47 protein-coding genes (2 of these 47 cut by a window edge) are annotated in these 57,671 nt (G+C 51.3%); 18 read left to right on the top strand and 29 right to left on the bottom strand.

The genetic code is table 11. The annotated features are described in order from the left end of the window. The 3 genes from B880_RS0117290 to ssuD all read right to left on the bottom strand — a co-directional run. Positions 1-916 carry the 5' portion of an LLM class flavin-dependent oxidoreductase gene (locus B880_RS0117290; protein ID WP_017348707.1) on the bottom strand. The gene continues 497 nt to the left of window position 1, outside the view, so the window shows 916 of its 1,413 coding nt (coding positions 1-916); it begins with the start codon at positions 914-916; the stop codon falls past the left edge of the window. A gap of 76 nt (positions 917-992) precedes the next feature. Further along, positions 993-2,402, bottom strand: coding sequence for an FAD/NAD(P)-binding protein (locus B880_RS0117295; RefSeq protein WP_017348708.1), 1,410 nt, complete (start codon positions 2,400-2,402; stop codon positions 993-995). Positions 2,403-2,437: 35 nt separating this feature from the next. Then, on the bottom strand, positions 2,438-3,610 hold the full coding sequence (gene ssuD / locus B880_RS0117300; RefSeq protein ID WP_017348709.1) for an FMNH2-dependent alkanesulfonate monooxygenase: 1,173 nt from the start codon (positions 3,608-3,610) through the stop codon (positions 2,438-2,440). A 269-nt stretch (positions 3,611-3,879) separates the two neighbouring features. Here ssuD and B880_RS0117305 point away from each other — a divergent pair, with 269 nt between their 5' ends. Beyond that, positions 3,880-5,808 (top strand): aliphatic sulfonate ABC transporter substrate-binding protein, encoded by a 1,929-nt coding sequence (locus B880_RS0117305; RefSeq protein ID WP_017348710.1) that lies wholly within the window; start codon positions 3,880-3,882, stop codon positions 5,806-5,808. Between the two features lie 287 nt (positions 5,809-6,095). After that, entirely contained in the window at positions 6,096-6,242 is a 147-nt protein-coding gene (locus B880_RS26750) for a hypothetical protein (RefSeq protein ID WP_017348712.1), read from the top strand. Here the strand turns inward: B880_RS26750 and B880_RS0117320 are convergent. From B880_RS0117320 to B880_RS0117330, 3 genes are all read right to left on the bottom strand, one after another. Further along, positions 6,219-7,187, bottom strand: coding sequence for a ParB family protein (locus tag B880_RS0117320; RefSeq protein ID WP_017348713.1), 969 nt, complete (start codon positions 7,185-7,187; stop codon positions 6,219-6,221). The two genes, B880_RS26750 and B880_RS0117320, sit on opposite strands and share 24 nt — an antisense overlap. A gap of 7 nt (positions 7,188-7,194) precedes the next feature. Further along, entirely contained in the window at positions 7,195-8,394 is a 1,200-nt protein-coding gene (locus B880_RS0117325; RefSeq protein ID WP_017348714.1) for an AAA family ATPase, read from the bottom strand. Between the two features lie 2,204 nt (positions 8,395-10,598). After that, complete coding sequence (locus tag B880_RS0117330; RefSeq protein ID WP_026042734.1) at positions 10,599-11,528, bottom strand: RepB family plasmid replication initiator protein; 930 nt, start codon at positions 11,526-11,528, stop codon at positions 10,599-10,601. Between the two features lie 413 nt (positions 11,529-11,941). Here B880_RS0117330 and B880_RS0117335 point away from each other — a divergent pair, with 413 nt between their 5' ends. Continuing rightward, positions 11,942-13,312 (top strand): aldehyde dehydrogenase family protein, encoded by a 1,371-nt coding sequence (locus B880_RS0117335; RefSeq protein WP_017348716.1) that lies wholly within the window; start codon positions 11,942-11,944, stop codon positions 13,310-13,312. Between the two features lie 6 nt (positions 13,313-13,318). On the opposite strand, the gene B880_RS0117340 is transcribed toward B880_RS0117335, so the two are convergent. Beyond that, a complete protein-coding gene (locus B880_RS0117340) occupies positions 13,319-14,500 on the bottom strand; it encodes an NAD(P)/FAD-dependent oxidoreductase (protein WP_017348717.1) in 1,182 nt (393 codons plus the stop codon). Positions 14,501-14,926: 426 nt separating this feature from the next. Between B880_RS0117340 and bamA the strand changes: the two genes are divergently transcribed. Further along, positions 14,927-17,335, top strand: a complete 2,409-nt coding sequence (gene bamA, locus B880_RS0117345; RefSeq protein ID WP_017348718.1) for an outer membrane protein assembly factor BamA — start codon at positions 14,927-14,929, stop codon at positions 17,333-17,335. A 230-nt stretch (positions 17,336-17,565) separates the two neighbouring features. On the opposite strand, the gene B880_RS0117350 is transcribed toward bamA, so the two are convergent. Next, a complete protein-coding gene (locus B880_RS0117350) occupies positions 17,566-18,117 on the bottom strand; it encodes a helix-turn-helix domain-containing protein (protein ID WP_017348719.1) in 552 nt (183 codons plus the stop codon). A 103-nt stretch (positions 18,118-18,220) separates the two neighbouring features. On the opposite strand from B880_RS0117350, the gene B880_RS0117355 reads away from it, so the two are divergent. The 3 genes from B880_RS0117355 to corA are packed head-to-tail and all read left to right on the top strand — an operon-like array spanning position 18,221 to position 20,214. Further along, a complete protein-coding gene (locus tag B880_RS0117355; protein ID WP_017348720.1) occupies positions 18,221-18,886 on the top strand; it encodes an AzlC family ABC transporter permease in 666 nt (221 codons plus the stop codon). Further along, the gene (locus B880_RS0117360; protein WP_017348721.1) at positions 18,883-19,206 is read left to right on the top strand and encodes an AzlD domain-containing protein; all 324 of its coding nucleotides are present in this window, start codon (positions 18,883-18,885) and stop codon (positions 19,204-19,206) included. Before B880_RS0117355 ends, B880_RS0117360 begins: the two co-directional genes overlap by 4 nt. A 39-nt stretch (positions 19,207-19,245) precedes the next feature. Continuing rightward, the gene (gene corA, locus B880_RS0117365; RefSeq protein WP_017348722.1) at positions 19,246-20,214 is read left to right on the top strand and encodes a magnesium/cobalt transporter CorA; all 969 of its coding nucleotides are present in this window, start codon (positions 19,246-19,248) and stop codon (positions 20,212-20,214) included. Here the strand turns inward: corA and B880_RS0117370 are convergent, their stop codons facing one another. The 4 genes from B880_RS0117370 to B880_RS0117385 form a co-directional block, all read right to left on the bottom strand. Next, on the bottom strand, positions 20,215-22,998 hold the full coding sequence (locus B880_RS0117370) for an autotransporter family protein (RefSeq protein ID WP_017348723.1): 2,784 nt from the start codon (positions 22,996-22,998) through the stop codon (positions 20,215-20,217). 198 nt (positions 22,999-23,196) lie between these two features. Beyond that, the gene (locus B880_RS0117375) at positions 23,197-23,967 is read right to left on the bottom strand and encodes a molybdate ABC transporter permease subunit (RefSeq protein ID WP_017348724.1); all 771 of its coding nucleotides are present in this window, start codon (positions 23,965-23,967) and stop codon (positions 23,197-23,199) included. A 2-nt stretch (positions 23,968-23,969) separates the two neighbouring features. Continuing rightward, positions 23,970-24,890 (bottom strand): extracellular solute-binding protein, encoded by a 921-nt coding sequence (locus tag B880_RS0117380; protein WP_017348725.1) that lies wholly within the window; start codon positions 24,888-24,890, stop codon positions 23,970-23,972. A gap of 92 nt (positions 24,891-24,982) precedes the next feature. Further along, entirely contained in the window at positions 24,983-25,543 is a 561-nt protein-coding gene (locus tag B880_RS0117385; protein ID WP_017348726.1) for a DsbA family protein, read from the bottom strand. 240 nt (positions 25,544-25,783) lie between these two features. Between B880_RS0117385 and B880_RS0117390 the strand changes: the two genes are divergently transcribed. Further along, positions 25,784-25,993 (top strand): hypothetical protein, encoded by a 210-nt coding sequence (locus B880_RS0117390; protein WP_017348727.1) that lies wholly within the window; start codon positions 25,784-25,786, stop codon positions 25,991-25,993. Here B880_RS0117390 and B880_RS0117395 read toward each other — a convergent pair. The 3 genes from B880_RS0117395 to B880_RS0117405 form a co-directional block, all read right to left on the bottom strand. After that, complete coding sequence (locus B880_RS0117395) at positions 25,978-27,300, bottom strand: sensor histidine kinase (protein WP_017348728.1); 1,323 nt, start codon at positions 27,298-27,300, stop codon at positions 25,978-25,980. The two genes, B880_RS0117390 and B880_RS0117395, sit on opposite strands and share 16 nt — an antisense overlap. After that, positions 27,297-28,037, bottom strand: coding sequence for a response regulator (locus B880_RS0117400; protein ID WP_017348729.1), 741 nt, complete (start codon positions 28,035-28,037; stop codon positions 27,297-27,299). Before B880_RS0117400 ends, B880_RS0117395 begins: the two co-directional genes overlap by 4 nt. Positions 28,038-28,102: 65 nt before the next feature. Then, positions 28,103-29,023, bottom strand: a complete 921-nt coding sequence (locus B880_RS0117405; protein WP_443146818.1) for an alpha/beta fold hydrolase — start codon at positions 29,021-29,023, stop codon at positions 28,103-28,105. A gap of 308 nt (positions 29,024-29,331) precedes the next feature. Here B880_RS0117405 and ahr point away from each other — a divergent pair, with 308 nt between their 5' ends. Further along, complete coding sequence (gene ahr, locus B880_RS0117410) at positions 29,332-30,348, top strand: NADPH-dependent aldehyde reductase Ahr (RefSeq protein ID WP_017348731.1); 1,017 nt, start codon at positions 29,332-29,334, stop codon at positions 30,346-30,348. A gap of 29 nt (positions 30,349-30,377) precedes the next feature. On the opposite strand, the gene B880_RS0117415 is transcribed toward ahr, so the two are convergent. The 6 genes from B880_RS0117415 to B880_RS0117440 form a co-directional block, all read right to left on the bottom strand. After that, complete coding sequence (locus tag B880_RS0117415; RefSeq protein ID WP_017348732.1) at positions 30,378-31,085, bottom strand: pirin family protein; 708 nt, start codon at positions 31,083-31,085, stop codon at positions 30,378-30,380. Positions 31,086-31,221: 136 nt separating this feature from the next. Continuing rightward, positions 31,222-32,973: a DUF2534 family protein gene (locus B880_RS0117420; RefSeq protein ID WP_017348733.1), complete on the bottom strand. Its 1,752-nt coding sequence runs from the start codon at positions 32,971-32,973 to the stop codon at positions 31,222-31,224. A 66-nt stretch (positions 32,974-33,039) separates the two neighbouring features. Next, the gene (locus B880_RS0117425; RefSeq protein ID WP_017348734.1) at positions 33,040-33,444 is read right to left on the bottom strand and encodes a DUF2946 domain-containing protein; all 405 of its coding nucleotides are present in this window, start codon (positions 33,442-33,444) and stop codon (positions 33,040-33,042) included. 184 nt (positions 33,445-33,628) lie between these two features. After that, the gene (gene glsB, locus B880_RS0117430; RefSeq protein WP_017348735.1) at positions 33,629-34,552 is read right to left on the bottom strand and encodes a glutaminase B; all 924 of its coding nucleotides are present in this window, start codon (positions 34,550-34,552) and stop codon (positions 33,629-33,631) included. Positions 34,553-34,696: 144 nt separating this feature from the next. After that, positions 34,697-35,299: a helix-turn-helix transcriptional regulator gene (locus B880_RS25675; RefSeq protein WP_017348736.1), complete on the bottom strand. Its 603-nt coding sequence runs from the start codon at positions 35,297-35,299 to the stop codon at positions 34,697-34,699. Positions 35,300-35,399: 100 nt separating this feature from the next. After that, positions 35,400-38,453, bottom strand: coding sequence for a response regulator (locus B880_RS0117440; protein ID WP_083482103.1), 3,054 nt, complete (start codon positions 38,451-38,453; stop codon positions 35,400-35,402). Positions 38,454-39,048: 595 nt separating this feature from the next. On the opposite strand from B880_RS0117440, the gene B880_RS0117445 reads away from it, so the two are divergent. Next, the gene (locus tag B880_RS0117445; RefSeq protein WP_017348738.1) at positions 39,049-39,747 is read left to right on the top strand and encodes a response regulator transcription factor; all 699 of its coding nucleotides are present in this window, start codon (positions 39,049-39,051) and stop codon (positions 39,745-39,747) included. Positions 39,748-40,088: 341 nt separating this feature from the next. Here the strand turns inward: B880_RS0117445 and B880_RS26180 are convergent, their stop codons facing one another. From B880_RS26180 to B880_RS0117485, 6 genes are all read right to left on the bottom strand, one after another. Further along, positions 40,089-40,262, bottom strand: a complete 174-nt coding sequence (locus tag B880_RS26180; RefSeq protein ID WP_017348739.1) for a GhoT/OrtT family toxin — start codon at positions 40,260-40,262, stop codon at positions 40,089-40,091. 425 nt (positions 40,263-40,687) lie between these two features. Continuing rightward, complete coding sequence (locus B880_RS0117455) at positions 40,688-41,704, bottom strand: LacI family DNA-binding transcriptional regulator (protein ID WP_026042739.1); 1,017 nt, start codon at positions 41,702-41,704, stop codon at positions 40,688-40,690. An 884-nt stretch (positions 41,705-42,588) separates the two neighbouring features. Beyond that, entirely contained in the window at positions 42,589-43,725 is a 1,137-nt protein-coding gene (locus B880_RS0117470) for an SMP-30/gluconolactonase/LRE family protein (protein WP_017348743.1), read from the bottom strand. A gap of 29 nt (positions 43,726-43,754) precedes the next feature. Then, on the bottom strand, positions 43,755-45,158 hold the full coding sequence (locus B880_RS0117475) for an MFS transporter (RefSeq protein ID WP_017348744.1): 1,404 nt from the start codon (positions 45,156-45,158) through the stop codon (positions 43,755-43,757). 107 nt (positions 45,159-45,265) lie between these two features. Beyond that, positions 45,266-45,958: an RraA family protein gene (locus B880_RS0117480; protein WP_017348745.1), complete on the bottom strand. Its 693-nt coding sequence runs from the start codon at positions 45,956-45,958 to the stop codon at positions 45,266-45,268. Between the two features lie 3 nt (positions 45,959-45,961). After that, positions 45,962-46,939 (bottom strand): hydroxyacid dehydrogenase, encoded by a 978-nt coding sequence (locus B880_RS0117485; RefSeq protein WP_017348746.1) that lies wholly within the window; start codon positions 46,937-46,939, stop codon positions 45,962-45,964. A 523-nt stretch (positions 46,940-47,462) separates the two neighbouring features. Between B880_RS0117485 and B880_RS0117490 the strand changes: the two genes are divergently transcribed. The 6 genes from B880_RS0117490 to B880_RS0117515 are packed head-to-tail and all read left to right on the top strand — an operon-like array spanning position 47,463 to position 52,556. Continuing rightward, positions 47,463-47,819, top strand: coding sequence for a DoxX family membrane protein (locus B880_RS0117490; RefSeq protein WP_017348747.1), 357 nt, complete (start codon positions 47,463-47,465; stop codon positions 47,817-47,819). A gap of 47 nt (positions 47,820-47,866) precedes the next feature. Then, a complete protein-coding gene (locus tag B880_RS0117495; RefSeq protein WP_017348748.1) occupies positions 47,867-48,343 on the top strand; it encodes a GlcG/HbpS family heme-binding protein in 477 nt (158 codons plus the stop codon). 10 nt (positions 48,344-48,353) lie between these two features. After that, positions 48,354-49,013 carry a sugar dehydrogenase complex small subunit gene (locus B880_RS0117500; protein WP_026042741.1) on the top strand — a complete coding sequence of 220 codons (660 nt, stop codon included), beginning with the start codon at positions 48,354-48,356 and terminating at the stop codon, positions 49,011-49,013. A gap of 25 nt (positions 49,014-49,038) precedes the next feature. Beyond that, on the top strand, positions 49,039-50,631 hold the full coding sequence (locus B880_RS0117505; RefSeq protein WP_017348750.1) for a GMC family oxidoreductase: 1,593 nt from the start codon (positions 49,039-49,041) through the stop codon (positions 50,629-50,631). Position 50,632: 1 nt separating this feature from the next. Next, positions 50,633-52,039 carry a cytochrome c gene (locus B880_RS0117510; protein WP_017348751.1) on the top strand — a complete coding sequence of 469 codons (1,407 nt, stop codon included), beginning with the start codon at positions 50,633-50,635 and terminating at the stop codon, positions 52,037-52,039. Between the two features lie 46 nt (positions 52,040-52,085). Continuing rightward, positions 52,086-52,556: a GlcG/HbpS family heme-binding protein gene (locus B880_RS0117515; RefSeq protein ID WP_017348752.1), complete on the top strand. Its 471-nt coding sequence runs from the start codon at positions 52,086-52,088 to the stop codon at positions 52,554-52,556. A gap of 54 nt (positions 52,557-52,610) precedes the next feature. On the opposite strand, the gene B880_RS0117520 is transcribed toward B880_RS0117515, so the two are convergent. Beyond that, positions 52,611-53,678, bottom strand: a complete 1,068-nt coding sequence (locus B880_RS0117520) for a LacI family DNA-binding transcriptional regulator (RefSeq protein ID WP_017348753.1) — start codon at positions 53,676-53,678, stop codon at positions 52,611-52,613. Between the two features lie 145 nt (positions 53,679-53,823). Here B880_RS0117520 and iolE point away from each other — a divergent pair, with 145 nt between their 5' ends. Next, positions 53,824-54,723, top strand: a complete 900-nt coding sequence (gene iolE / locus B880_RS0117525; RefSeq protein ID WP_026042742.1) for a myo-inosose-2 dehydratase — start codon at positions 53,824-53,826, stop codon at positions 54,721-54,723. Positions 54,724-54,733: 10 nt separating this feature from the next. Continuing rightward, complete coding sequence (locus tag B880_RS0117530) at positions 54,734-55,915, top strand: Gfo/Idh/MocA family protein (protein ID WP_017348755.1); 1,182 nt, start codon at positions 54,734-54,736, stop codon at positions 55,913-55,915. 32 nt (positions 55,916-55,947) lie between these two features. Here the strand turns inward: B880_RS0117530 and B880_RS0117535 are convergent, their stop codons facing one another. Continuing rightward, positions 55,948-57,671: the 3' portion of a putative adhesin gene (locus B880_RS0117535; RefSeq protein ID WP_157060579.1), read on the bottom strand. 784 nt of this gene lie beyond the right edge of the window; 1,724 of the gene's 2,508 nt are visible here — the last part of the coding sequence; the start codon falls outside the window, past its right edge; its stop codon occupies positions 55,948-55,950.

Below are 57,671 nucleotides of genomic sequence, written 5' to 3' on the forward strand. Positions count from 1 at the left end.
TGACCCAGCTTTTGTATTCCTGCCACTTCTCCTGCGCCGCTTTATCGGTTTCCGCCACGATCACCGTTTGCAGGTTAAAGATCAGAATACTGCGCGGATCGCGCCCTGCTTCTGCTGCCCGTCGGCGTATATCCGCCACGGTTTTCTTGAGCAAGACTTTGGAAGGGGAAGCTACAAATACGCACTCGGCATGTTCCGCGGCGAACTGCTTGCCACGGCTGGATGCCCCGGCCTGATACAACACCGGGGTACGCTGAGGAGAGGGTTCAGATAAGTGGATACCAGGAACGTTGAAGAATGTTCCCTGATGATTGATCGGATGGACTTTCGTCGGGTCCGTGAAGATGCGTCGTTCACGATCGCGGATTACGGCACCTTGCTCCCAACTGCCTTCCAACAGTTTATAGATCACTTGCAGGTACTCATCAGCATAGTCATAACGGCTATCATGATCGGTCTGGTTTTTGTGGCCGATATTGCGCGCACCGCTTTCCAGGTATGAGGTCACGATATTCCAGCCAACGCGGCCTTTGGTGAGATGATCGAGCGTGGAGAGACGCCGGGCAAAAGGATAAGGGTGTTCAAACGAAAGAGAAGCCGTGAGGCCAAACCCGAGATGTTCGGTGACCAGTGCCATCGGCGTTATTAACGCCAGGGGATCGTTCACAGGAACCTGCGTAGCCTGACGAAGCGCCGCATCACCATTTCCATTCAGCACATCATAAACGCCGAGGACATCGGCAATAAATAAACCGTCAAATTTTCCGCGCTCCAGAATGCGAGCCAGATCCACCCAGTATTCCAGATCTTTATACTGCCAGGAACGGTCACGAGGATGCGCCCACAATCCCGGTGACTGATGTCCTACACAGTTCATATCAAAAGCATTAAGGCGGATTTCACGTTGCGATGACATAAATTTTCTCCATAGCAAAGCCGTGGCTACGCGAACGTAGCCAGATAATATTCAGCGGTTCAGGAAACGGGACGTATCAGGACGTTGTCACGGGACATCGCCTGTGAGCGAGAGTCTTGAGTGTATTCAGGGTTTCTTGCGCGACAGCCAAAGCATGATCAGCCACCTGGGGAAGTCCCATGAGTTCGCCAAATCGGCCACGAGCGGCAGGCCCACTAATGAGAATGCGCGCTTCTGCACCGTCTTCGGCGTTGAGAACATGGGAGTGCGCATCGACTGCAATTCCCAGATGCAGTGCATCAGGTTTTATCAGGCCTTGCTGGCGCAGCTGACTGAGCAACGGTTGGCTGTCGGTGAGGTCGGCATGCGCCGGACCCGTTGTCACAATAAGATAATCAAGTTGATGTGACTGACTGTCGCCTTTGCGTGTTTTTAGCCGCAGAGTCAGTTGTTCCCCGCTGGCCTCAACTGTTTGAGCTCGCGCCGCTAACACGGTTAACGTTCCTTGTTGCTGCCGTTGCCCTATCACCTGAGAGAGTTGCGGTGCAATACGGTAACGGTACACGTTCCACCAGCTGCGCAAATGGCGCTGGAAGCGACGCTGCTCAGTCAGGGAAAAGCCTTGCCAGATAGTCTGTCCCTGCGCCCGAACCTCATCCAGCACGCGCTGCCACGGCAGTTGCTGAGCGGAAGCACGCTGGACTTCGTTGCGTATGTGTCTGAGCCACTGACGCGCAGTGGCATTGGGGGACAGCAGCGGCAATGTCCATTCGGGCCACTCCCCGCTCAGGTTGTCACGCGAGAGCTGCCCACGACGTGAGAAAGCCAGCAGCGGGCCGTGATGTCCGCGCAGTGACAAAGAGGCCACCACGTCTGCCATGCTTAATCCGGTGCCAATAATCGCAACGCTGGCATCGGCTGGGATCTGATCCAGAGCACCCGCAGACCAGGGATTGGCGATCAGGGCGGGATGCTCCGCCAGAGAAAGTAGCTGGCGTGGCAATGCCGGCGGCGGATGGCTGACTGCCAGAATAGTGATGTCCGCCTTGAGATGCGCGCCATCAGCCGTCACTACCTCGCCCTCCTTCCAGCTAACCGCTTCACTGCGATGATGGTGCAACTGGACATCCGCACGCAGCTGCCCTGCCTGTGCAAATTTTTCTGCCAGATAATGTCCGAACTGACTACGCTGTGGATAGACTGCCCCATCTGGTCTCAGTGCATCCGGGTCTTGCCGAAACGCTTGCTGCTGGCGATACCAGCGGTCGAAATCCCCTTTCTCATCGCCGCTGAGTTGCATACGCGCAGCGGGAACATTAATACGGTGCGCTGCCTCAAAGGTAGAGTAGGCTACGCCACCGCCCAGGGTCGCACGTGGCTCAACGACGGTGATGTGTAGCGGCTCTGTGGTCAGGCGTGCGAGATGGATCGCAACGGCGGTACCAGAAAAACCTCCACCAATAATCACCACATGAGGACGGTTCATGATCGCTCCTGTTTCAAACAAGGTAAGTAAGCATCTTAGCTGGCACTGGTCTGTTTTGTCGGCCTTTTATCTCCACCAATGGTCTCACCAAAGGGGCCGGTATTGATGGTACGTGCCGAAGAAGTATTTCCGTGCGCAAGCGGCAGTAAGGGTAATAATAATTCCGCGACGCGATGAGCCTCCTCCAGATGCGGATAACCAGAGAAAATAAAGTGGGTGATCCCCAAAGCCTGATACTCGCGAATGCGCTCAGCGACCTGTTCTGCACTCCCCACTAATGCCGTCCCGGCGCCGCCTCTTACTAGCCCTACGCCAGCCCAGAGATTTGGCGAAATCACCAGTTTATCGCGCGACCCATTATGTAAGGCGCTCATCCGCGCTTGTCCGGTAGAGTCCATGCGCGCAAAGATTTTCTGCGCCTGCGCGATGGTGTCATCATCCAGATGGGCAATGAGTCGGTCTGCGGCGGCCCACGCTTCCTCTTCTGTTTCACGCACGATCACATGCAGGCGAATACCATATTCAACTTTACGACCTAACTGCGCGGCCCTTTCACGCACCACTGCCAGCTTTTCTGCCACCTGTTCTGGTGGCTCACCCCAGGTCAGGTACGTGTCAATTTGACCGGCTGCAACATCAATAGCCTCTGCCGAAGAGCCGCCAAAAAACAGCGGCGGGCCATTTTCCTGTACCGGGGGAAATAGCACTTCCGCCCCCTCAACATGAATATGCTCCCCTTTATAGTCAACTTTCTCACCGCGCAGCAGGCGCGTGTAGACATCAAGGAACTCTCGCGTAACGGTGTAGCGCTCACTGTGGCTGAGAAAGATGCCATCACCTTTGTTCTCAACCGGATCACCGCCTGTCACCACGTTAATCAATAAGCGACCTTCAGACAGGCGATCCAACGTCGTCGCCATCCGGGCTGCCAGCGTAGGCGGTTGCAATCCTGGACGCACAGCCACGAGGAATTTTAAGCGTCGGGTTATGGGTGCCAGCGCCGATGCTACCAGCCAGGAATCCTCACAGCTCTTACCGGTGGGAATAAGCACGCCATAGAAACCAAGGTTATCAGCAGCCAGTGCCACCTGTTGTAAATAGGGCAGGTCCACCGCGCGTCCTCCTGCGGTTGTGCCAAGGTAGCGGCCATCGCCGTGAGTAGGAAGAAACCAGAAAACATTGATTTTTTCATTGGCTGCGTCAGTCATTATCACATTCCTATATAACTTTATTAAAAATGATGCTGAATCTGGCTAATTTTTTAGTTATATAGCCCTTAGCGAAATACGTGCCAGTTTTCACAAGTGGCTTTGTGGATGATAAACAGTGAGTTACGCAATTTCTCATCAAAATTGTGTGCTGCAAATACAACAGTTGAATGGCAGACGCTGTCGCATTTGCAACGCCTTATTCGATTTTGCTTCTGTATGCGCTGAGCAGGACAAGGCAGCATAGTGAAAAAGATAAGGAACAGGTTATGCCGCTGTTTAACTCAGACTTCACGGACTCCCCGCGTTTAATCGATCCCGCGTCCCTTGCCTTTCAGAGCTTGTTAGATCGCCTGGCACCGACAGATGCCACGGTTCTGATTGTCGGAGAAACAGGTACCGGAAAAGAGGTTGTCGCTCGTTATCTCCACCATCATAGCTCTCGCCGTCATGGCCCTTTCCTGGCCGTTAACTGTGGTGCACTCACTGAGAGCCTGGCTGAAGCTGAACTCTTTGGGCATGAAAAGGGGGCCTTTACCGGTGCCATTCAAGCGCATCCTGGCTGGTTTGAAGCGGCAAAGGGAGGCACGTTGCTGCTGGATGAGATTGGTGAGCTTAGCCTGCCTATGCAGGTTAAACTCCTGCGCGTCTTGCAGGAGAGGGAGATTACGCGCGTGGGTTCACGTAAGGCCGTAAAGGTTGATGTGAGAGTCATCGCGGCCACACACGTTGATTTGGCTCAGGCCATTCGTGAAAAGCGTTTTCGGGAAGACCTGTTCTATCGTCTCAATATTGCCATCGTCCCTCTCCCGCCGCTCAGACAGCGCCAGCAGGATATCCCTGTACTCGCCCACCACTTTCTCGCGGTTTACGCTAAACGACTGGGTCGTCCTGCCCGCAGGCTGGCGGCTGATGCACTTAATGCGCTACTGGAGTACAGCTGGCCAGGCAACATTCGTGAACTGGAAAACACGCTGCATAATGCCGTCCTGTTGAGCCGCGAAGACGTGATTCACGCAGAGCAGCTACGCTTAGCCGTTTTACCCGATAACGGCAGTTCCCCCAGCTTTGGTACGCCTGCAGAAACCGCTATTGACGCCTTCGTACGCCATCAGCTTTTGCAAGCACCACAGCAGTTGTATGACCGAATGATCTCTTCTCTGATACGTGTCGCGCTGGACGAGTGTGATAACAATCAAACACAGGCTGCATCACTACTGGGGATCAGTCGGCATACCCTGCGCACTCAACTTGCTCATCAGGGAATGATCAAAGGAAGGCGGAAAATGGAAGGACACCACGCTATCAGCTCACCTTATTCGTCAGTCCTGACAGAGCGAGAGTTGCGGATTGGCTATCAGAAATTTGGGACTCTGGGCGTTCTTAAAGCTCGTCAGACGCTGGAAGCGGCCTTTGAGGAGCAGAACATCAGCGTTATCTGGAGTGAGTTTCCTGCCGGACCTCAGTTGCTGTTTGCGCTGCAAAATAACGAGATTGATTTTGGTACCACCGGAGAAGTCCCACCCCTTTTCGCTCAGGCCAGTGGGGCGGATATGGTGTATATCGCCTGGGAACCCCCCGCTCCTCAGAGTGTCGGGATTGCTGTACCGGCTAACAGTGACATTCAGTCGGTTGCCGATCTGCGCGGTAAACGCATCTCAGTGAACAAAGCCTCCAATGTTCACTGGCTATTATTGCAATTGCTTGATGAGGCAGGGATGGACGCGGAGGATGTAAAAATCGTGTTTACTCCGCCTAAGTATCCATTGACCTCAAGCGACTACCACGCAATGGATGCCTGGATGCTGTGGGACCCTTTACTGAGTGAGGCAGAGTTAGACGGGACTTTACGCATTATTGCCAGTGGAGAAGGTCGGGTTAAGAATCACCAGTTCTACCTCGCCCGTAAAGACTATGCAGTGAAACAGAGTGATATTATGATGCAGCTGGTCAGCGCCTTACAAAATTCAAACCAGTACATTCTCCATCATGAGCAGGAGGCGGCTGACATGCTGGCGGGTGAGTTAGGTCTCAGTAAGATATCGCTGCAACATGCACTCAAGCGCCGTCAACATCGCACCAGCGCGATGACCCCAGCGGTGGTTGCCGAACAACAAAGAATTGCCGACCGTTTCTATGCACTGGGTTTGATTAGTCGACCTATTCGCGTCAGAGATGCGGTGTGGCAGAAAGAATAGCGCCATGAAATCCGTGGCGAACATTTCTGGACTGAGGCTGAAATTGACTGGCGATTTCAGCCTGAAATCCCACAAACAAATCCTTATATATCATGAAATTAATCACGAAATTCGGCTGGAGAGCTTTTGTGGAAAAAGGGCATTTTTGGCCGAAATGTTTGGCGATTTCAGCCTGAAATTTCAGGTCAGCGGTAGCCCGTCAGCCAATTTTTATGGGTTATCCCCTGGTTGCCCCCTTTAAATCAACCCACATTCCTGCATGACATCAGCAATGCTCCAGGGATGACATGCGTATCGATGCAAACAAGCCATCTTCATGCTCAACCATAAAAAAAGCCAGCCTCAGTGGCTGGCTTAAATCATCTCATTCAGCAGCGCTGCTGCGCCAAAATCTGAACCTCAGGGAAAAATTATTTATTGAGGTATTTATCTAAGGTTGCATTGATGACCCGATCTAACTCATCCTGCAACTCTTTTGACTGACGGTTGAACTCATAGCTGAACATTCTGCCACGGGTCTTTTTCCGCGCGAACCGGTCTTTATCGGCGAACGTCCAGAGGTTGCTGGAGACGACTTTTTCTTTTGCAGGCGAATCAATCAGCGTCTGACTGCCATTACGAATCAGCCGCAGAATGCCGTTTTTAATCTCATCTTCTGCCAGCCCTTCTCTGGCACAAACCTGATCGACATCCATAGAGATGGTTTCAACCAGCGCTTCAGTGGACTGGCCAATCTCGAGCAGCTTTTCACTGGCTAACAGCAGCGCTTTATAATCCGGGTGTGTGAGCTCAGAGTGATTGGGGAACAAAGCGATTAAATCTGCAGGCACGCTTGCCGCCTGTAATGCACGAGTCACTTTTGCCTGTGACATTCCCTGCGCTTCCGCAATGTCTTTCTGCGACAGACCGCCGTTTTTCAATGCCAGTAAACGTAGCCCGACTTCTCGCAGATTATGTTCCCGCGCAGTCTGAATATCATCAGCCAGGCGCCGGGCTTCTTGTGCCGTAATCGCCGTTTCTGTGACTAAAATATCCAGTCCGGTTTTACAATACAGTGCCGCAGCACGGCGGCGAGAGCCATCCAGAACCTCAATTTTATCGCCTTGACGCACACCAATGGCCGGGAAGAACTGCTGTAACTTGATAGTGCGAATAATGTCACGCAGTGAATCCGGTGTCAGGCCAGCCTGATCGCGGCCATTGGTTTCCATCAGAACAAAGGTTTTCTCTTCAATATCTTTAGCTGCAATACGTTCCAGACGGAAATGGGCTTTCTTGCCCGTGGACAGCACAAATGTTGGGGCGTAATCACCCGACTCTTCGTTGGTGATCGGCGTCTGACTGAATGTTCTACCAATCGTGACTCTTTTATTACTCATAATAACCTCAGTTCAGGCGGATGAATTCGATACGATCAAACACAGCCTTGGCAAAATCTTCAGCGGCGGTGCGGGCGTTTTTTAATGCTTCACTGCTGCCCACATAGGTTGATGGATTCGCCGAGATAACGGTATCAAATGACTCGCCACAACGTTCAAAACCGTCCAGACGGGGAAGGGTGGCATCGAGCATATCGCCGCCAAAAATCTCTTTAGCCAGACTGTGGCACAGTTTGTGATCCGCTTTATTCGAAAGTTTCGACATAAAGCCAATATTTCCCTGCAGCCGACAAATGGCACCTGATGACTCAATGATATCAACCAACTCCGGCAGGCGTGTCAGATACTTCAACGTAGAGTGGAAATCAACCTGAGCAGGCGGCACTGGCGTCATCAGTAAATCAGAAGCCGCAATCGCATTTTTCAAAAATGCATCCAGGTGTGGCCCGCTATCAATAAAGATAAAATCGTAATCCTGCTTGAGTTTCGCCACGACATTATCATGCAACACACTGTGCACATTTTGGCCTGGCAAATGTTCGGCACAGAGCTCATCCCAACGTGAAGCGATAAAGGCATCATCGATTGAGGCAGGGAGCACATCCACGCCGGGGATAATTGAAGAGACAATAAAATCTTGCAGCAATTCTTCACGCGTCACATTTTGCAGCATTGCCTGAGCGGCTGTCGCTTCCACCAACCCCACCGAACGCTCATGATTGAGGAACATAGTGGCAGAAGATTGTGGATCGAGGTCGATAACCAGAATACGCAAATCTTCTAATAGCAGATGGGGATGAGCACGTAGCGCATGTGCCAGGGAAACGGTAGAAACGGTCTTAGACACGCCACCTTTAAGGTTGCCAACAAACAGCGTGAAGGCTTCACTATGGCGGTCACGATATTTTGGCACACCACGATGATGGTAAATATCGATGATATTTTGAATGGACATCGCATACTTGGTGGAGCTTCCTGCGGCACGCTTATCAAACTGATAACCAGATTCTTCCATCTCATTAACAGCGTAATCAACGTTAGCACGCGTCAGCTTAGGCAATTTGGCCAGCGCGGCTTTAGCATAAACTTGATAATAGGTGTTCTCGTGTAACTCTTCTTTCTGCGCCTGGATTTGCTCAGTGAGGCTCAGCAACATTTTTTCTGAACGCTGTGCCACTCTGGAAATTTGCTTTTCGTCGTTAGCCATACTTGCTCCACACATGTAGGATTTTCGTTTTTATACATAAATCCTCCATATAAGGCAACCATTTATCTTTATTAGCCAGACCGCCTGCTAATCGATGCTTTATTAACCCATTGAGAACAGCGTCCCAACATTCACTGCAATCAGTAGCCTGTGCTGCTTTATTGACGAATTAGCTTACGAAATTCACTGTAATCAGCAATTCCCGCCATGATTGATGCAAATTTGCACTCTCCATCACAAAAGTTCACTGTAATCAGTGGTAAGGGCCATAAACTGAGGGCGGATCTGATGATGCACAGCCAAACATTCACTGTAATCAGCACTGTTTTTCGAGTTGAGTCTCGATATGACAGCAGGGAGAGGGTGATAACAAGCAAAGATTCACTGTAATCAGTAAAGCTGCGCCGTAATAGCTCACTGAATCACTGTGATGTTCACTGTAATCAGTGATTCCCCCTCTAGCCGACAGGGGACTTCGCTAAACATTCACTGTAATCAGTGAGCTGTTACCGCAAGCGCACTCATACTGATAAAGGGCTATGTATTTCGTGAATAGCCGCACCAGAAAGACGGCAGGGCGGTTTTCATCACCTGACAGACATCAATCCACTTCAATCCCGCTAAGTTACGCTCAGAGGCGCTCACAGCGTTTGAGTCATCATCATTTATGCGAGTCGATATATTCATTTCCACAGCGAGCAAGTTTGAAGCTGTCGGCTAACAGGGCACAGTGCCGTTTACCTGCAAACATTCACTGTAAACAGTAGACGAAGGTTAGAACGATTGGGATGGCTGAGGCGATTAGAACGGTTGGGAAGGTTGGGAAGGTTGGGAAGGTTGGGAAGGTTGGGAAGGTTGGGAAGGTTACAATGAACCATAAGGCTAACGTTCACTGTAATCAGCAAAGTCTCGTTTTGAGCCGATCATTCACTGTAATCAGTAGCTGTTATTCGATTAAAAAACCCCGTGGATGAGCAAAGGATGTGTGATCCACAAACAACGTAGCCAGAGAGATGAGCATCAGACTGGCTTCTCGCTGGAGGGAGTCAGCCTGACATTCACTGTAGTCAGTAATCCTCTCTGATCGATCCTGGATCAACATTCACTATAGTCAGTAGCTTTTTACTGGGGAAATGACGTTGTCACTCAGGGGAGGGGAATACATTCACTGTAATCAGTATTTGTTATGACGATATTGATATTTAGTCATTGCCTCCAGTCTGCTTGTCCCGGCGTACATTCACTGTAATCAGTAATCCCTCACGACGATATACCTTGATTAACAGCTTCTGAGACCGGCATTCCACGACATGTCCTCATCGCGGTAACGAACATTCACTGTAATCAGTACAGAGCAGCAGGAGAGGGCAACGGGCGGTTATGCTGAAGCGTTCACTGTAATCAGTAATCACATGCTTATGATGAGTGGAAGAGAATCAAAATTGCGCATATCGCACCGCTAACGCTCAAAGATTCACTGTAATCAGTAAAGCGAGCGGCAGTCGAAGGTTGATCATTAGTGGAAAAATGGGATCAAGATCATAAAAACATTCACTGTAATCAGTGATCGACGTTGCGCTTAAGGGCAGTGAAAGTGAATGATCCTGTGATCGGGATCTAAAAACGTTCACTGTAATCAGCAGACAAGATCATCCCCAATTCCTTGATTACAGCCATGATTACGTACCACTGATGCGGAATTTCCTCTGAACCATTCACTGTAATCAGTCATGTCACAAACCCTGTCACTTTTTTATCCAGAAAATCGACTGGCAGTTAAGATAAAAAAACAACCTATTAATCAATGAGATAAATTTTCTTCTTTCATTGTCGGCGCTGTTAGTCGCGGCAGAAGCTAACGTTCACTGTAATCAGTAAAAGAAGCTATTTCTCACATTCACTGTAATCAGTAACCCACATGCCACACTCAACACATCAAAGTTAGTTAGCACTAACTAACGGTCATATCTCATTGATTATAATCAAATAGCAAAGTGAGTCATAAAACAGAAGAGCGGCATTCACAGCCAGCGCTATCACCTTTTACTGATTACAGTGAATGCCTACTGATTCTAGTGAATGTTTGCTGATTACAGTGAATGTGGCAGGAAGCACTGATTACAGTGAACAGAAGGGCGAGATGTCACTTTTGCGGAAAAAGTGACACTCGTGGAGGTAACTACTGATTACAGTGAACGTGTGGTTCAGTCATCAAATTCAATGTCATCTAGCGCATCAATACTCTCCAGATTGCCGATGCCATCGAGTTTAGGGGTTCTGCTGTGTATGATGAAAAACACGGAGCGTCCACGTTTGACTTCTGAATAGTCCAGATAGCCAATCTCTTTCAATTGCTCCATCGCGCGGCGTACCACATGGTTCTGGGTTGTGGTTTTAGAACCAAGATTTAGCCGCATACGCAGCCTGGCAAGCGAAATAGGTGCCGGGTTAGTCGGTAAGCTTTCCAGGAAGGTATAGAGCGCCTGAGCAGACTCCTTGCGCTTTAAACGCGAGATCGCTCGCAGCTGAAGCAGGACTTTATGGTCAAAATTATAAAGCTCAAACAACTTAGGATCGGCCTGAATCTGTACCAGATCCTTTTCACGATCGTAATAAGCCGATTGCACCAGGTGAGTGTGATACGCTTTACCATTGCCTTCAAATGAGAGGGTATTGGTGGCAATCCGCCGTAGGGAAGCATCCAGCCGTTTGCGTAGCGCAGCCGAAGAGTTCGCTGAAGGGATACCACACATCTTCACGAATTCAATAAAAGGCAACGTGACAGTGTCCCCTTTTGAAGGGTAACGCGAGAATGACTGAATGATCCCAGCCCAGGTTTTAAAGTCATTATCCATGTCCAGACGGGCACCTGTGATCGTGATCTTTTCATAACCTTCAGCTTTGACCAAAGAGAGGTTTTTAAGCTCTTTGGTCGCATCCGTCGAGGCCATGGCCCCGGATTTACCGCGTGCGGTGGACTTTAACGTGGGAACAAACAGCCCCAAACGCATCAAAGCGACTGGCTGAACCGTATTATTCTTGTTGGGTTGCAGCTGAATAACTTCGCCACTGTTTTTCGTTACGGACAGAAAAGGCTCAAGCAAGGCATTGTTTTCCATATCTTTATCTGTCATAGCCCAGGATCTTCGTTTATGTGGATAAAAAGGATCAGTTGCTGACTACAGTGAACATTAACACTGATTACAGTGAACATACTACTGTTTATAGTGAATAAAACACTGATTACAGTGAACTCTTTACTGATTATAGTGAACGCGATCACCCTTTGAGCCCTTGGTGGGTGCGGCCTGCGACGATCGGGGATCTCTTTGGATCTCTATATGATCTCTCTATTGATCATCTTTAAGGATCTAACCTCTGTATAAGTGGATAACTGCCTGTCACCCCATGAAATCCATGATCCCCGCATCCAAACCGCATCCGTTCTCAAAATGAAAGTAACTTGGTTATTATTATTCATTTTTCATCAATAAGTGCGCGGCGTATGGTAGAAGCACTTCCTGACATAGATGAGATGAGAGCTACCATGACCGAATATGCGATTTCTCGAAATCCAGCCACTGGCGAAATTATTGCGCGTTACCCAATGCTGAACGCCGCTGAACTTGAACAATCTCTGGCAACCAGTGCTAATGCATTTGCAGCATGGCGTCACAGCGCCATGTCTATCCGTGTGGCCGTATTGCGTCAACTGGGTGAACAACTGCGTCAGCGAGAAGCAGAGCTGACACGCAGCATTACTTTAGAGATGGGCAAACCTGTTGCTCAGGCGCGTGCCGAAGTTCTGAAATGTGCCAGTCTCTGTGACTGGTATGCTGAACACGGCCCAGCCATGCTGGCAGACCAACCCACACAAGTGCCGGATGCATGGCAAACATTTCGTCCTGTAGGACCGATTCTTGCGGTAATGCCATGGAATTTCCCGCTCTGGCAGGTGCTACGCGGCGCAGTCAGTATGATCCTTGCTGGAAACACCTATGTACTGAAACATGCCCCTAACGTCATGGGCTGTGCCACACTGATGGCCGATCTCTTTACCGCAACCGATCTTCCGGCGGGTGGCTTTACTTTGATCAACGTAGACAATGACGGTGTTTCTGTTGCGATCAAAGATCCTCGCATCGCAGCAGTTGCTGTAACCGGAAGTGTAAGAGCAGGGGCTGCAATAGCCTCACAAGCCGGTGCAGCACTGAAAAAGACCGTACTTGAACTGGGAGGTGCAGATCCCTTTATTGTGCTGGCAGATGCCGATCTCGATGAAGCAGTGAAATCAGCCGTTATCGGACGCTATCAAAACTCCGGTCAGGTCTGTATGGCAGCAAAACGCTTTATTATCGAAGCGCCGATTGCTGCAGAATTTGAAGCTCGCTTCACGGCAGCCGTGAAGGCACTGAAAATGGGCGATCCTCTGGATGAGAGCAATTACATTGGTCCAATGGCTCGCGAAGATCTTCGTGAAGAGTTGCACAACCAGGTAAAACAGACCCTCAAAGAAGGGGCACGTCTGGTACTGGGTGGTGAAAAGATCGAGGGAGCAGGGAACTACTATGCACCGACGATCCTCGCAGATGTGACGTCTACCATGACGGCATTCACCCAGGAACTGTTTGGGCCGGTAGCCGCAATTTCGGTTGCACGGGATCCTGAGCACGCACTGGAACTGGCTAACGACAGCGAATTTGGATTAAGCGCCACGGTCTGGACTGCAAACGACACTATCGCTAACGACATGAGCCAACGGTTAGAAACCGGTGCTGTGTTTCTCAATGGCAACGGTGCGTCCGATCCACGCGTTACCATCGGTGGTGTGAAAAAGAGCGGTTATGGACGTGAATTATCTCATTTTGGCGTTCATGAGTTCTGTAATATTCAGACCGTATGGAAAAACCGCCGCTAACAGGCCTTACTGGGCCGATGGCAGATAAGCTGGGGGTGAGGATGACTTTGTTGCAGAAAATGGCTTCAGCACGCGCTGAGGGGCATAACTGGCTAACAGCGTCGAGCGATCTCCCTTAATCATCTCTTCTGTCACCAAACGACTCAGAATAGGTGCCAACGTCATGCCACTGTGTGTGACGAGTAAATAGGTGCGCTGCAGTGGGGTCATGTAACCCACTGCAGGTAAGCCATCAGCCGGCAACGCGCGCTGTCCCGTCTCAATTTGCTCTATCCTTGCGCCCTCAGTATTGATAAACAGTCGGCGTAACCGACGTAAAAACTCTTTACCGATTAAGCCATCAAGCGCTGGCGAGCGTGCAGGATCAGTATGGTCATCGAGGTCTAATGCCTGCAACAGAAGGCGACCGCCGCCATCAGGCCGAATATTGAGTTCAGGCGAAATAATATTGCTGTTAATCTGCAGAGGAAGTGCAGATGTTCGTGCCAGTAGACTACAAGCTCTTTTTCCACCCACGTTCGAATTCACCAGGTCCAACTGTAAGCCAAACTGGGCGCTTAACTCCGGGGACCAACGACCCGTCGCAATCACCACCTGATCCCCCTCCCAGGACTCACCGCTCGCCAGAGTTAATTTTGCTGCATGAGCCGACTCTTCAATTGAGATAACTTCGCTGTTCTGGCGAAAAAGGGTTGGCGTAGAACGGATATCGGCTAACAGGCGGGCGATAAATAAACTGGGGTAGAGCAAACACTCAGTGGGAAAATACCATCCTTTTTGGATCCGGGGATCAAGGCGTAGCTCAGGAAATTGTGCCAGCAAGGCTTTACGTTGCACAGCACAGGCCGTATAGCCTTGCGTATTGAGCTGCTCAGCCCGCTGTTCCAGTTGCGCCTGAATGCCTTCATCGGTTGCCCACTCCCAGGTGCCGGTTTCCAGCAGCCACGGTGTCGAAGTGGAAGCGTCTCGCTGGAGGCGCTTATGCTCATCAATGCCTGCCACATTGAGCTGATGATAACTTTGCGGTGTTTTGCCATTCGAATTGATCCAGGCAAAACTGATTTGACTGGTGCCGCTCCCGGCGGTGTTTTGCTCAAACACCGTCACTTTTGCTCCACTGAACGCCAGTGAGCGCGCCAGAGAAAGCCCTAAAACACCGGCTCCAATCACTGCTATCCGTTGTGTCATCTGCCATACCTCATCATGTGAAAATTGCGTTTACCGTCATGAAGCATCGTATCACCACCCAGGGGCATGCAACTTAGAGGGGTTATAGGGATAACTGATGACCTTATGCAACATACAAATATAGAAGGTCAGAGTACTCTGTGTAATTTCATCGAAAATAAACTGTGAAGAATACGTTTTGTTATTTTTGCTCTGCCCTAATTTGTTCAAAATCAGGATTTCATTTTTCCTTCAGCTTTATGTAAGGGAAAAGAAAATCCCGTGTTGCTGATGAATTTTCTCTGTGACCTTTTGTCTTCAGGAGGGAATAATCGCACGCTGATATGGCAAGCTAATACAGAATCTGACCCTGGTTTTTTTCTGGCGCTTACCCGGCGATGCAGCGGCCAAACGGGTATTTAAATACGGACAGGCATTAAGAATTCAATGAATCGCAACCTCATCGCGCTACTGCTTTTTCTCGGGTCGGCTGCCTGTCATGCAGACGACCTCACTATTAACGATATTCAGTTTGAAGGACTTCAGCGTGTCACGCCTGGTGCTGCACTGTTGAGCATGCCAGTCAAAGAGGGGGAAACCGTCTCTGATGATGATATCCGTCAGACGATCCGTGCACTGTTTGCCACTGGCAACTTTGAAGATGTGCAGATCCTGCGTGACGGCAACCGACTGATTGTGAAGGTAAAAGAGCGTCCGACGATCGCCAGTATCACCTTTGCCGGTAATAAGGCGATTAAAGACGATCAGCTGAAACAAAACCTTGATGCTTCCGGTGTGACGGTAGGCAGTGCCCTTGATCGCACCATGATTGCTTCGATGGAAAAGGGGCTCCAGGACTTTTATTACAGCGTAGGCAAATACTCCGCCACGGTGAAAGCCGTTGTGACACCCTTGCCACGTAATCGTGTTGATCTGAAATTCGTCTTTGTTGAAGGGCTTTCCGCGCAGATTCAACAAATTAACATTGTGGGTAATCAGGCCTTTAGTAGCGATGAACTGCTGTCGCAATTCCAGCTGCGCGACCAGGTGCCGTGGTGGAACTTTATTGCTGACCGTAAATATCAGAAGCAGAAGCTGAGTGGCGATTTGGAAAGCCTGCGCAGTTACTATCTGGATCGCGGCTACGCACGTTTCAACCTTGATTCCACTCAGGTCAGCATGACGCCAGACCGCAAAGGGCTGTACATCACCCTGAACATCACTGAAGGGGCGAAGTACACCATTGCCAGTGAAGAGATCAACGGCGACATGGCCGGGCACTCCACTGAAATTGAACGTCTGGCCGCCATTCCGGTGGGGTCGTTGTATAACGGTAAACTGATCACGCAGAAAGAAGATGCGATTAAGCAGCTACTTGGACGCTACGGTTATGCTTTCCCTCAGGTTTCTACCCAACCTGAAATCGACGATGGCAATAAAACCGTCAAACTGCATATCAATGTAGATGCCGGGCACCGTTATTCCGTGCGCAAAATCATCTTTGAAGGTAACGACACCAGTAAAGATGAGGTGTTACGCCGCGAGATGCGCCAGATGGAAGGCGGATGGCTGGCCAGTGACAAAGTGGATCAAGGTAAAGAACGCCTGAATCGCACCGGCTATTTCGAAAATGTGGACGTAGAGACTCAGCCTGTGGCAGGTTCGCCAGACCAGGTTGATGTGGTTTACAAAGTGAAAGAGCGCAACACCGGGACATTTAACATTGGTGTTGGCTTTGGTACCGACAGCGGTGTCAGTTTCCAGTTGGGGGTTTCCCAGGACAACTGGTTAGGTACCGGAAACACGGTAAGTTTTAGTGGCACGCGCAATGATTATCAAACCTACGTTGAAGTTGCGGCGACGGATCCCTATTTCACCGTAGATGGTGTCAGCCTTGGCGGGAAAGTCTTCTACAACAAGTACAGCGCAGAAGATAATGATCTGTCGGAATATAACCTGCAAAGTCTTGGCTTTGGCAGCAATCTCAGCTTCCCGATCAGTGAAAACAACAGCGTAAACCTTGGGCTGGATTATGTCTTCAACCGCGTCACAGACATGTCTCCACAGGTCGCAATGTGGCGTTACCTGAAGTCTCAGGGGATTAATCCTGCGGTGGGTACTGGCACTAGCGATGAGTCCATGTCGGCTAATGATGTGTTCGCCAGCGTTGGATGGGGTTATAACTCACTGGACCGCGGATTCTTCCCGACTTCTGGTGTGTCTGCTAACTTCACCACCAAGGTAACCATACCTGGCTCGACCAACAGTTACTATAAATCCACGGCTTCTGCTAATGGCTATTTACCGCTAAACAGCAGCCATAGCTGGGTATTAATGGGACGTGCGAAAGCGGGCTTTGCGGATGGTCTGGGCGGTAAAGAAGTGCCATTCTATGACAACTTCTATGCCGGTGGCTCAAGTTCGGTTCGTGGTTTTGAAAGTAATACCATTGGTCCGAAAGCGGCTTACTACAAATGCAACGGCACAGAAAGTAGCTACGGTGCGTGTCCGGTCAGTACCTCGGATGATGCGGTCGGTGGTAATGCGATGGCATTGCTGAGCGCAGAATTGATTGTGCCGACACCGTTTGTCAGCGAACGTTATGCTAACTCACTCCGTACCTCATTCTTTGTTGATAGCGGTACCGTGTGGGATACCGGCTGGAAGAACACCGCGGCAACGATTGCCGCGGGTGTACCTGACTACGGCACACCACGCCTGCGCGTTTCCAGCGGTGTAGCACTGCAATGGCAGTCACCACTTGGCCCACTGGTCTTCTCGTATGCCGTGCCAATCAAGAAATACAGTGGTGATAAGTCAGAACAGTTCCAGTTTAATATCGGTAAAACGTTCTGATCGGCGTGAATAAAATCATGCAGAGCCAGACAGTACCTTTACATAAACTTTTACTGAGCAGAACAGAAAAAAGGAAAGTAGTGGCGTAATATAAAATTGTGCAATGTTCATGGAATGAAGGTTCGCAAAACATCCGTTATTATGCGTTTTAATGGCCATCTTTTACAGATGGCCTTTTTTTATTTCAGGGTATTGTAGTCAGTGGCCAGAAAATACCCTTTTCACCAGGTTTAACCTGGAATTTCAAGTACCATCACCGCTAAAGTATCGCTGTCAAGTGCGCGGAAAATGTGCGGAATATCCCCCGGATAGCAAATATAGTCACCCGGGTTCAGTTCAACGGCAGATTCCTCCGGCCCTATCAACGCACGTCCCTGGGTCACAATAATATGTTCCACCGTGCCTGGCGTGTGGGGATGGGAACAGCGCTGTGAGCCGGGTTGTGCCGTCAGCAGGTAGATATCTCGTCGGGCACCCGGTGGGCAGGTTGCCAGCAGCGTTGCCTGATAATTCGCGAGTTCTGCATTAACTGCCGGACCTTCCCCACGACGGATCACCTGCATGCGTTTCGCTTCCGGCTCCATCAAACGCGCAAAGGGAATGTTCAGCGCTACGCATAGCGCCCAGAGCGTCTCAATGCTGGGATTACCATTACCGGATTCCAGCTGAGAGAGTGTCGATTTGGCAATGCCCGCCCGGCGCGCGACTTCTGCCAGGGATAAACCAGCACGCTGGCGCTCTCGTACCAGCCCCTGAGAAATCAGGTGGATCGGTGGGGTCACAATAGCTCCTGTTATTTTATATCGAACGAAACGTTCGACTTGTAAAACGATATCTCAGTGTTCATTATAATGGAATCTGTGTTCATTATGAGACGAAATTGTGATGTCTGAACGGCGTATCCCCCTCAGCCGGGATGTGATCAAGGCTATTTTTCTGGTGTGCATCGCCGATGCGATTGTTGGGCTCTCCTATGGTTCATTGGCTGCTGCGGATGGGTTTCCGCTGTGGGTGCCTATTGCATTGTCTACTCTGGTTCTGGCTGGAGCGTCTGAATTTCTGTTTATTGGGATCGTGGCAGGTGGGGGAAGCCCCTTTACTGCGGCAGCGGCTGGCTTACTGGTAAATGCGCGACATCTTCCTTTTGGCATTGCCGTACGCGAACTGCCTGGGAGAGGGTGGCGTGGATTGCTGGGGTGCCACATCATGAACGATGAGAGTGTGGTCTTTGGCATTTCCCAGCCTACGCGGGAAAAACGCATTGCCGCTTATTGGCTATGTGGTTTAGGGATTGCGCTGATCTGGCCTCTGAGCGTGGTGGGTGGGGCATTGATCGGTCAGTTTATCCCGGACATTAAAGCAATCGGCCTTGATGCGGTATTTCCTGCCATCCTGATTGCATTGATCTTTCCGGCGCTGCGCCAGCGTCGAACCCGGATCCCTGCGGGTGGCGGTGCATTGCTCTCCCTGCTGGCGGTGCCCTTCGTACCCACAGGCTTGCCAGTGCTGTTCTCTTTACTTGGTTTACTGGCCTGGCGGGACAGGAAATGACACATAACGGATTAATGATCGCAGGCATCCTCCTGCTGGCTGTTGGCACTTACCTGATTCGCTTTACCGGTTTTCGTATGGGCAATCGTCTCACTATGTCGGAAACGGCACGGAGTATGCTTTCAGACGCTGCAACGGTACTGTTGCTGTCCGTTGCCGCCACCTCTGCCTTATACGAGGGAACGCATTTTGCCGGATTGGCCCGCGTCGCAGGTGTCCTGTTTGCCGTGTTTCTTGCCTGGCGTAAAGTGCCGCTGATTTTTATTATTGTGGGTGCAGCCTGCATGACGGCGATTTTGCGCTATGTTGGTGTCAGTTAAGACGGTGCTTAACTGAAGCTAACCAAAGGAAGCTGGGTCATGGTCATAAATTGCGTGCTGTATCGCGAAGGTAAGCGGCAGGAAAAGGTTGAAATTGCAGATATCAGTGAAGCACTCAAGGACGATAACGCGTTTATCTGGCTGGGGTTATATCAACCCGAGCCAGAATTTATGCAGCAGCTGCAACAGGAGTTTCATCTGCATGAGCTGGCTATAGAAGATACCCTCACTGCCCACCAGCGGCCTAAAGTGGAACAATACGGTCAATCACTGTTCATTGCGGTGAATACGGCTCATCTCTCCGATCAGGATGAGATCGTATTTGGCGAAACACACTTTTTTGTCGGCAAAAATTTCCTTATTTCTGTTCGTCATGGTCCTTCAGAGAGCTATGCCTCGATACGTGAAAAAGCAGAGAAAAACGTCGAAATGCTGCGCGAAGGGCCGGGATACGCGCTGTACTGCATTCTCGATTTTATCGTGGATAATTATGGCAATATCATTACTTCGCTGAGCAAACGCATTACCGACATGGAAGATAATATGTTCAGCACGGAGTTTAACCGACATACCGTAGAGCAGGTGTATCGTCTGCGGCGTGAACTCCTGACCCTGCGTAATGCCGCCATGCCCGTGCCTGAAATGTGCCAGCAACTGGTGCGCTTCCATGAAGACTTGATCCCTAAATGCCTGCGCGCGTATCTGCGAGACGTTCAGGATCATGCGCACCATGTCACGATTAATGCGGAAGATATGCGCGAAATGTTGACCAGCGCGATGCAGGTTAACCTGGCGCTGGTGTCCGTTCAGCAAAGCGAGATCAATAAAAAGCTGGCGGGGTGGGGGGCCATTCTGATCGTCCCCACCATTCTGTTTAGTATGTACGGCATGAACTTTAGCGATATGCCGGAGCTAAAGCTGCGCTTTGGTTATCCGGCGGTAGTCGGATTGACCGCTATCGTCTGCTTTGGCATTTATCGCAAACTCAAACGGTCTGGCTGGTTATAGTTACCAGCTGATTCGCACGCCAACACTTCCACCATCATCTCTGCGATGTTGGCTATCCACATCGCTCATATGGCTGAAACTGGCATAAATGCGGGTCTCTTCGCTGATGCGTGCAGCGATACCCACAGCCAGTTGCAGGGCGGTATTTTCTTGCTGGCTGCGAATCACATCTTCACCCAGTGTAACCTCTCCGCTATGTTGAAATGTATGCCAGACATTCGCCTGTAGCCAGGGTTCGATAACACCATAGTTTGCGGCAAGACGCGCGCCGACTCGCCCGCTGTAGCGTTTTCCAGAGCCCCAGTTTACTGTGGCAATGCCATCATTGAGGGTATCCAGTGTCGCATGTTGAGCAATCATCTGCGCTTGTGGCTCAATGGACCAGTGTTCACTCACCGGCAATGGCCATCCCATTTCAACCGAGGCGGTGAGCATGTGCCCGTGAATATCACCACCCAGCCCACGCACCGAATCCAGGGAGCCATCTAGCCAGCTCCATGCCGCGACAGCGTCGATATAGGCTCGATTTTCCAGCAGATGCGTCCAGTAACCACCGAAACTGTTGGCGTTTAGCCTGAGCGAGCCAGCCTGTTGGTTCTTGAAGCCTAAGATCATGCCGTTAGCGTCCCCCCGTGTTGATGAGTAGCTGTAAAACACGCCAGCACGATTTTCTGGCCCATTGCTGCGGTGTGATGACCAGAGATCTTGCCCTACCTGGAAGGTGGCAAGGTTGCCCCTAAAACCTGGTGTGGCGTCACCAGACCACTGTTGTTGGTGGTGCTGAGCCTCAACGCGGCTCCAGGTTGCAGGCATATCATTGTCCTGTGACAGCAGACGCTGCGATCCCTGACGCTGATGGAAAGTCCCAACGGTAAATATGCCAAGATCCAACGCGACGGGCATCAATGCTGAATAGAGCGGGGTTTCCGGGCGATAGAGTGGGACGGGGTCAGAACCGGGCTGTGCCGCAGGTAACGCCGGGCTGCCGGGAGCGGCTTGCGGAATGGCTACCACGGGTTGCTGCTCAACCGGCGGAAGGGTAGGGTTTTCTGGTGGAGGAGAGGGTGGATTGGTTAAGGCTGGCGCGATCAATTGGTTGCGCAGATACCAGTTTTCCTCACTACCTGGCGTCACTCCCCCGCGAAACAGGACATACTCATAGGCACCGGCGGAAACGGTACCTCCCGCAAGATCAAAAGCGCCAGTACGCGTCGTGGCATTATTGATGGCGCTAATCAGCTCAATGCCGTTTCCTGCGGTGTAAGCACCCTGGCCATTAATATTGGTCAGTTGGATCTGCGTGGTGCCGCTGGCCTCTCCCCTTGAAATAATGAAGCGGTCAGTGGGGGAATTTTCATCTCCAAGTTGCGTCTGTAATTTGAGTACTGCGTTATCGCCAATGTAGTTGCCATAAAGCGTCAGAGTGTCTGATGTACTGGTGCTGCCATGAGTGAGATCGAGTGTTCCGGAGGAATGTAGTGTCACCCACTGACCAGCAGTATAAGGCGCTATCTGGCTGTCCCCCGCACCGCCATACAACAGACTTTGGTTATCAATATTAAGGGCCCCGGTCTGAGTCGTGGCATCCCCCAGGACCAGAGGGGAACTTAAAAAGAGCGCGGCATGATTTTGCAGATTAATGGTTTCCCATTGAGTGAAGCGCGCAGGATTATTCGCAATAGCATTATCCAGCGTCAGCGTATCATTACCACTGCCGCCATCCAGCTGTGGCGTACTGGCCAGAGTGTTGATGGATAAATCGCGTAACGTCGCGCGGTCATTATCATTGCCCATCAGAATTGCGCCTTGAATTATCCCCCCTTGCTGCCAGAGAAAACTATCATTGCCGCTGCTCATCAGGATTTGGCCTTTGATATTTCCACCGGTTACTGTGACGCTATCTGTACCGCCACTGACGCTGATATTGCCACCAATCGTACCCTGCGTGACGGTGATGGTATCATTGCCAAAGCCAGTGACCAGGTTTCCGACAATCTGCCCTCCGGTGAGGGTAAAGATATTGTTATCCAGCTTCATATCAACGCGGCCGATTGAGCCACCACTCATCGTTGCTACATCACCGTCGATAAATGCCCCGGTAATGCTTCCTCCGGTCATGGTAAAGGTATCGCGATTATCCCCCTGCGCCAGTGAACCCAGCGTTCCCCCGTGCATCACGAAATCATCGATTCCGCTACCCTGAGCAAGGTTACCCGTAATGTTACCGCCATTAATTACCGCGCTGTCGTTGCCACTGCCTTGATCAAGGTTGCCATTAATTTGGCCTCCATTCATCACAAAGCTATCAGCCCCCGCACCAAATTTAACCGTAGTCGCACCCGCACCATTCAGTGTTCCGCTGTTAATCAGCAGATTGTTGCCGCTTCCATTAAAGGTTATGGCCGGTCCTGCGGTGGCGGAAATCGTGCCGCTGTTTATTACCGCATTATTCCCTTGCCGAAAGGTGATACCGCTGAGGCGGCCGCTGATGGTGCCCGCGTTTTCGACTGTACTTCCATCCGCCAGCGATACAGCATTACCGCTGTTAACGGTAAGCCCACTGTTGGGTTGAACTGTCAGATTATTATTACTGGCACCGGTAGGGCTGATGACTGAAACAGGATCGGGATTGGGTGCGTCCCCGTTACAGGTAACACTGCTGCCAGAAACCGGTGTGTGATCGTTACAGACCGCGAAGGCCATATTGGGCAGGAGAAAAAAGAGGGTTATTGTCGCCAGGCTCTTAAGCTGGCGGAGTAGATACGCATTCAATGGTTTGTGCATGGCTTTCCCCAGAAACAGTGACGTTTTTATAGGTTGTAAATTAAGGGGTAGTCCAGGTATGTGATTATTTCGTTAAGGCATGAATGGCTTTGTGATGCAGGTTAAATAATTCCGGATGTTTACTAAAAATCAGTCGCTTTTGAAACGATCTGCGAGGTGTAAATCAATAAATAAGGGAATTTCACCCTTGCTTATTGGTTAAAGTGCGCGTCGAAAGGCGTTTCGTGTTAACAGAAAACAGGCTAACGGCAGCGGGAGGGTGAACAGCAAAAGCAGCCACATCAATACGTAGACGGCATCGACGCCATCGTTTTGCAGGTTGTTGTACAGCTGAACCGGGATCCCTTGTGGGAAATAGGAAAAAATCATCACGATGCCGAACTCTCCCATCGCCCGAACCCACGCCAGCACGGTAGCGGCTGCCAGCCCTGGTGCTGCAACCGGGATTGCCAGTCGCCAGAACCGTTGCCATGAGGAAGCGCCTAACATCATGCCGGCTTCCAGAATGGGCGTTGGCACATTGGCAAAAGCGGAACGCGCACTGATAACAAACCATGGCAACGCGCCATACCACTGAGCCATCACAAACGACGCCGGATTGTTCACCAGGGTGACGCCAACCCGTTGTAGCAATTCGCCAGCGGGGCTATAAGGCCCCCATGCAGAGACCAGTAAAATCCCCAGCGCGAGCGGGGGAGTCAGCATCGGGATCAAGACCAGCACCTCGACGATCATCCGCACTTTACCGCTAGATTGCGAAAGCCACCACGCCAGCGGCAGGCCGCTGGCAATGATCAACAGCAGCGCAATCCCCCCCAACCCGAGTGAGGTGGCGATAGCGTGGCTATCACCCCATGCCAGTTGAAAGTGCTGCCACTGCGTGATGCCAATTAAGGTTAAAAAAGGCAACAGCAGCAACACTAAAGCGGGCAGGGATAACCATAGCGCTGCTGAAGATTTTTTTTTCATATTTAGTACAGCGCACCGCCTTTAGGTGCCGCATAACCGTTCTGCTGATAGAGTTGCTGACCGGTTTTACTCAGCATGAAATCAACAAATGCCTGGCCTGCCTGTGTACCGTGTGGGGCATTTTTTAAGACCGCTGCATAGTAAACCAGTGGCTGCGTGTGCAGGGTTTTGCTTTCACCCTTGCTGTCTTTCACGGCAAAGCTCACGGTGTCATACCATTTCCTGGCCTGATCCGGGTTACTTAAATTGATCTCATCGGGTAAAGCGACGTAGGGCAGATGCGCCGATTTCACTTCACTCTCATAGCCTGCCGCTGCATCCACCTGGCCGCTTTCCAGACGGGTGAGTAATCCGCCTTCCAGGCTCACCTGAGCCGGGTTCTGTACGCCGCCAAGGATTTTCTCTGCAATGCCCGGCTGGTGATAATATTTTTCCGCCAGCAACAGGGTAAAGATGATGTTTTGACCTTTTGGATCATTGATTGGGTCAGTGCGGCCAAAGCGCAGGCCCGGCGTTGAGAGCACTTTCAGCCAGCTGTCATTACTGCCACTCGACGCCGCAAACTGTTGAGCGTATTGGCTTTTAGGGCTCCACGCGACGACCATACTGGTGCTGGCGACCGGAACGGCGTTATCGATCAAACCTGCATCTTTCAGGATTTGCATCGGTCCTGGCGTAATCGAGACGAACACATCCGCCGTAATCTTTTTGCTCGCCAGTAAACGCGCCATGCCATAAGCGCCCTGACCCTGGCCTTCATAGTGTCCTTCGTTGGCTTTGGCAAATGCAGGGCCGAGGCTCTGATCCATGACTTTGCCCATTGAACCCGCATAGGTGACACGAATATCTGTTGCGGCCTGTACCGACAACGTTGCACCGATCCCCGCTAAACATAATGCGGCAGCCACTAAACGCTTTCTCATTCCATTATTCTCTTGTAGGGAAATAATCTGCCCGATCATCGCAGTCGTGGCTTAAACCTTATAGCAACAGCTGCTACGGGCCAAAATGCCTGTCAGGCGAGAATACGCTTCGCCCAGTCAGCAATATCATCGCCACTGCCGATGTCAGGTTGCACCAGGCCATTAATCATAAAGGTCGGTGAAACATGGATCCCGTTCTGACGCGAATACTTGCTGTGCCATTTGATTTCATTCTGCAATGCCGCCACTTTAAATGCTTCTCGTGCATCTACGCCACTGTACTGCGCAAGGCGGTCGATAAGCTGATTGGGCGTGACGTCCATATTCGGGCCATGGCTATGATCGGTAAATTCAAACGCTTCGCGGTGGTCGGCAACAGCCTGCATCACCTGTTTTGCGGCCTCTTTTCCTGCGGGCAGTGTCGATGCTGCCAGGATATATCGCACAATCACCCCAGAATACATATGCCAGGGTTGTGACTGCAGGCGGATCTTCAACGTCATCTTCTCTTCGCCAACAAGTTGCAGGAGATCGGAGAATTTGTTGAAGGCGCGCACAGAAAAAGGACAAGTAGGTTCAAGAAATACCTCGAAAACCTGAGAACCATGACCCCATACCAGTGGGTCGGCGCGTAGTGGTGTATTTTGAGACATCGGCTTTCCTTGTAAACGTAACTGAGTGATTGCGGCAACAAGTGTATCAGTCAGCGGATTCTTGATTTATGTGACTCATACCTTGGTTGAAATCGGTAAGTGAAGCTATAATGTAACCGTTATCACAACACAATGATTGCGTTTCATCTTCTCTATTTTGCCATTATGTCGAGGTCAGTTTTGCTTTCGGATCTTTCATGGAGAGCTCTCCATCCCCTCATCAACCAAACGATTGCGGATATGCTGAACGAGCAGCAAACGGTTGATGTGCGCTCACTGCGAAGCCGGTTGCGCCAGCTCGCCGAAACGGAAAGCGACGAACTTATGGTGTTGTGTTACTGGCAAGCCAGTAAAGTCCTGCAACGTTTGCCTGCAACCGTCAGCGGTGAACAACTCATGCAGGCTGCAAGGCATGCGTTTCGTTCACCCTTAAATCATGAGCTGGATTGAGGCGGTGGCAAACGCAATTCGACTTCCAGACCCCCTTCCACACGATTATGTAAACGCAATTTTCCTGCCATCTGTGCGCTGAGCTGAGCTGCTATCGCCAGTCCGAGTCCGGTTCCGCCAGTATCGCGATTGCGGGAGGATTCACCACGATAGAAGGGTTGAAGCACCGCTTCAAGTTCCTGCTCTGGGATGCCCGGACCGTGATCAGCCACGCGGATCAACGCTTCTCCCGAGGCAGGTAAATGTAGCGTGACCAGGGCAACCTCGCCAAATTTCAATGCGTTATCAATCAGGTTGGTCATGATCCGGCGCAGTGCCTGAGGTTGCAGCATAAAGGGATGATCGGTGCCATGTACTGTGAACGTCACTGGGTGACCGACATCGGCATAATCGCAGCATAAAACATCAACAAAGGCGGTGATGCTCATCCACTGACGCGGTTCTTCCAGCGTCTGCGAAGCGCGTGCCAGAGCAATACCCTCACGCACCAGCCGGGTCATATTATCCAGGTCTTCGACTAATTTATCGCGCAGTGCCGGTTGTTCTGCCATCTCGACGCGCAACTTCATGCGCGTTATTGGCGTTTGAAGATCGTGAGAGATGGCGGCCAGGATCTGCGCGCGCTCTTTGAGATAGTTATCAATGCGCAGCTGCATGGCATTAAAAGCAGCGGTCGCCTGCATCACTTCTTCTGGCCCGTGATTATTCAGCGTCACCTTTGATTGGGTGCCGGGTTCCAGCGAGTTGACCGCGTCGGTAAATCGGGTAAACGGTTTCACAACCTGGCGTACCGCAAACCAGCTACAGATAAGTAATAAAGCCAACTGGATAAGCACGGTGATCGGCAACCACCATGCTATCGCGGGCATTTTCGGCCAGAGATCCACCGTCAGCGGTGTACCATCATGCAACTGTAAATGGGCCTGAATATGAGGACGATCGCCAGGTAATGAGACAATACTCAGCGGATAGTGGCCGCCCAGAGTCTGTTGCAGGGAACGTACTGCCGGACGTGTGCGCCAACTGTCCGGCCACTCGCCATTCTCGCCTGCATTGAGTTGATAACTATAGTTGCCGCGCGCCAGCTTTTTTAGCCACTGTGGACGTTCAGTCGCCGGGAGACGGTCAAGAATGGCGACGCTGGTGGCAACATCATATTCCAGGTTACTCATCATCACTTTACGTGCGCTGCCCATTCGCTCATACAGCAGCAGTGACAGCGTCAGTGCATTGGCCAGCAATAAACCCAGGACCGTCATGACGATCAGGCGGTAGAGCAGGGATCTTGGCCAGAACGTGAGTTTCATTGCGATGTCTCTTGCACTTTGACCGGCATCGCTAGCACGTAGCCTTCACTGCGCACGGTTTTAATACAGGCGGGTTCACGGGCATCATCACCGAGGCGTTGACGTAACCGGCTAACCAACAGATCGATTGAACGCTCAAAGAGTTCAGCATCTCTTCCCTGCGTCAGATTGAGTAGCTGGTCGCGGGACAGCACCCGCTGCGGGTGATCGAGAAACACCTGCAACAACCGGTACTCCGCCCCGCTCAGCGCCACAACTGTCCCGGCAGGGTCCAGCAGATGGCGCGCAGTCGTATCAAGTTGCCAGTCGCCGAAGCTAATCACCCGGTTTGGCGCAGTGATTTGCAGATTTGGTGGCAGTGCGCGGGTTCGCCGTAAAATCGCTTTAATACGTGCCAGGAGTTCGCGCGCGATAAACGGCTTAACCAGATAATCATCCGCGCCCATTTCCAGCCCGAGAATACGGTCGCTGTCTTCATTTCGCGCGGTAAGCATCAGGATGGGCAAATTCTGTTGAGTGTCATTACGTAGCTGTCGGCAGAGTGTCAGTCCATCGTCCCCTGGCATCATGATGTCCAGCACCACCAGGTCAATATGGCTGTTACCCAACACGGCACGCATCTCTTTCCCGTTTGCTGCGCCAGTGGCGCGATAGCCTGACTTAATCAGATATTCCGTGACCAGCTCGCGTATATCACGATCGTCATCCACCACCAGAATATGGTCAACATGTTCCATTGCTCAACTCCTTGAATAAGAGGGCGGCAACATGGATTGCTGCCCGCTCAGCACTATAACGCTAATTAAAGATGACTGGCATCTACAACCGCTTTAACAAAGTCGGTGGGATCTTCTGCCGGTGGGTTATGGCCAATATTCCCTTGCAGCGTTCGGTGTTGGTATTTGCCCACGAATTTTGCGCGGTAGCTGGCCGGTGCAGGATGCGGTGCCCCATTATCATCCCCTTCAAGAGTAATCGTCGGCACGGTTATTGGTGGGAACGCGGCTAACTTCTGCTCATATTGTTGATACTGGGGTTCTCCCTGTTCCAGGCCTAAGCGCCAGCGATAATTGCTGATAGTAATCGCAACCTGGTCTGGATTATCCAGAGATTTTGCCGCCTGATTAAAGGTTTGATCGCTAAACTTCCAACCCGGAGAGGCTTGTTGCCAGATTAACTTGGCGAAATCATGGGTGTGCTGCGCATAACCTTCACGACCACGCTCAGTGGCAAAATAGAACTGATACCACCACTGCAATTCCGCCTGAGGCGGGAGGGGCTGTTTACCGGCTTGCTGGCTGCCAATTAAATAGCCGCTGACGGAAACCAGCGCATTCACCCGCTCCGGCCAGAGAGCCGCCACGATATCCGCGGTGCGCGCGCCCCAGTCAAATCCGGCAAATACCGCTTTTTGAATATGTAACGCATCCATCAAAGAGACCATATCGCGGGCCATCGCCGAGGGTTGTCCGTTGCGGGGCGTGTCGGCCGAAAGGAAGCGCGTAGAACCGTAGCCGCGTAAATAAGGCACAATAACCCGATAACCTTGTGCGGCGAGTTGCGGAGCCACCTTTTCATAGCTGTGAATGTCATAAGGCCAGCCATGCAACAGAAAGACCGCAGGGCCATTACGCGGGCCAATATCCACGTAGCCAACATTCAGCACACCGGCATGGATCTGTTTGACGTTATCGAAAGGGTTGGTGTCCGTGGCATGGGCCATAGACGCGAACCCAGCACAGCGAGCCAGTGCTAAGCTGATTGCGCGCGGTGAAATAAATTTAGGTAATCCAGTCATTGTCAGTCCCCTGTACGTTAATCATCTAATCGACCGGTGACATGACATCACGCCAGTGTAGCGGGAATGTGTTCGAAACGACGGCTTGTTGCAGGATTGTGTATGTCAGGGCGATCCAGATACAGTGTGATACAAAATAAGTCCGTGTGTGTCTTCTCAGCGCGGATTCTGTTAAGACGCCAGGTTTCGGAGTTGTTAGGCTAGTCAGGGTTAAATGAGGACACTGGAAAAGCATGAAAATCAAAAGCTATGCAGCATTAGAAGCCGGTAAAGCACTGGAGTTATTCGAGTATGATGCAGGGGATCTGGCTGCAGAAGACGTCGAAGTTGAAGTCGACTACTGTGGCCTGTGTCACTCTGATCTTTCCATGATTGATAATGAATGGGGAGGTTCAACTTATCCGCTGGTGGCTGGACATGAAGTTATTGGGCGCGTTGTGGCAATGGGTTCCAGTGCGCAAAATAAAGGTCTGAGCCTGGGGCAACGTGTGGGCATCGGCTGGTCGGCGAAAAGCTGCCAGCACTGTGACTCCTGCATCAGCGGCGATCAGGTGAACTGTAGCGCGGGCAAAGTAACCACCATCAATAACCATGGTGGTTTTGCTGAACGGCTGCGTGCTAACTGGCAGTGGGCGATCCCGTTGCCGGAAGGTCTGGACCCGGCAACCGCAGGCCCGCTGCTGTGCGGCGGGATCACCGTATTCAAACCGCTATTGATGCATAACATCTCGGCGACCAGCCGCGTGGGCGTGATCGGTATTGGTGGCCTGGGCCACATTGCGATTAAAATTCTGCGCGCGATGGGGGCCGAAGTGACGGCATTCAGTTCTACTGCTGGTAAAACCGACACTATTCTGGCAATGGGTGCTGACCGTGTAGTCAACAGCCGTGATCCTCAGGCGTTGGCTGCACTGGCGGGACAGTTCGATTTGATTATCAGCACTGTGGCCGTTTCTCTCGACTGGCTCCCGTATTTCAACGCTCTGGCTCCACAGGGTAAATTCCATACTGTGGGTGCAGTGATGAAGCCGTTCGACGTGCCTGCCTTTAGTCTGATTGTGGGTGACCACAGTGTTGCGGGTTCTTCAACCGGTTCGCCAGGGCAGCTGCGCTCGTTGCTGAAACTGGCGGCGCGCACGGATATTGCGCCGACCGTAGAATATTTCCCGATGTCGAAAATTAATGACGCATTGGATCATCTGCGGGCAGGTAAAGCACACTACCGTGTAGTATTAAAAGCGGATTTTTAATCAATAGCGCGCGGTGACGCGCGCTAAGATTATTGGCCGTTCCAACTGCCGCTCGCGACAACGGGAGCGGCATCATCAACAATAAACAGTAACATGAGTGCATCTCGCTCAGCCGTCACGCTACTGAGTGGCGTATGGCTACTGAGTGTGTCCGCTTTGTGCAGGCGAGAGCCATCCACACTGACCACCCCCTCCAGCACGATTAACCAGCTGTTAAGCCCCTTAGCTTCAGGTACAGAAACCGTTTCACCTCGGCCCAGTTTTATATCGTAGATCGTGACGTCCTGACGTAAGACAAGGGGAGCATTGCTGTTCTCTGGCCCTGCAAGCAGGGTCCACTGGTTTTCTGCTGTGCTTTCATTACGTTCCAGCATCTGCACCCGGCTGGTCCCTTCGGCGAGTGAAGGGCGAATGACCGCCTGCAACATTTCTGCCTGATAGAGCGGCGCGGATTCAGTATGGCGAATCTCGCTGGCGGCATTAATCAACAGCGTACGTTTCGCAGAAAGCGTATAGCGTTCCCCATCGGTATGCTGATCGACCACTGATCCGCGCCAGACATAGCTCAGGATCTCATCATTGACCTGCGGATGTTCCTCAATAATCGCACCGGTTTTCATGCTAATCAGGTCAATACGCGTAATCGGGTTAAAACCGGATTCCGGTCTGAGGCGACGCACGGTTAAAGGGCCATATTCAAACAGCTGGCCGCCATGGGCACGCACGATTTCAGCCATATATCCTCCGCAAGTTGGGGTGTATGGCTTGAGATCATAAAGCAGTGAGGAATTAACAACAGCGGGGAGAATTGTTCAGCTTGTTCACTATTTTTGAATAATATCGGGCTGTTTCCAGCCCGATAGATAAACAACGTTATTTACCTTGTTCGTCACTTTCGCCGAGGAAGAAATACCACAGCGGGATCGACATCAATCCGGTGAATACGCCGGTGTAGAGCACAATCATAAAGCCCTGCGTCAGGTACATACCCACCGTCCAATGGGATAATGTGAGGTGGTACTCATCAATAACGCCACCAATAATGGCATTCCCCATGACGCTGGCAACAATAACGGCCAGCACGGCCACGGCGTAGAGAAATTTACGCAGCTCTTTACGCTTGGCTGCGATACGCAGTTGCACTATCGCCAAAGGTGATTGCTGTTCAGGTGCAATGACGGTTTGCGGTTGAGTGACGCGCTGTGATGATCGCCAACGTACAATATCCGTCAACACAAAGGCGAGCAGGCTGATCCCCATCACCGGTAAGGCATAGCTCAGACCCAGCGCCAGCAACAGCACAACGGCTTTAGCGGGCAGAGGTAATGCTAACCAGCTAGCCAACAATGTTTCCACCGGATTTTGCGTGGCAACCGCAGGGCGGCGTAACCACCACATGCGGTATCCCATAAGGATTAGGGTACATAATCCCAGACCGAAGGCCGCAAGAAGTAACTGATTGGGCAGGCCAAACAGGATACCCATATGTGCATCAACACCCCAGCGTGTCAGCTTTGCCACCAGTGGGAAGTCAGCGAAACGAACATGATCAACCAGATGGAAGTCATTGGGCGCAATGGATGCAGAATCCACATGGCTCGGCCAGTGGCGATCAACTTCTGTCACAGTCCATGCCTGACCGGTGCTTTTAGGCTGGCGCAATTCGACTTTTGCCGCGTCGATCCCGGCTGCGCGTGCAGCCTGAAGCACCCGTTGCCAGTCGCCATTATCCGCATTGACCTGGACAACCGGAACTTTGGCCGCCGCCATAGGCATGGCCATCCCGGACATCTCCATATCTCCCATATCCATGTCAGCCATCGCTGATGGCGCGGCATGATGATCGGCATGGGGATCGTTTACTGCCACACTTTGCCCATCCAGCGCAGTGCGAACTTGCGGAGTCAGCCAGTTTAAGTCCGCGCGCCAGCGGTCAATATTTCCTCCCGCCCACTGCGACCAGGTGAGCCCGGTTATGGAAAAGAAAATCAGCCCAACAGACAGCACCAGGCCCAGCGTAATATGCCAGTGGCGTGCAAAAGAGAACCCCGCACTGGCTTGTGCCGGTTTAGGCTTACGACGGGACGTCAGCCACAAAATACCGCCACCTACGGCTGCTACCCACAGCCATGAGGCAGCCAGCTCACTGTAGTTACGTCCAATATCACCTAAAAGCAGGCCACGATGGAGATCATCCAGCCAGGTACGAATAGGCAGAACGCCGGTGGTCCCGTAAACGGGCATATCACCGGTGATACGTAAGGTATAAGGATCTACAAATACCGATCGTGATTTGGATGCGCCCAGATCCGGTTCGACAAACTGTACTCGTGTGGTGTCATTAGGACCTGGTGCTGGGCGGATCGCGTAGATACGCTGTTGTTCACCCACCCGGCTGCGTGCAGCCGCAATTTGATCGGCTAAGGGCTTAGCTTCACCTTCAGGCTGAACGGTCAAGGCACTGTGATAAAACCAGTTTTCGAACTGAGGCGTCAGTACATAGAGTGTACCGGTAAGTGCAGCAATGAAGATAAACGGCGCAATAAACAGGCCAATGTAAAAATGCAAACGGCGCACAAAATTCATGATTGCGCTGCGTGGCACAGCAGAAGTTGTTGCGGACATAGTTCCCCACATTGAAATTCAGGCACAGGAGCTTATTCGCACGGGCGAAAAGCGTTGTGTTTGGTATTAGCTGGCAATGATGAGAACAGCCTTGGGGGGACCGCGAGGACGATGTTCGAAACCTGGGTGAATTGCCAGCAGTGGTGTGCTGAGCAGGGGAGGTAGCCAGCGTGTAAGGCAGAGCACCAACCACAGCAAGGGGACAAATGCCCACAGCATCAGCGGCACATGGATCAATAAGTCACAATAGCCGCAGACGACACCCATTTCAGCGTGATCTTGCATCTCATGATCGGGCGTTGCAGCCATATTCATGCCTGGCATGTCCGCCATTGATGCATTTTCACGGGTGTGCGCGGTGTGCTCCATCAGGGAAGTAGACACCACTGGCGCGATGAACAGCAGCAGCACGGCCAAAATGGCGATGCTGGCGGTGATCTTCTGTTGCAAGCGCGGGATAAACAACTTCATCTGTTCAACGTGCTAACCGGACCAAAAGTGAGGCGGCAGTGTAACGCTTTCAGGATATAAACGTTAAAAAAAGTCGGTCTAGAAGCAAAAAAAGTCGCACCTTTTGCATTTTTGCTTAAAGAGTGCGACTTATTACACATATCAGGGTGATTTTATGCTTACACCCCTCACGACAAAAGTGAGATCAGAAGATTGAACGGCCCAACCGTTCCGCCAGCAGTTCCAGCGCCGCAATACCTGCCAGAGAGTTCCCTGATGTGTCCAGAGCGGGTGACCACACTGCAATACTCATCTCCCCCGGAACAATGGCGACAATACCGCCGCCCACGCCAGATTTCGCGGGCATCCCAACACGCCATGCGAACTCACCTGCACCATCATACATGCCGCTGGTCATCATTAATGCGTTGATCTGGCGTGCCTGACGCGGCGTAATGATGCTGGCATCACTGCCTGCCATTTTGCCGTGACCAGAGAGATAACTAAAACAACGTGCCAGTTCAACGCAGCTCATGGAAAGGGCACAGTAGTGAAAATACGTCTGCATGACGCTGCTGACATCATTGTCAAAATTCCCGAAGGCTTTCATCAACCAGGCGATAGCGGCGTTACGTGCAGAGTGTTCGAACTCTGAGCGCGCAACGTCACGATCATACTGAATATCGTCTTGTTGGCTTAGCTGACGGACAATCTCAAGCATTCTCTGTCGTGGCGCAGTCAGCCGCGATTCAAGCATATCGCAAATCACCAGTGCGCCTGCATTGATGAAGGGATTACGTGGCTTTCCTTTTTCCAGCTCTAACTGTACTAAAGAGTTGAATGGCTGACCTGAAGGTTCTTTGCCGACACGCTGCCAGATTTCATCATCGTGATAACGCGTCAGTGCGACGGTCAGTGACAAGACTTTTGAAATGGACTGGATAGAAAAACGCCGATCTGCATCGCCAGATTGATACATCGTGCCGTCAGCGGTGCATACTGCTATTGCAAGGTGATCGGTTGAAACTTCAGCTAAAGCGGGAATATAGTCAGCAACTTTTCCTTTACGGGTCAGTGGGCGGACTTCTTCAAGAATGTGATCCAGAAGTGATTGATTGAGCTCAGGCACAACGCCTTCTCCGGTGCGTTTTATCGTTGCCGCGTATCATCAGGGTTGTGTCGCAGTCGGTCAACAGGCAACGTCATAAAGTGTGAGTACTCGCTGCTGGAGGAAACGCACTTTTATAGATTTACCTTTTCTATTATAAAAGTGTTATAAACCCTGACGCAGCGTAAAATCGATTAAATCCCGCTCATTGCCGAAGTTGAGTTTTTTCATGATTTTCCGTTTGTAAGTACTGACGGTTTTATTATTTAAGCCGATGATATTTGCAATCACGTTATTCTTCTTACCCGAAGCCATCAGATTTAATACCTGCATTTCGCGGTTGCTTAATCTGGAAAGGCAGTTATCTTCTTCCCTTAAGACAGGAAGCGTCATGTTAAAGGTCTCGGGTGTAGACAGTAACCCGCTCAGAGAAGACACCACGATTGACAGGCATTCAGATTTGTTGATAAAGGCATCGGGGTAAAGATGGTGACTACGAGATATATGCCATGCACTTAAGTATGAGGAGAAAATAACCAGCTTGGTTTCTTTGCTGGACTGCATATATTTTCCGATCTTAGCAAGTGTAGGCGCTGTTTGTTTTGCCGGATCAATGATTAAAATATCAGGTTCATTAATAAAAAGAGAATAAATAAAGTTATCATCAGGCGAGATCGGTTCTGAAACCTCAAACCCTGCGCGGGATAAGGTGTTTTCAAGTCCAGTAAGGACTAACGGGCAGCAATCCAGAATCATGATTTTTTTCATATTCAACCCTCACTCAGCGACCCCGCATCTTAAAAGAGTGAATGTGTTATCTATACAAGTATGGTCTTGAAAACGGCACCATCACAGGATGATATTACCCTTATTTCTGGTTTGCTGATGTTAGCTCAGCGATCAAGGGATCAATCCTGTTTATCATGTTTTTTATTTCAGACATTGTAAAATGAAAAGCATTTTTTTCGAGCGTTTTACAGTATTTTGTCAGGTCATTATTTTTTGCCAGATGTGCGGCGCTGATCAGTCGATGGGCGATGCGTGCGATCTCTTTACGGTCTTCTTGTTTACAGGCCTGGCGCAATGCAGCCATATCAGCGTTGTTTACTTCCTGCCACTCTTGATAGTGTTCAGAAGTGAGTGCCGAGGAGATAGCAGGCGTGTTCTGGTGAGAGGATTGAAAATGGTGCTGTAGCCAGACCGCAATCGCCCCGGCATTTAATGGTTTGCTCAGACAGTCGTTCATACCGGCCTGCAGGCTCATTTCTACCGTGGCAAAGTCATCACTGGCGCTTAATGCCGTAATAATTAAGGGCGAATCCATCTCCGCCTGCCGAATGTTGCGTGCAAGGGAGCACCCATCCATGTTTGGCATCGCTAAGTCGGTGATTATCCCATGAATCACCGATCGGTTTTCCTGCCATACTTTTAATCCCTCCGCCCCATCCTGCGCGCTCAGGACCTGACAACCTTGCTGTTGCAACAGGGTTTCTAAAAGCCGACGGGAAGGAGAGTGGTCATCAACCACCAAAATAGTCACGGGAACTCGAGTGGATACAGGTGGCGGTGTGCATTCCGCCACAGGCGCTATTGGGATCAAGAGAGAGACAATTGTGCCCTGGCCTGCTGGTGTTTCGCATGAGAGCGTGCCCGCCATGCCTTTCACCAGACGTTTACATTCCTCAACGGTAAGGCCCGTTTCGCCCCAGAGTGAACTGGCCCGTGCAATTTCCTCTTTTTCGGCAAAAGTGCCATTGTCCGCGACTTCAAACAACAGCCCTGAAGGGGGGCTCTCAGCAACAAAAAGCGTGACCCGGCTACCATCACTGTGTTTTATGGCGTTGAGCACTAAGCTAAGCAAAATGCGCGTTACGGTGAGGACATTCAAATGATACTCATCTGTCGAGAGGCGATACTGGAAATTGAGGGTGATATTTTTTGCGAGTGCGTGCGAATTAGCCCACGTAACAATGGTTTCCCCTAGTTGGGCTAATACTATTGGCCTGATTTTCCCTGGTAAGTCAGTGTCAGCAAGTGCAATAAAATCGTGCTGAGCTGTAACGAGAAAAGTGAGCTGCGCGGCTGTCTCCTGCATGGTACTGAGGTTTTCATGGCTTTCTGCTGAAAGGGGCTCTTTTTGCAATTCCAGATCTAGCAAACCGCGTAATGCGTGCAGATGATTGCCGAATTCATGGTGCATATGCTGCAAAAAAACGCGTTGCGATGTGCTGGGTTGAACTGCCATCGGGGGAGTGTTTGCCGCAGTGATGGAAAGAGCGGTCTTTTTCCTTCTGAGATGTTGCGTTATAGCGCCCAACAGACCTGCCAGTAAAGCGACAGCCAGTATTATCCAACCCAGATATAATGACCCAGAGTCAGAAAGGGGCACTGAAGATGTTGAGGCAGGAACACGCCATTTTGCAATCAGCTGATTGATCTCTGCTGGTGTGATGGCCGCAAGTGCGACGTTGAGATTTTTCCCGGATAGTGATGAATCCGATAGAGGAGTGGCAAATACCAGGTCGGCAGCGGGTAGCGCAATACCCACTTTAACATCGCGATATTCTGGCTCGTTCAGTAAATAATTTGCCTGTATCAGAGGCATCAACATGCCACGGATCCGATTGCTTTTTAGCCATGACATCGCCTGTGGAATGGAGTCAGCAACAACTAACCTCACAGTTGGATGGTGAGTCTCAAGCCAGTTCAGTATCGGATCATCGCGCAGGATAGCAATTCTCTCTCCCGCCAGTTGCGAAAAGTTTTGCGGCTGTTGTGTTGTATTCTTGATGAGCACGACAGATTGACTGGTTAGCCAATGGATGTCAGGCACCAAACTGCGCCCAGTTGTCTCTTCAGCCATGACCCATTTGGCCGGTAGCAGAGCCTCAGGAAAGCGCTCTATTAGCGCTGTTACTTCTGCATCGCTATGAGCGGGCATTAACTGGTAATCGATATTGAATTTTCTTTTTATCAAGGCCAGAAGATCAATTAACAATCCCGAGATTTGCTTTTCTTTGTTTTGAAAAGTGAGTGGGCTCTGGCGTGTGTCGACAATGACTGTGATATTTTGCTGTAACACGTCTTCGGGGGCTTTTTCATCAAGTAATGCCGCAAGGGGGATCCCCCAGCCTTGGGCCAGTTGGGTCTTATGAGCTAAGGGTATGGCACTCAGCATATCATCGATTAGCTCTAGCAATTCAGGGTGCTGGCGATTAACAGAAAAATGAAGACTTGCCGGTTGAGTAACCGCATTGAAGAGCGGGAGAGGGGGCAGCGATGCTGTGGAAAGTAAGTAATCGGCAGACATTTTTGTGATCCACACAGCATCTAACTGGCCAAATGAAAGGTCATTCAACGCAGCAGAATAAGATTTCATATAACGAACCGGTGTGCCACCGGGCCAGGAGGCTTGCCTCTGTAACGCAAAATCGTTGCCCTCAACGATACCGATGGTTTTAATTAAACGCCTGTCATTGTGGCGTGCTAATAGCGTCCAGCGATCGTGTATCCAGGGCTGTGTCAGCAGTGCAGTATCCGTTGATGCTTCCTCTGGTTGCCATACAGGAAGCATCATGATCTCGCCTTTTTCCAGAGCAGATAATGCCGTTGCCGCATCGGGATACCAGTAAATCTGAAAAGGCAGTTCGATGCTTTTTTGCATTAAACCAATAACATCAGCGATGAGACCTTGATAAATACCGTTAGAAGAAATAATTGAAAAAGGAGGATGTACTTCCCCCCAAACTCCTATTTGAAGACTTTTTTGCTGATGTAGCCAGGCTTTGTTTTTTTCACTTTTAGGTAAGGTTAGCTCCACAAGCGATATCCGAGGCGTGATCACCAATGGTTCGGTGGTGATTGCGAAAAGGCTCTTCGGTGTAAACAGTAGAATCATTAAACAAAGTAGTAAGCGTCGCATATTGCAGTAATTCCTGATGGGACAAGGATGGCTAATTTTGGCTAAAGGTTAAAATATTTATACTGTTATCATTGTTATGTGGCGCAAGAAAAACCTGTAACGTGAAATCATAACCTGTATTCGTAGACAGAAAACTTGATCACGATTAAAAAAATGTGCTTTTCAAGCTGTTAATCTTTGCAGTACGCTTTGGGCATGAATAATCTAAGACTATCATTCTGGCCTCAATCATAAACAGGGCAAATGAGCAAAGCAGACATATCTTGTTGGAACTACTAACTATTTTTTGTATAACAGCGTTTGTCTTGATTACTTTAATTCAGAGTTACAAGAATGTTATCCAGAACAGGAAAAAGAGAAGTAACACACTGAACAAAAGGAAAATAAAATTTTTGTAAACATTTTACGTGTTCATGTGATTAAGCCGGAAAATACCTTCCGACTATGGTTTTGTTGGGATTGTTTGGTTAAGATTATTTTATGCATTAAGGTGTGATTAATTGAGTCAGAAAGAATTTACAAGGCAGATAAATGGTCGTTATCACCTCTGATTATAGGGGCGTATGATGAGCAAACCTGATGAGAAGGAAATTAAATGTATAATCAAAACCCTAAAATAAAAGTTGCCATTCTTGACGATCACCCTATCATTCTGCGCTCTTTCGAAGTGGTCGCGGCCAGCTCAGGCGATATTTCAATTGTAGGTAGTTTCACGCACAGCCGGGAACTGTTAGGCTGGCTGAAAAGTAACGATTGTGATGTCCTGATTCTTGACTATATTTTACACAGTGATGAGTTAGATGGATTATCGCTGATTAAAAATATTCTGGTGCGTCACCCTCAGACCAAAATATTACTCTCATCTTCCATGGAAAGTATTGCGGTCATTCGCACAGCCTTTATGCTGGGCATCAAGGGCTATATCGGAAAGAGAGAAGAAACGGTAATTTATCTCAATGCTATCCGTGCTATCTACAACGGACAGCGTTACATCCCTCCAGCGATTTCTGCCGAGCTGGCGGTGGTGCCGGTACGTAAGCGTGACGAAGCATTTATGAATGCCCAGGATAACCCTGAACACACCAGGGATATTTCTGAGCTGGAAAAGTTACTTACGCCGCGTGAAGCTGAAGTGATTCACTGTTACCTTGAAGGCATGAGCATTATTGATATCGCTGCAAAAATTAAACGTAGTCGCAAAACAGTCAGTGGCCATAAGCAGACAGGAATGAAAAAGCTGGGGCTATCCAGCGATCTTGAACTGTTTAAGTATCGTAGTGACTTGTTTAAGTAGGTATGCCAGAAAAGCGTGATCACAGTTAAGCACCTATCTCCCTTTCCTGGCGATGAATGATCTAGTGGAATTCTGGTTCTGGAAAGTGCCCACAGTTTGTCTGATCAGGACTGACACTGTTTTGACAGGTTTGTTGGCGGGTCTCCGCACGTGGGACCTGTTTTTCCGGTCCCCACGCGGTAGTGCACCCGGTTGATGTAAACAGGATCGCGATCATCAAAATAGTGCGCATATTAGCCTCGCTCTTAATGTAAGCCAAAATACGTCGTTGATACGGTTGCTCATGATCCGTTTTTGAGGCGTATTCGTTTAAGTTTGGTCTCCCGTTGAATGATCGTCAATTAAAAGAGTGCAAACATCAGAGCGACCGGGAAACTCATCGGCCACGTGGCTCCAACCAGCACACTACTTAAAATACGCATCCACATTCGATCGCGTGCGATGAAAAAAGTAATTAACATCGCGATTGAACCCATTACGGCATAGAAAATCAACATATGTTGATAAAGAGTCATTTACATTCTCATAACGTTATTGTGGTTGTTAGCGCGGGCACTATGCCGTGTTTTTGTCTGGCTATCAAGTCGCTTTTTTTTTCATCACCTTTGCGCTTTTTGTGCTGGCGATTTCAGCCTGAAATTACGCTTACATCACGATGTTTTTTCTTCTATCTCTATGAATAAAATGGGAATAATGAGATGGGCTTAAACGTTTTGCTGTGGAGAGGATGTGATCTTTAGTCCCAGGCACTTCTCCCTGTTTCTGTTTCGTCAAGAAGAGCTGTCTTCGTAGGCTGGAATTGATTTGTATGCTGCGGTTATCGGTAGGGCTATATTGCCGCAGCGATCATTGAATCTGTGTTTTATATTTAAAGCCGATGGCCAACATTTTTCATGAGCCTGTTGTCAGGCTGCTAACAGGAGCAGCCTGATACTCTACGTCAGTTTTTTAAATGTGAGCGGCGTATACGTAATTCACCTTGTTGCCAGTCGGTGTTAGCGCCGGGTGTGCCGTCAACCAGTCGACAAATGGCTTCCTCCATCAGTCGATCAATGCGTTGGCTGTAGCTGGTCAATTGCCAGCCGGGTGAGCTGGCTTCTTCAATATCATCAAAACCTACAATCGCAATCGGGGATTCCGGTGCCAGCTCTCGCTGTGCCGCCATAGCGCCTAACGCCAGGATATCATTCTCACAAAACAGTGCTTCAATTCGTTGCTCTGCGGGTGTTGTCTGCTGGAGATACTGTTCCATCGCACTCCAGCCGCGCTGACGTTCGTAGTTGCCGGCTTTGAGCAGAACTTCCAGTTCAATGCCTGCCTCGTTCAGACCGGCCTCAAATCCCTCTTTACGCTGCAAATGTGAGGTGGGGGTGTCTGGTCCTTTCATAAAGCCAAAACGTTTGAACCCTTGCTCCAGCATCAATTCAGCAATCTGTTTACCGGCGTTAAACCCACTGATTGCCACTACATCGATATCCTGAGCATCGGTGTTGCGGCAGACCTGTACGAGTGGGATATGGTGCATATCTTCTGCAATGCTAATGAACTCCGCAGACAGAATCGTGCCGAGAAATAAAATCCCGTCTACCTGTAGCTGATCGGCCAGCGACATCACCGAGCGATAATGTGCCTCTGCCGTTATGTTTAGCATCAAAGCCATATACCCACGGCTTTGTAACTGCCGCGTTGCCTCATCCAGGATCATCAATGAGTGCGGGTTCTTCAACTCATCAATCACCACGCCAATGATGTTGGTGCGCTTTTTTGACAAACTCCGTGCCAGCAGGTTAGGGCGATAATCCAGCTCCCGTGCGACAGCCATAACGCTGTCCCGGGCTTTTTTAGATATCGATGCGCCTGGTGTAAACGCGCGTGAAACTGTCCACTTCGAGACACCGGCCTGCTTTGCAACATCACTGGCAGTGGCTTTATGTCCTTTTGCTGCTGTGTTTTTCATCTACCACCGTCCGTATCACAAGGATTTTCAGCATTGAACGTGAAATTCAGCGGAAAAGAAACCTTAAAGCATCATCTTGAGCAATTCAGAGAGAGGGCATTGGGTTATTGTGAGCGGCTTCCCGTATCTACTTGACCGCAAAACCCAAAGCGGCTGTGATTTTTTCCCTCTTAATAGTGTGCTGCACAGCATGATCTGGTCTGAACACTGCATCTCCTTGTCATTAATTAAAGGTCGTTACTAAAGGGTATTAATCATTAAGCATCGTTCAGAATCAACCTACTTTTCTGGTTAATAAAAACATCAAATTCTTAAAGATGGTTTTGTAACCCTCGCAATCCCATGCAAATGCCATTAGATGTTTATTAAAAACAAAATGATTGTAAATCATAGTCTTATTGTTTTTTAGTGCGGGGGTTGTTGCTTGATTCACGATCATTGTTACCTGTTTACACATTTACTAACATAATCGCAGTGTCAGAATGAGTAAAAACAACTGGACAATTTATGTGATGAGTTTCAAATTAACCCTATGAATTAACTTTAGAAAATCTACACATTTGTGACGAATAAAAGTCTGTAAGCCTGCTTATCTGGCTTCACTTCGCCACAGACGTGCGAGGGTCAAACGTACTTAACTCTTTCCCGTTAAGTCGTACTGAATAAACGTGCCCGATTCTGATACAGGGAAGAGGAGAAGGATCCGGGCATCAGGTTATTTTTATCATTATGCCGCCACTCAGGAGGTGAATCATAAATCACAACGAGATGCCAGACCTGCCGCACCAGGTCTGGCATAACGCCTTTCTTCTTTTTCGCTCAATCCCTTTTCTCAGGACGAAAAAAAACGGCACCCGCCAGGGCACCGTTCTCTTTATGACAAATTACTGGTGATCGCGTGGTGAAGGTGCGATCGGCAGATCAATTTTGAAGATTTTCACCGGGTATTCAACCGTTGAAGGTTTGCCGCCGGTGGTCGCTGGCGTGCGGTTAATCTGCCCTGCTGGCATCCACAATGCGCCTTTGCTTACCCACATCGCATCAATCCACACCAGACGTGGATCGGAAATCACGGTGCTGACTTTGCCTTCCGGTGTGATGCGCATCACTGAGCGAGTGTTCAGCTGTGACATGTAGACATTGCCGTCAGAGTCGATAGCCGTACCGCCCGTGGTCCAGGTATCCAGTACTTTATGCACGTGCTTAGCCACTTCTTTTTCTGACAGTTTCGCGTCGTCAATATAGCGGGTTTCGATACGTGCTAACGGGCCTGGAATAGCCTGGAACAGCAGCCATTTACCATCAGGTGAGACTTCCAGCTGATCGGCACCTACGCGCTTCTCTTTACCATTCGGCAGGTAAAGTTTTTTGCCATCGGCATACAGTGGCAGATGGTCGATGGCCAGTGGATGGTTATCCAGCACGCGGTGTGCGTCGCCGGTTTTCATATTCAGGATGACAAAACCAGGGGCACCAGGATCGGAAATGTACGCGAAATCACCGTTAAAACGAACGTCATCCAGGTAGCTGGTTGGCTTCAGGATCGGTGGCTTAATCACCCATGTCTGCACGACTTTACGGGTATTAGCGTCAATCTTAACCAGTTTAGCGCCACCGACAACGGCCTGTGCGCCAGTACCAATACCGGTGTTACCTGCATCCATCGCGTACAGGAAACCATCTGGCCCAAAGCGCGTGGCGTTCACGTGCAAGAAGTGATGCTCAGGATCTTTGGCATCCCAGTGGTTCCACTCCTCATCTGGCACCGGAGTCAGTTGGGCATTTTTACCCACTTCAGCCAGTTGCAACCCTGGCCCTTCGGTCTGGGTGAAAGAAGCAAAGATACGGCCATCCTGGCTCACGGTGACACCGTTCCAGATACGGTTAGAGGTCGCCATTTCCTGTAAACGGCTGTCCTCTTTGGTCGGCAATTTTGCCGGAAGGACATCTTTTGCAAAAGCGTGCTGGCACAGTAAACCGATAGCTAACGCCGGTAAAGTTTTCTTAAAAAATGATCGCATGTAATAACTCCTGTTTTTTTGCGTTGCAATTAGGGCGAAATTTCCTCAAGGCGGCGGTTAAGCGTTCTTGGCCCAAAGATACCTATAGTGAAAACGACAATCGCCATGGCGAATGAGATCAAAAGGAAGACTCCGTTAACGCCTGCTTCATGCAGGATCCAGGAGATAGTAAAGCCAGATAACATGCCGCTAATGCGACTGACGGAGTAGACCATCCCAATCGCTTTCGCGCGGAAGCGGGTTGGGAACAACTCAGCCTGATAAGTACGGTATGAAAACGTCATGCAGGTACTGGCGAGGGACAACAGCAGGCCCAGAACAACCAGCATCGCGGCCTGCGACTGCCAGGAGAACACGGTGCCAACAATGGCGATGGCGAGGGCCGAACCGCTGACCAGCCACTTACGTTCAATTTTGTCGGCAAACATCATCGCGATCAGCGGGCCCAGTGGGCTAGCAAACGCGATCACAAACGAATAGAGCAGGCTATGCGTGAAGTTCACGCCTTTCATTGCCAGCAGCGTTGGGATCCAGCTAGCAAAGCCGTAGTAACCAATCGACTGGAAGAAGTTGAAGACCAACAGCATGATGGTGCGACGGCGATAAGGCGCACGCCACATCTCATTTTTGACACCCGGTTTGGCCACTTCAACGGGAATGATGTCACTGGCAAGCACTTCTGGCAGTGGTTCACCCGTAGACTTCATCACTTTCGCTTCCAGGCGGCGCACGACGTCTTCGGCTTCTTTGTAGCGCTCTTTCTGCACCAGCCAGCGTGGACTTTCTGGCAGGCCCATACGGATCAACCAGACCACAACGGCGCCCACACAGCCAAACAGCACAACCCAGCGCCAGCCCGTCAACCCCATCGGCGCGAGGGGAACCAACTGCCAGGAAAGGAACGCAATGGTAGGAATGGAGGTGTACTGGATAGCCTGCACAAACGCATAGGAACGGCCACGCAGGCGTGCCGGGATAAATTCCGACACGTAGGCGTCAATCGTCACCAGCTCGGCACCGACACCAATCCCCGAAATGACACGCCAGAACACAATGGCGTAGGGATCGTGCTGGAATGCCATAATGCCGCTGGCGATGGCATACACCAGCAGGGCAATGACAAAGACTTTACGGCGACCGATACGATCGGCAAGGTTGGCAATCAGTAAGGTGCCGACAAAGACCCCAAGGAACATGGCGGCAACAAAGGCCCCCAGGCTGGTCAGGTCAAAAAAGCTATGGCTCTGGTGACTAAAAATTCCCTCACGTACCATGCCCGGTCCGACATAGGCGGTCAGGAAAACATCATACAACTCAAACCAGCCTCCCAACGCCAGGGCGCAAATGATCAACCACACTGGGCGGGCAGAAGGTAAGCGTTCGAGCCGTGCGGAAAGATGAGCGCCGAAGGTACGGCGCTCCTCTGACGACATGTTCTCACGCCAACTCATTGGAGGGGGTAATGACGTGCTCACAGTTTTTTTTAACATCGTAGGGTACTCCAATGGTCTTTTATGGTTATTGGCATGGAACTACGGTTTTACAGCGGGCAGCCTTTTGCACGCAGAATGGCGTTAAAACGCTCAGGATCTGCGGTTCCAGACTGGTTGCTGGCGCGAATTTTCTCTTCGCGCTGTGCGTGTTGCTGTACGCGCGGCAGCACGGTGTCGAGCTGATCCTGAGGAATAACAATCACGCCATCGGCATCGGCCACAATCAGGTCGCCAGGGGCAACGATCATGCCTGCGCAGCTGATGGTGGTGTTGACTTCACCTGGGCCATCTTTTGACGGGCCGCGCAGGGTGTTGCCTACGGCCCAGCAAGAGATGCCGCCTTCTGCCCATTCGTTCAGGTCACGAACGGCACCATTCACCACGAAACCGGCGATTTTTTTGGTCTGCGCGGAGGTACGCATCAGGCCACCGATCAGCGCTTGAGTCAGATCACCGGAACCATCAATAACGATGACATCACCTGGCTGAGCCAGCTCAATGGCTTTGTGGATCATCAGGTTATCGCCTGGGCGCACTTTCACCGTCAGGGCTGGGCCACACAGCACCAGCTCAGGATCATTGTGATACGGCTTCAGGCCTAAAGCGGCGTTACTACGTCCCATGCAGTCACCAATGTTGGCTGCCGGGAGTTTGCGGAAGGCTTCAATGATGGCGGTATCGATTTTCGCGCCGCGTTCACCGATGAAATAGCCTGCTGGCCAGTCGCTACGATTTGACATGATTTACTCCTTGTTGAGCACCTGCGGATTGACGCAGGCAAAACGGTTGATTTGTTTCGCATCCAGCCACTCCAGACACTGACGAGCAGCGCTATGTGCCACAGCATCCAACGCCTGTGGCGTTGAACCGCCAATGTGTGGCGTGATGATGACCTGAGGCAGTGCACGGAAGGGGTGATCGGCCGCCAGCGGTTCTTTCGCTACCGTATCCAGGGCAGCAGCACGCAGATGACCGCTTTCCAGCGCGGCCGCAAGTGCAGCTTCATCAATCAATTCGCCACGTGCGGTATTGATAATGATTGCGCCCGCAGGCAGCAGTGCCAGGGTGGTGGCATTGATCATCAGACGGGTTTTATCGTTGACGGGGCAGTGCAGACTGAATACGTCGGACTGCTCCAATAAGGCTTCCAGCGTATTGCAGCGGCGCACTTCGCCCGTATCACGATCGGCTGGCAGGGCAGGATCGAAAAACGCCACGTTCATACCGATTGCCTGAGCAATACGCGCCACGCGACGACCGATTTCGCCAAAGCCGACCAGGCCAAGGGTTTTGCCTTGCAGCTCTTCGCCGTCACCGGTCCGCGTCCAGCGACCCTGTGCCACTTCCTGTTGGAAGTAAGGCAAGCGGCGTGAAGCATCCAGCATCAGGGCAATGGTCAGTTCTGCCACTGACTGAGCGTTGGTGGCTGGGGTGGTCAATACCGGAATGCCGCGCTCGCTGGCTGCATTAACATCGATATTGGTCACACCTACACCGTGCTTACAGATGATTTGCAGGGATGGACAGGCATTGATCGCGGTCGCGGTGAGGTCGACGGTACGCGAAATCACGGCGTCATACTCCGTATTCGCCATCCGACGTTCCACTTCCTGTGGATCGTTAGCGTTGTCGAGATAGTCCACTTCACACCCAGCCTCTGCCAGAATCTTCTGGCCGCCGTGGCCGAGGGTGGTGGTGGTGACAAGAAAGCGATAAGCCATGTTGTTTCTCCGGTGTTAATTTCGCTTATCCTGGCACCGGATATCGATAAAAAGTATTCACGTAAATTTATTAATACATTCCTGGTGGGAATGTGATTGGCGAATTAAAACTTTTAAACATAGTCCTGATTCTTTACGTCTGCCTGATGAATCAAAATCGCTGCGCGTAAGCGCCTGTACTGGCTGGAGAGTGTTTCATTCGCGCCAGAAATCTGAGGTATTTCCTACGGTTCTCTGAGGCCCGTTGGGTTTTCCTCTGCTGACAATTCCTCTGCGATCTTTGTGAACTGGCTCAAAAATTCCCATCCACTCTGTCGATGTATTCAAAAAATCTAACCTGTTTCAGTGGGTTATAGCCAGTGACTTTAAAGGTTTCCGAATGTTAACAGGCGTTACTTACCGCACGAAATGGTAAAACTGATTAACCATTTAAAATGTACTGTTTGGTTCATTAACAACTACATTTCATTTTGGTCACATCATGTCTCATTCCAAGGATGCTCTCGCTGTAGCAAGTCGTTTCATGGCTGTTGGATTGTTTTTCGCTTCAGGTGTCGACAAGATTGCGCACTATGCTGACAACGTGCAGTTGATGGCGACGAACAACGTACCTGCCTTCTTTTTACCCCTGGTGATCTTGCTGGAAGTCGGCGGCGGTATCGCCATCGCCCTCGGATTCCTGACCCGCTTCACCTCGGTGTTCATGGCTGTTTTCTCTGTGGTTGCAGGCTTCCTGTTCTACCAGGGATACAGTCACGCCCATCTGATGGTCTGGCTGAAAAACATCTCCTGCGCGGCGGGCTTCTTGCTGCTTTGCCTTAACGGCAGCGGGAAATGGAGTATCGACCATCTTATCCAGCGCCGTTTCGCCAAAGCCTGACGAACACGCTTACTTTTTGAATCACTTTCCTCTAATCAGGTGAACTTATGAAACTGCTTCCAACTGCACTGCTGTGCAGCGGTCTGATCTGTGCCTGCGCACAGGCTGCTGAACCTGCTACTCAAATCTCAACGCTGAATCACCAACAGGCGCAGCGCCTGCTGGACAAAGCGGAACAGATTATTCGTTCTCACCACCTTGGCGGCGCTATCGCGGTCGTCGATCCAGCCGGACAGCTGATCACCTATGACCGTCTGGACGGTGCAACCCTGGCAAATGCTGAGCTGGCGCCGAAAAAAGCGCACGCTGCTGTGGCGTTTGGTGCTTCCACTGAGAGCTTCCAGCAAAAAATTGCCGCCGGTAACGTGGCGATGTTAGGCAACCCGGTGGTGGTACCACTGCCAGGCGGTGAGCCAGTCAAGCTTAACGGCGTGGTCGTGGGCGCGATTGGTGTCAGCACGCCAGATGGCGCTGTAGATGCCGAAGCGGCGAAAGGGGCACTCTCTGCCCTGAATGCAGGCTAGCGGAGTCACCATGGACAGAAGACATTTTCTGCAAATGATGCTGGCTGCGCCACTCATTGTCTCTATCCCGTTGAACGCTGCTTTTGCGGCGTCTGCGGATGCTGAACCTCAGGCGGCACTGTTGCGTGCGAGTGAGTTATTAACTGGTCGTCGTGGTCTTGATCCGGCGATTACAACGCGCTTATGGCAGCTGCTGGTGGATAAGGATGCCAGTTTCCCGGCTCAGTTAACACGCCTGATCGGCAACCTTACAGCACTGAAAACAGAAGATCGTGAGGCCATCGTCGGCCATCTCGATGATGAAGACGTGAAAACCGCGCTCACCATTATTTCACCGTGGTATCTCGGTTACACCGGTAACCCTTCGACCACCAAAGCCGTGGACGATGCGCACTTTGTGACGTTCCTGTCAGCGCTGATGTATGAGCCGACCAGCGATCACACCATTCGTCCCACCTACGCTCGCGCGGGGGGAGACTATTGGGTTGAAGTGCCAAAAGGGGTCACTGCACCGGCAATGCCGGAAAACATCCGTGAATGGGGTGATAAATCTCCGCAGGCAGCACCAACCATTCGTGAACCAGAAGAGCCCTGGTTACTGATGGTGCAAGGCAAAGCGCGTACCCTGGCAGAAGCCCAGGACATGATTGCTCATAAAAAAACTGCATAACAATAATTAAGCAAGGTAAAACACAATGAGTGAATTTGATGCTGATGTCGTCATCATTGGCTCAGGCGCATTAGGTGCCAACGCAGCTTATCAGCTGGCTAAAGCGGGTAAGTCTGTGATCATGCTGGAAGCAGGGCCATACATTCCACGCTGGAAAGTGGTGGAAAACTACCGTAACGGTGCCAGTAAGCGTAACTGGTGTACGCCATATCCTAACTTGCCTTGGGCACCCAACTCCTACACCGATGGCTACATTGATGCCAAAGGCGATCCCGATTTTGCCTACGTCACCAGTTATCTGCGTGTCGCAGGGGGCAGTACGCGTCACTGGGCCTCAGCGGCATGGCGCTTACTGCCGAATGACTTCAAGCTGAAAAGCGTCTACGGCGTCGGCCGCGACTGGCCATACCCGTATGAAGAGCTGGAGCCATGGTATGTGAAAGCTGAGCTGGAAGTGGGCGTAGTGGGTACCGGTCATGAAGACCAGAGTGGCCAGGGCCGTGGCCACTATCCACCGCGTTCGCAGGAGTATCCGCTGCCACCGGAAGGCAAGCCTTATATGGCGCAGCGTATGCAGGCGAAGCTGGGGCCGATGGGCTACCAGGTTATCCATGAACCGCACGGTCGTGTCTCACGTCCTTATGATGGCCGCCCGGCTTGCGCAGGTAACAACAACTGTGAACCGGTCTGCCCGATTGGGGCGATGTACTCCGGCGATATGCACGTTGATAAAGCGGTGGCGCTGGGCGTTGACCTGCGTACCGAATGTGTTGCATGGAAAATCGAAAAAGGCGCGGACAATAAAATTGTCTCGATCACCTATCGTGAACCCAATGGTAAAGACACCCGCCTGACCGCCAAAATCTTTGTCGTTGCCGCACATGGACTGGAAACGCCAAAACTGCTGCTGATGAATGACATCGCCAACAGTTCCGATCAGGTGGGACGTAATCTGATGGACCATACCGGCCTGAGTCTGACCTTCCTGGCCGATGAGCCGCTCTGGACAGGACGTGGTTCGGTACAGCATGGTTGCATCGCTAACCGCCGTGATGAGCCAAGCCGTGCGCAACACTCTGCGATTCGTTACTCACTGCGTAATCTGGTGCCTAACGTTGATGTTACCGCACCTTTGCTGAAGCAGGGCCTGATGGGTAAAGCGCTGGAAGATGCGATCTACGATCGTGCCTCACGCATCATGAACATCAGTACCATGAGTGAAACCTTACCCAGCCCAACCAACCGTGTCGTGCCAAGTAAAGACCGCAAGGACTCCATTGGCCTGCCGATGCTCGACGTACACTATCACCTGGATGATTATGTGCGCGGGATGCGTCCTCAGGCGTACAAAGACTTTGCGAACTTCCTTCAGGCGTTCAATGGCGAAGTGATTGAAGCGCCGACCGGCTGGCGTAACCAGTACCACATTATGGGTACGGTGATCATGGGGGACAATCCGAAGGATTCGGTGGTGGATAAAGATATGCGCACCTGGGATCACCCGAACCTGTTCCTGGCAACTACCGGTGTCATGCCGACGTCTGCCACTGTGAACCCAACGCTGACCGGTATCGCCCTGTCACTGCGTATGGCTGACACCATCATCCGGGAGATTTGACATGAAACGCATCATGAATATTGCCCTGATGACGGCAGGACTGCTGTTGTCTGCTCACAGTGTCATGGCCGCAGACAGCGAAGCGTCAGCATCGCTGGTTAAGCGCGGTGAATATCTCGCTGTTGCGGGTGACTGCTCTGCCTGTCACCGCAACCCGCAGAGTGGTAAGCCGTTCTCCGGTGGCTTCGCTATTCAGTCACCCATGGGGATGATTTACGGTTCAAATATCACGCCATCCAAAACGGCCGGTATTGGTAACTACAGTCTGGCAGATTTCACGGCGGTTATGCGTGAAGGTAAAGCACCGGGTAATCACTTCCTGTATCCAGCAATGCCTTACACCGCATTTGCGGGGATGTCCGATGATGATCTGCACGCGCTCTATTCCTATCTGATGTTGGGTGTTCCAGCGGATGATCATGCAGCGCCAGAAACTTCACTGCCATTCCCGTTCTCTTTCCGTCCGGTGATGTTCTTCTGGAACATGCTGTATCTGGATAAAACAGCGGTGAAAGGCAGCGATGCCCCAGCGGGCAGTGCGGATCGTGGTGAATATCTGGTGAAAACCCTGGCTCACTGCTCCACCTGTCACACCCCGCGTGATGGCATGATGGGTGAAGAGAACGCTCGCTTCCTTGGCGGTGGTAAAGTCGGTAGCTGGACAGCGCCGAACATTACGCCGGATGTCCACTCGGGCATTGGTAGCTGGAGTGAAGACGAGATCGTTACCTATCTACGTACAGGTGCGCTGCACGGTAAAGCGATCGCCAGTGGTGAAATGGGTACCGCAGTGCAGAACTCGTTCTCACACCTTGATCAAAGCGATCTGCAGGCCATGGCTCACTACCTGAAACAGGTTCCGGCAATCAGCACCACCGATCGTCAGGCCCCGGCTCAGGCACCCCAGCCAACGCCAATCTCGGCTGTAGAGACCGGCATGCGTAACACCATTGAAGACTATGTTTCCGGCAAAGAGATGAGCGGAGCACAGCTTTACAACGGTGCCTGCGCCGCCTGTCATGCCGCAGATGGTCGCGGTACGCATGATGCGCAAACCTTCTTCCCGTCACTGGTGGGTTCATCAGCCGTGGTCTCACCTGACCCGTCTAACCTGATCATGACCATCGCGGAAGGGGTCAACCGTAACACGGCTGAGGGTCATGCCTTCATGCCGACCTTTAAAGAACAGTTCACAACAGAAGAACTGACAAAAGTGGCGAACTATGTGTCCGTCACCTTTGGCAACCCGGCCCATGTTATCACCGAAGCGGATGTTAAGCAGACGCTGCAAGGCGACAGCGGTAGCTGGCTGATTCGCTACGCTGGCGTGATGGCATGGTGTGGGATTGCTATCGCATTTGTACTGGTGCTGTGGGTTATTTTCACGCTGCGTCGCCGACGCGCGTAATCTCCCGGGCCGCCTGGCGGCCCGTTAGTTAACAAGGAATTGAACAATGAAAAAATTACTCTCTCTGGCGGTGTTGACTGCAGGTTTGTTCGGCGGAGTGGCAGCTCATGCAACCACCACCCAGACTATCCTGACACAAAGTGATGCACAGAAACTGATCGTGGCAGCGAAAGATAAAGCCCATGAACTCAAAGCCAATGTCTGCATCGCAGTATTGGATCAGGCGGGTCAACTGCTGGCGTTTGAGCGCATGGACAATGCACCTGTGGGTTGTATTGACTCTTCCATCCTGAAAGGTCGTGCGGCGGCGTTGTATCGCACGCCAACCGACAAATATATGGATCGTGCGAACGGCAAAGAGCCTGCGATCGCTACCCTGCCAGGCGTGATCCCACTGGGCGGTGGTTCTCCGGTGGTTTACCAGCAGAATACCGTTATCGGTTCTGTTGGCGTGAGTGGTTCAGCGAACCCGAACGAAATCGCTATCGCGAAAGCGGCCAGCGACAGCTTTAAATAAGACGACGCGCAGGCCATGCGACTCCGCATGGCCTGCGGTATCACCCCCGTTTATTCAACGATTCCCCGCCCGAAATCCATAAGCCGCCTGGCCTTCTGCGGGGCAGTTCTCACGCAGATAGATCTGGAACGGCGTATGTTCGCTGTGGTTCTCCGGTTCCGGGGCACGATTAAAGTGGCGGGCCAGCACCTCTAAGGCTCGGCGGGCCTCTTCCCAGGGATTTTGATCGATAATCGCATCAATACTGCCCGCCAGCAGCAGGCGACGGCGGTCAGCGGTCAGCTCATGGGTAATCAACACCACCTGCTTCTCTTTACCGTGCGCGCGCAGTGCCTGCACAATATTGCTGTTACCCGAAGAGATATTATAAATCCCCCGAATGCCCGGCCACGTGGAGAGCGCCCGGCTGACCAGATCGCCTGCACGGCGCGGATTTTCACCACTTTCCAGCGTGGTGACCACCTGACAACTGGGGTAACGGCTGGCGAGCACGGCACGAAAACCTGCCTCGCGTTCCCCCTGGCCGATCATACTTTTCATCCCCAGAACCACTAACAACTCGCCACCCTGGGGACCGATAAACCGGCCAGATAACTCGCCCGCAACCCGGCCCATCTGGGCATTGTCCGGGCCGACATACGCCAGGCGACCACAATCTGGAATATCGGTCACCAACGTGATCACGGGCATGGCCATCGCAACCTGGCGCAATGTGGCAGCGAGGTCGGGATCGTCCGGGCAGACCACAATCAGGGCATCATAGGCACTGGCGATACCGTGGATCTGACGTACCGTGGCGTTCACATCTTTTAACTGCAGGTAGTGCACATCACAATGCAATCGCATTTCGGCCAGTGCTGGCCCAATGTCGTTGAAGGCGTTACGTAAGCCCAGATAAAACGGGTTCTTCGGCGACTGCATTAAAATGGCGACGCGTAACATGCGCATATAGGCACGAAACATCACCCGATCGACATTCAGCCGGTGCGCCCATTCCAGCACTCTGGCTTCACGCGCCGGTGAGACGCCGCCACGGCGGTTCATTACGCGATCGACGGTGCTGAGGCTAACGCCAGCGGCTTCTGCGATCTGCTCCAGAGTTGTTTTTTTGATCCCGCTCACAACGTTGCACCTTCTGCTGGGAAGACGTCAGGATTTGACGGTTTCCCTTCAATTTAGCGTTCGATTCACGGTAACGCATCCCTTATTTTCATCCTCAATTTCATCGCCCACTACGGAGCAAAAAATGGTTCAGGATGCACACCCAATGAAAACATCACCGCGAATTAACATCGCCGTCAGCCCACTTTCCTGGGTAAATGAAGTGCTCCATGACCTCGGTGCGGGGACAACGGCGGCACAATGTTTATCCGAAGCGGCAAGTGCGGGATTTCAGGGTGTTGAGATGAGCCGTATCTTTCCCCGGGATGCGGTACAACTGCAGGCAACGCTTGGCGAATATTCATTGCAGCTGGCTTCTGGCTGGCATGACGGTTTTCTGACTGAGCGGGATGTTGAAGAGGAGCTGGAAGCGGTTGCCGCGCACGCCACTTTGCTACGCCACTGTGGTGCCAGCGTGATGGTGTATGGCGAGTGTGGCTGGATGGCGGATAACGCCCTGGATATTCCCCTGTCTCAACGTCGTCTGCTGCCCGCAGAAAAAATCCCGGTGTATGCCGCGCGCCTGACGGCATTCGCCAGGCAGCTGCACCAAAGATACGGTTTGAAGTTGGCCTATCACCATCATCTGATGATGGTGGCTGAACAGCTTGATGAGATTAAAAAAGTGATCTCAGCCTGTGGTGAAGAGGTCGGACTGTTACTGGATACCGGCCATGCCACCGCCGCAGGTTTTGACTATGCAGAACTGATAAAGGCTTTCCCCGCTCGCATCTGTCATGTGCACCTCAAAGATGTACGCCCTGCGGTGTTGGCTCAGGTAAAAGACCAGGGGCTCACCTTTAACCAGGGCGTGCGGGCTGGAATGTTTACCGTTCCGGGGGATGGCAGCACCAACTATCAGGCGCTGGCGCATTTTCTGGCAACCAGCAATTACCAGGGGTGGGTAGTCGTGGAAGCAGAGCAGGACCCGGCACAAGCCAATCCGCTGACCTTCGTCACCCGGGCACACCAGTTTGTTACTCAGCATATCCTGCCGCAGGTATAAGGAAGATCTCATGACGCGTAAAACATTGAATGTCGGTTTAATTGGTTCAGGCTTCATGGGCCAGGCGCATGCAGATGCCTGGCGTCGGGCTGGATTGCTCTACCGCGATCTCCCACTGCAACCGGTGTTGCATACTCTGGCCGATGCGACGCCACAGTTAGCTGAAGATGCAGCACGCCGTTTTGGTTTCTTGCACGGCACAGCGGACTGGCGCGCCATGGTTGCCGACCCCGCCATTGACATCGTTGATATCACCACGCCCAACAGCATGCATGTGGAGATGGCGCTCGCGGCTATCCGCGCGGGAAAACATGTCTACTGTGAAAAACCGTTGACGGTCTCCCTGGCGGACGCGCAGATGTTAACCGATGAAGCGCAGCGGGCGGGGGTAAAAACCATTATGGCCTTTAACAACATCAAAACCCCGGCGGCGCAGGTGGCAAAACAGCTGATTGAAAGAGGGGACATTGGGCAATTAACACGTTTTCGTGGCTGGTTCGATCAAGGCTTTTTTAACGATGCGGAGCTGCCCTGGAGCTGGCGCTGCTCACGTGAGCAGGCAGGTTCGGGTTCGCTCGGTGACCTCGGATCGCACGTGGTGAGCGTGGCCCAATATCTGATGGGACCGGTGCGCAGTGTTGTCGGACAGGAACAGCTGTTTATTGAAACTCGCCCTTCAGCGGTAGCCGGTACGGGTTATGGTGCCAGTGCTTCAGCGGATGCGCCACGCCTTGCGGTAGAGAATGATGACCAGTTTCAGGCGCTTGTCAGTTTTGAAAATGGCGCGGGTGGGGTAATCGAATCTTCACGTATCTCCGCCGGTAAAGTCTTCGGTATCGCCTGGGAAGTCTCTGGCACCGAAGGTACCATCATCATGGATGGAGAGCGTTTCAATGAGCTGAAGATTGCCCGCTACAGTGACAGCAAAAGCGATCGCGGCTTCAAAACGATTTATGCCGGTTCGCAGGTTGAGTCCTTCAATGGCTTCTTTGGTTTTGATTTCGCCGGTGGCGGGCTGGGGTACTTTGATGTGAAAGTCATTGAAATCCACGATCTTATTCAGGGGTTAAGCCGCAGTGGCGGCTGTTTCCCGGATTTCCGCTTTGGTCTGGAAAATCAGCAGATTATCGAAGCAATGGTGCAATCCTCAGCACGCGGCCAGCGGGTAGATTTAGCGAGTCTGACACGATAAAGGGGGAAGGGGCAGACTCTGCTGCCCCAGGATTACTCTCGCCACGGGATAAAAGCGCGGATATGGTGTTTGAGCGTGAACCCAGCAGGGCTGTTGTCAGGGATCAGGGTGAGGGTGAAATAGAGGCGATAGCCCGTAAATGCCAGGTGGTTGCTCGCCCGCCGTTGACGGAGTAAAGCCGCAGGCTGATGCTCAAAAGCGTGGGGAGAGAAGTGGATCTCATAGCCGCCTAACCCCCCTTGAAGAGAAGTCAGTGAGCCTGCGCGTTTCTCTTCGCGACAGGCGGCAAAAATCAACCGCTTGTAATGACTTAAACTACCGCCTGGACGCATCGCATTAAGAATGTCTGCCAGGCTTTTACGATCGCCTGCTAGCGGATCTACCGTCAAAATATCCATTTTGTTACCGCTGTTCTTCAGCCGGTTAGTCAATACTGCCAGTTTTGATTCTGCCGCAGAGGCCCGCTCGTAGTGGCGCAATTGATAATTGCGGATAAAACCGGGCTTTGTCGCCCCCGCATTCAATTCAGAGAAGGCCGCACTGGCGACCTCATCAACCTGATGTTTATTGATGAGGCGCGCATAGATGGAAGGCACTTCACTGCCCTCTAATAGTTTAACAGTCGGTAGCATCCCTAAGGCTGTTTCTGGCTCAAGCAGCTTCTCACCGTGTGGCCCAAGAAAAATCATCTCTTTACCGCGCGGGAGTAGGCGGTTGCCGGTGTGTGACGTGAACCAACCGTGGGCACTGAGGACCAGTGAATCCGCGCTGTCTTCTCTCTTACTGGTGAGACTAAAACCTACCAGCGGTTCTGATTGCTCAATCTCTCCCAGTAGGGCTGGATGTGTCTCACCATAGCGAGCGAGCTGCGCCCGGGCCATGTTTTCCCGCTGTTGAATATCATGCTGAGTGGCGCTATGGCCCATTGCCATCCGCTGTTTAAGTTCTTTGTCGTAGGCCTGTTTTGCCTGTCGATACTCGCTCTCGAGTGCAAAATTTTTTCGGCGTGGTTTTACTGGCGCCAGGGACAGTGCGCGATCCACCGTTCGTGCCGGTTTAAGTGATGACTGCGCAACACGCTTACTGCGCCATACGCGATTGACGGACTGACGAACACGACGAAAACGGGTAAGCAAGGCGGGAAAGTCTGACTTAAGCGCGCCTTTGAGGGCGACGGCATCCAGCCCTAAACCCAGCACACCGCAGACACCTGACAGAATCGCTTCGTTGCGTAATTTCTCGGCATCTGCCAGTCGCTGAGTATGTCGCATCTGATACACCGCCAGGCCAGTAGTGGCGGCGGCCAGTCCGGCATTAATCGCCATCACCAACACGCGACCTAAAACCGAACCCGTACCCGGCAAAGCGGCGCTGACCGTCATACTGAGAAAGTTGAGGCTGTATTTCAGGCTATTGAGCAGTCTGTCCCGCCGGATTTCTCTCTGGGTTAACACCAGCGTATCAATATCCTGTTTTAAACGTGCTATTTGGCTAGTCATGAGTGTGACAGGCACTGCCGGGAGGTGCAGGTCACGGCTGAAGGTGATAGGACTGCCATAACGCCGTTCCTGCCAGGGGAGGTCAAAAAACAGGCTTCTTTGGTTTTTCCAGAAGGGCGCACCATTATGCTGCAAGGCAAAGGCCTGGGGATCGTTCAGGTAGCGTTCCCGTACTTTTAGCGGCACTTTATTCAATACCCAGTTCTGAAACCGGGAAGTTTTTGGCAAGTCAGTCACGCGATAATTCTGTATATAAG

The sequence above is a fragment of the Pantoea sp. A4 genome, from assembly GCF_000295955.2.
Taxonomy (GTDB): domain Bacteria; phylum Pseudomonadota; class Gammaproteobacteria; order Enterobacterales; family Enterobacteriaceae; genus Pantoea; species Pantoea multigeneris.

Coding starts and splice junctions, on each gene's coding strand:
- B880_RS0117295 (WP_017348708.1), bottom strand. CDS start 2,402: ATGAACCGTCCTCATGTGGTGATTATTGGTGGAGGTTTTTCTGGTACC.
- ssuD (WP_017348709.1), bottom strand. CDS start 3,610: ATGACTGACGCAGCCAATGAAAAAATCAATGTTTTCTGGTTTCTTCCT.
- B880_RS0117305 (WP_017348710.1), top strand. CDS start 3,880: ATGCCGCTGTTTAACTCAGACTTCACGGACTCCCCGCGTTTAATCGAT.
- B880_RS26750 (WP_017348712.1), top strand. CDS start 6,096: ATGCGTATCGATGCAAACAAGCCATCTTCATGCTCAACCATAAAAAAA.
- B880_RS0117320 (WP_017348713.1), bottom strand. CDS start 7,187: ATGAGTAATAAAAGAGTCACGATTGGTAGAACATTCAGTCAGACGCCG.
- B880_RS0117325 (WP_017348714.1), bottom strand. CDS start 8,394: ATGGCTAACGACGAAAAGCAAATTTCCAGAGTGGCACAGCGTTCAGAA.
- B880_RS0117330 (WP_026042734.1), bottom strand. CDS start 11,528: ATGACAGATAAAGATATGGAAAACAATGCCTTGCTTGAGCCTTTTCTG.
- B880_RS0117335 (WP_017348716.1), top strand. CDS start 11,942: ATGACCGAATATGCGATTTCTCGAAATCCAGCCACTGGCGAAATTATT.
- B880_RS0117340 (WP_017348717.1), bottom strand. CDS start 14,500: ATGACACAACGGATAGCAGTGATTGGAGCCGGTGTTTTAGGGCTTTCT.
- bamA (WP_017348718.1), top strand. CDS start 14,927: ATGAATCGCAACCTCATCGCGCTACTGCTTTTTCTCGGGTCGGCTGCC.
- B880_RS0117355 (WP_017348720.1), top strand. CDS start 18,221: ATGTCTGAACGGCGTATCCCCCTCAGCCGGGATGTGATCAAGGCTATT.
- B880_RS0117360 (WP_017348721.1), top strand. CDS start 18,883: ATGACACATAACGGATTAATGATCGCAGGCATCCTCCTGCTGGCTGTT.
- corA (WP_017348722.1), top strand. CDS start 19,246: ATGGTCATAAATTGCGTGCTGTATCGCGAAGGTAAGCGGCAGGAAAAG.
- B880_RS0117370 (WP_017348723.1), bottom strand. CDS start 22,998: ATGCACAAACCATTGAATGCGTATCTACTCCGCCAGCTTAAGAGCCTG.
- B880_RS0117375 (WP_017348724.1), bottom strand. CDS start 23,967: ATGAAAAAAAAATCTTCAGCAGCGCTATGGTTATCCCTGCCCGCTTTA.
- B880_RS0117380 (WP_017348725.1), bottom strand. CDS start 24,890: ATGAGAAAGCGTTTAGTGGCTGCCGCATTATGTTTAGCGGGGATCGGT.
- B880_RS0117385 (WP_017348726.1), bottom strand. CDS start 25,543: ATGTCTCAAAATACACCACTACGCGCCGACCCACTGGTATGGGGTCAT.
- B880_RS0117390 (WP_017348727.1), top strand. CDS start 25,784: ATGCTGAACGAGCAGCAAACGGTTGATGTGCGCTCACTGCGAAGCCGG.
- B880_RS0117395 (WP_017348728.1), bottom strand. CDS start 27,300: ATGAAACTCACGTTCTGGCCAAGATCCCTGCTCTACCGCCTGATCGTC.
- B880_RS0117400 (WP_017348729.1), bottom strand. CDS start 28,037: ATGGAACATGTTGACCATATTCTGGTGGTGGATGACGATCGTGATATA.
- B880_RS0117405 (WP_443146818.1), bottom strand. CDS start 29,023: ATGGCCCATGCCACGGACACCAACCCTTTCGATAACGTCAAACAGATC.
- ahr (WP_017348731.1), top strand. CDS start 29,332: ATGAAAATCAAAAGCTATGCAGCATTAGAAGCCGGTAAAGCACTGGAG.
- B880_RS0117415 (WP_017348732.1), bottom strand. CDS start 31,085: ATGGCTGAAATCGTGCGTGCCCATGGCGGCCAGCTGTTTGAATATGGC.
- B880_RS0117420 (WP_017348733.1), bottom strand. CDS start 32,973: ATGTCCGCAACAACTTCTGCTGTGCCACGCAGCGCAATCATGAATTTT.
- B880_RS0117425 (WP_017348734.1), bottom strand. CDS start 33,444: ATGAAGTTGTTTATCCCGCGCTTGCAACAGAAGATCACCGCCAGCATC.
- B880_RS25675 (WP_017348736.1), bottom strand. CDS start 35,299: ATGAAAAAAATCATGATTCTGGATTGCTGCCCGTTAGTCCTTACTGGA.
- B880_RS0117440 (WP_083482103.1), bottom strand. CDS start 38,453: ATGCGACGCTTACTACTTTGTTTAATGATTCTACTGTTTACACCGAAG.
- B880_RS0117445 (WP_017348738.1), top strand. CDS start 39,049: ATGTATAATCAAAACCCTAAAATAAAAGTTGCCATTCTTGACGATCAC.
- B880_RS26180 (WP_017348739.1), bottom strand. CDS start 40,262: ATGACTCTTTATCAACATATGTTGATTTTCTATGCCGTAATGGGTTCA.
- B880_RS0117455 (WP_026042739.1), bottom strand. CDS start 41,704: ATGAAAAACACAGCAGCAAAAGGACATAAAGCCACTGCCAGTGATGTT.
- B880_RS0117470 (WP_017348743.1), bottom strand. CDS start 43,725: ATGCGATCATTTTTTAAGAAAACTTTACCGGCGTTAGCTATCGGTTTA.
- B880_RS0117475 (WP_017348744.1), bottom strand. CDS start 45,158: ATGTCGTCAGAGGAGCGCCGTACCTTCGGCGCTCATCTTTCCGCACGG.
- B880_RS0117480 (WP_017348745.1), bottom strand. CDS start 45,958: ATGTCAAATCGTAGCGACTGGCCAGCAGGCTATTTCATCGGTGAACGC.
- B880_RS0117485 (WP_017348746.1), bottom strand. CDS start 46,939: ATGGCTTATCGCTTTCTTGTCACCACCACCACCCTCGGCCACGGCGGC.
- B880_RS0117490 (WP_017348747.1), top strand. CDS start 47,463: ATGGCTGTTGGATTGTTTTTCGCTTCAGGTGTCGACAAGATTGCGCAC.
- B880_RS0117495 (WP_017348748.1), top strand. CDS start 47,867: ATGAAACTGCTTCCAACTGCACTGCTGTGCAGCGGTCTGATCTGTGCC.
- B880_RS0117500 (WP_026042741.1), top strand. CDS start 48,354: ATGGACAGAAGACATTTTCTGCAAATGATGCTGGCTGCGCCACTCATT.
- B880_RS0117505 (WP_017348750.1), top strand. CDS start 49,039: ATGAGTGAATTTGATGCTGATGTCGTCATCATTGGCTCAGGCGCATTA.
- B880_RS0117510 (WP_017348751.1), top strand. CDS start 50,633: ATGAAACGCATCATGAATATTGCCCTGATGACGGCAGGACTGCTGTTG.
- B880_RS0117515 (WP_017348752.1), top strand. CDS start 52,086: ATGAAAAAATTACTCTCTCTGGCGGTGTTGACTGCAGGTTTGTTCGGC.
- iolE (WP_026042742.1), top strand. CDS start 53,824: ATGAAAACATCACCGCGAATTAACATCGCCGTCAGCCCACTTTCCTGG.
- B880_RS0117530 (WP_017348755.1), top strand. CDS start 54,734: ATGACGCGTAAAACATTGAATGTCGGTTTAATTGGTTCAGGCTTCATG.